This is a genomic window from Agarivorans sp. TSD2052, from assembly GCF_023238625.1.
GTDB lineage: Bacteria > Pseudomonadota > Gammaproteobacteria > Enterobacterales > Celerinatantimonadaceae > Agarivorans.
This window is the reverse complement of record NZ_CP096670.1, coordinates 203,813-261,483: the sequence shown is the minus strand read 5'-3', so window position 1 is coordinate 261,483 and position 57,671 is coordinate 203,813. Positions and strand designations below refer to the sequence as shown.

Annotated in this window: 48 protein-coding genes (2 of these 48 running past the window's edge); 23 read left to right on the top strand and 25 right to left on the bottom strand. The window is 44.8% G+C overall.

The window, feature by feature from the left end:
* Both M0C34_RS01245 and M0C34_RS01240 read right to left on the bottom strand, forming a co-directional pair.
* Positions 1–885, bottom strand: the 5' portion of a protein-coding gene (locus tag M0C34_RS01245) for a bifunctional GNAT family N-acetyltransferase/hotdog fold thioesterase (RefSeq protein WP_248713856.1). It extends 15 nt beyond the left edge of the window; 885 of the gene's 900 nt are visible here — the first part of the coding sequence; the start codon lies at positions 883–885; its stop codon lies off the left edge, out of view.
* 81 nt (positions 886–966) lie between these two features.
* The gene (locus tag M0C34_RS01240; protein WP_248713855.1) at positions 967–1,416 is read right to left on the bottom strand and encodes a hypothetical protein; all 450 of its coding nucleotides are present in this window, start codon (positions 1,414–1,416) and stop codon (positions 967–969) included.
* Between the two features lie 118 nt (positions 1,417–1,534).
* On the opposite strand from M0C34_RS01240, the gene M0C34_RS01235 reads away from it, so the two are divergent.
* Positions 1,535–2,797, top strand: a complete 1,263-nt coding sequence (locus tag M0C34_RS01235; protein ID WP_248713854.1) for a YdgA family protein — start codon at positions 1,535–1,537, stop codon at positions 2,795–2,797.
* A gap of 58 nt (positions 2,798–2,855) precedes the next feature.
* Here M0C34_RS01235 and M0C34_RS01230 read toward each other — a convergent pair whose 3' ends face one another.
* Complete coding sequence (locus M0C34_RS01230) at positions 2,856–3,791, bottom strand: MalM family protein (RefSeq protein ID WP_248715575.1); 936 nt, start codon at positions 3,789–3,791, stop codon at positions 2,856–2,858.
* 101 nt (positions 3,792–3,892) lie between these two features.
* Positions 3,893–5,089: a carbohydrate porin gene (locus M0C34_RS01225; protein ID WP_248713853.1), complete on the bottom strand. Its 1,197-nt coding sequence runs from the start codon at positions 5,087–5,089 to the stop codon at positions 3,893–3,895.
* An 859-nt stretch (positions 5,090–5,948) separates the two neighbouring features.
* On the opposite strand from M0C34_RS01225, the gene M0C34_RS01220 reads away from it, so the two are divergent.
* Together M0C34_RS01220 and M0C34_RS01215 are read left to right on the top strand one after the other, a co-directional pair.
* Entirely contained in the window at positions 5,949–9,152 is a 3,204-nt protein-coding gene (locus M0C34_RS01220) for a GH116 family glycosyl hydrolase (protein ID WP_248713852.1), read from the top strand.
* Between the two features lie 49 nt (positions 9,153–9,201).
* The gene (locus M0C34_RS01215; RefSeq protein ID WP_248713851.1) at positions 9,202–11,616 is read left to right on the top strand and encodes a glycoside hydrolase family 94 protein; all 2,415 of its coding nucleotides are present in this window, start codon (positions 9,202–9,204) and stop codon (positions 11,614–11,616) included.
* A gap of 75 nt (positions 11,617–11,691) precedes the next feature.
* On the opposite strand, the gene M0C34_RS01210 is transcribed toward M0C34_RS01215, so the two are convergent.
* From M0C34_RS01210 to M0C34_RS01190, 5 genes are all read right to left on the bottom strand, one after another.
* Positions 11,692–12,783: an ABC transporter ATP-binding protein gene (locus M0C34_RS01210; protein WP_248713850.1), complete on the bottom strand. Its 1,092-nt coding sequence runs from the start codon at positions 12,781–12,783 to the stop codon at positions 11,692–11,694.
* 2 nt (positions 12,784–12,785) lie between these two features.
* Positions 12,786–14,129: a GH1 family beta-glucosidase gene (locus tag M0C34_RS01205; RefSeq protein ID WP_248713849.1), complete on the bottom strand. Its 1,344-nt coding sequence runs from the start codon at positions 14,127–14,129 to the stop codon at positions 12,786–12,788.
* 202 nt (positions 14,130–14,331) lie between these two features.
* Positions 14,332–15,333, bottom strand: coding sequence for a LacI family DNA-binding transcriptional regulator (locus M0C34_RS01200; protein WP_248713848.1), 1,002 nt, complete (start codon positions 15,331–15,333; stop codon positions 14,332–14,334).
* A 190-nt stretch (positions 15,334–15,523) separates the two neighbouring features.
* Positions 15,524–15,961 carry a D-aminoacyl-tRNA deacylase gene (gene dtd / locus M0C34_RS01195; protein ID WP_248713847.1) on the bottom strand — a complete coding sequence of 146 codons (438 nt, stop codon included), beginning with the start codon at positions 15,959–15,961 and terminating at the stop codon, positions 15,524–15,526.
* Complete coding sequence (locus M0C34_RS01190) at positions 15,961–16,839, bottom strand: virulence factor BrkB family protein (protein ID WP_248713846.1); 879 nt, start codon at positions 16,837–16,839, stop codon at positions 15,961–15,963. Before M0C34_RS01190 ends, dtd begins: the two co-directional genes overlap by 1 nt.
* 195 nt (positions 16,840–17,034) lie before the next feature.
* Here M0C34_RS01190 and M0C34_RS01185 point away from each other — a divergent pair, with 195 nt between their 5' ends.
* From M0C34_RS01185 to M0C34_RS01175, 3 genes are all read left to right on the top strand, one after another.
* Entirely contained in the window at positions 17,035–18,594 is a 1,560-nt protein-coding gene (locus M0C34_RS01185; protein WP_248713845.1) for a SulP family inorganic anion transporter, read from the top strand.
* A 126-nt stretch (positions 18,595–18,720) separates the two neighbouring features.
* Positions 18,721–20,169, top strand: a complete 1,449-nt coding sequence (gene cls, locus M0C34_RS01180; protein WP_248713844.1) for a cardiolipin synthase — start codon at positions 18,721–18,723, stop codon at positions 20,167–20,169.
* Between the two features lie 335 nt (positions 20,170–20,504).
* On the top strand, positions 20,505–21,362 hold the full coding sequence (locus M0C34_RS01175) for a PEP-CTERM/exosortase system-associated acyltransferase (protein WP_248713843.1): 858 nt from the start codon (positions 20,505–20,507) through the stop codon (positions 21,360–21,362).
* A gap of 53 nt (positions 21,363–21,415) precedes the next feature.
* On the opposite strand, the gene typA is transcribed toward M0C34_RS01175, so the two are convergent.
* Positions 21,416–23,239, bottom strand: a complete 1,824-nt coding sequence (gene typA, locus M0C34_RS01170; protein WP_248713842.1) for a translational GTPase TypA — start codon at positions 23,237–23,239, stop codon at positions 21,416–21,418.
* 342 nt (positions 23,240–23,581) lie between these two features.
* On the opposite strand from typA, the gene glnA reads away from it, so the two are divergent.
* The 4 genes from glnA (at position 23,582) to glnG (ending at position 28,176) form a co-directional block, all read left to right on the top strand.
* Positions 23,582–24,988 carry a glutamate--ammonia ligase gene (glnA, locus tag M0C34_RS01165; RefSeq protein ID WP_248713841.1) on the top strand — a complete coding sequence of 469 codons (1,407 nt, stop codon included), beginning with the start codon at positions 23,582–23,584 and terminating at the stop codon, positions 24,986–24,988.
* 103 nt (positions 24,989–25,091) lie between these two features.
* Complete coding sequence (locus tag M0C34_RS01160) at positions 25,092–25,622, top strand: DUF4124 domain-containing protein (RefSeq protein ID WP_248713840.1); 531 nt, start codon at positions 25,092–25,094, stop codon at positions 25,620–25,622.
* A 76-nt stretch (positions 25,623–25,698) separates the two neighbouring features.
* The gene (gene glnL / locus M0C34_RS01155; protein WP_248713839.1) at positions 25,699–26,754 is read left to right on the top strand and encodes a nitrogen regulation protein NR(II); all 1,056 of its coding nucleotides are present in this window, start codon (positions 25,699–25,701) and stop codon (positions 26,752–26,754) included.
* 12 nt (positions 26,755–26,766) lie between these two features.
* Complete coding sequence (gene glnG / locus M0C34_RS01150) at positions 26,767–28,176, top strand: nitrogen regulation protein NR(I) (protein ID WP_305883146.1); 1,410 nt, start codon at positions 26,767–26,769, stop codon at positions 28,174–28,176.
* A 71-nt stretch (positions 28,177–28,247) separates the two neighbouring features.
* Here the strand turns inward: glnG and M0C34_RS01145 are convergent, their stop codons facing one another.
* From M0C34_RS01145 to M0C34_RS01130, 4 genes are all read right to left on the bottom strand, one after another.
* Positions 28,248–28,826, bottom strand: a complete 579-nt coding sequence (locus M0C34_RS01145) for a DNA topoisomerase family protein (protein ID WP_248713838.1) — start codon at positions 28,824–28,826, stop codon at positions 28,248–28,250.
* Positions 28,827–29,018: 192 nt separating this feature from the next.
* Positions 29,019–29,492, bottom strand: a complete 474-nt coding sequence (locus M0C34_RS01140; protein WP_248713837.1) for a DUF494 family protein — start codon at positions 29,490–29,492, stop codon at positions 29,019–29,021.
* Between the two features lie 2 nt (positions 29,493–29,494).
* Positions 29,495–30,598 carry a DNA-processing protein DprA gene (gene dprA / locus M0C34_RS01135; protein ID WP_248713836.1) on the bottom strand — a complete coding sequence of 368 codons (1,104 nt, stop codon included), beginning with the start codon at positions 30,596–30,598 and terminating at the stop codon, positions 29,495–29,497.
* Positions 30,599–31,675, bottom strand: coding sequence for a LysM peptidoglycan-binding domain-containing protein (locus M0C34_RS01130; protein ID WP_248713835.1), 1,077 nt, complete (start codon positions 31,673–31,675; stop codon positions 30,599–30,601).
* Positions 31,676–31,775: 100 nt separating this feature from the next.
* On the opposite strand from M0C34_RS01130, the gene def reads away from it, so the two are divergent.
* The 5 genes from def (at position 31,776) to M0C34_RS01105 (ending at position 37,489) form a co-directional block, all read left to right on the top strand.
* Complete coding sequence (gene def / locus M0C34_RS01125) at positions 31,776–32,276, top strand: peptide deformylase (protein WP_248713834.1); 501 nt, start codon at positions 31,776–31,778, stop codon at positions 32,274–32,276.
* Between the two features lie 25 nt (positions 32,277–32,301).
* Complete coding sequence (gene fmt / locus M0C34_RS01120) at positions 32,302–33,258, top strand: methionyl-tRNA formyltransferase (protein ID WP_248713833.1); 957 nt, start codon at positions 32,302–32,304, stop codon at positions 33,256–33,258.
* Positions 33,251–34,573: a 16S rRNA (cytosine(967)-C(5))-methyltransferase RsmB gene (gene rsmB, locus M0C34_RS01115; protein WP_248713832.1), complete on the top strand. Its 1,323-nt coding sequence runs from the start codon at positions 33,251–33,253 to the stop codon at positions 34,571–34,573. Before fmt ends, rsmB begins: the two co-directional genes overlap by 8 nt.
* A 70-nt stretch (positions 34,574–34,643) precedes the next feature.
* A complete protein-coding gene (gene trkA, locus M0C34_RS01110; RefSeq protein ID WP_248713831.1) occupies positions 34,644–36,020 on the top strand; it encodes a Trk system potassium transporter TrkA in 1,377 nt (458 codons plus the stop codon).
* A gap of 14 nt (positions 36,021–36,034) precedes the next feature.
* On the top strand, positions 36,035–37,489 hold the full coding sequence (locus M0C34_RS01105) for a TrkH family potassium uptake protein (protein WP_248715573.1): 1,455 nt from the start codon (positions 36,035–36,037) through the stop codon (positions 37,487–37,489).
* Between the two features lie 454 nt (positions 37,490–37,943).
* Here the strand turns inward: M0C34_RS01105 and M0C34_RS01100 are convergent, their stop codons facing one another.
* Both M0C34_RS01100 and M0C34_RS01095 read right to left on the bottom strand, forming a co-directional pair.
* Positions 37,944–38,174 (bottom strand): hypothetical protein, encoded by a 231-nt coding sequence (locus tag M0C34_RS01100; protein ID WP_248713830.1) that lies wholly within the window; start codon positions 38,172–38,174, stop codon positions 37,944–37,946.
* A 15-nt stretch (positions 38,175–38,189) separates the two neighbouring features.
* Positions 38,190–38,579, bottom strand: a complete 390-nt coding sequence (locus tag M0C34_RS01095; protein ID WP_248713829.1) for a SirB2 family protein — start codon at positions 38,577–38,579, stop codon at positions 38,190–38,192.
* A 287-nt stretch (positions 38,580–38,866) separates the two neighbouring features.
* On the opposite strand from M0C34_RS01095, the gene M0C34_RS01090 reads away from it, so the two are divergent.
* Positions 38,867–39,010 (top strand): hypothetical protein, encoded by a 144-nt coding sequence (locus M0C34_RS01090; RefSeq protein ID WP_248713828.1) that lies wholly within the window; start codon positions 38,867–38,869, stop codon positions 39,008–39,010.
* Positions 39,011–39,285: 275 nt separating this feature from the next.
* Positions 39,286–39,618: a hypothetical protein gene (locus M0C34_RS01085; protein ID WP_248713827.1), complete on the top strand. Its 333-nt coding sequence runs from the start codon at positions 39,286–39,288 to the stop codon at positions 39,616–39,618.
* On the opposite strand, the gene M0C34_RS01080 is transcribed toward M0C34_RS01085, so the two are convergent.
* From M0C34_RS01080 to M0C34_RS01070, 3 genes are read right to left on the bottom strand one after another with little or no spacing between them, the layout of a single operon-like run.
* Positions 39,615–39,941 carry a YdbL family probable chaperone protein gene (locus tag M0C34_RS01080; protein ID WP_248713826.1) on the bottom strand — a complete coding sequence of 109 codons (327 nt, stop codon included), beginning with the start codon at positions 39,939–39,941 and terminating at the stop codon, positions 39,615–39,617. The two genes, M0C34_RS01085 and M0C34_RS01080, sit on opposite strands and share 4 nt — an antisense overlap.
* 6 nt (positions 39,942–39,947) lie before the next feature.
* The gene (locus M0C34_RS01075) at positions 39,948–40,148 is read right to left on the bottom strand and encodes a YnbE family lipoprotein (protein ID WP_248713825.1); all 201 of its coding nucleotides are present in this window, start codon (positions 40,146–40,148) and stop codon (positions 39,948–39,950) included.
* Positions 40,106–41,893 (bottom strand): intermembrane phospholipid transport protein YdbH family protein, encoded by a 1,788-nt coding sequence (locus M0C34_RS01070; RefSeq protein ID WP_248713824.1) that lies wholly within the window; start codon positions 41,891–41,893, stop codon positions 40,106–40,108. The genes M0C34_RS01075 and M0C34_RS01070 overlap by 43 nt, the downstream gene beginning before the upstream one ends.
* A gap of 250 nt (positions 41,894–42,143) precedes the next feature.
* Between M0C34_RS01070 and M0C34_RS01065 the strand changes: the two genes are divergently transcribed.
* A complete protein-coding gene (locus tag M0C34_RS01065) occupies positions 42,144–42,521 on the top strand; it encodes a DUF2500 family protein (RefSeq protein ID WP_248713823.1) in 378 nt (125 codons plus the stop codon).
* A 9-nt stretch (positions 42,522–42,530) separates the two neighbouring features.
* Here M0C34_RS01065 and M0C34_RS01060 read toward each other — a convergent pair whose 3' ends face one another.
* Positions 42,531–43,439: a patatin-like phospholipase family protein gene (locus tag M0C34_RS01060; protein WP_248715572.1), complete on the bottom strand. Its 909-nt coding sequence runs from the start codon at positions 43,437–43,439 to the stop codon at positions 42,531–42,533.
* Positions 43,440–43,543: 104 nt separating this feature from the next.
* Positions 43,544–44,464 (bottom strand): DMT family transporter, encoded by a 921-nt coding sequence (locus M0C34_RS01055; protein ID WP_248713822.1) that lies wholly within the window; start codon positions 44,462–44,464, stop codon positions 43,544–43,546.
* 137 nt (positions 44,465–44,601) lie between these two features.
* Here M0C34_RS01055 and M0C34_RS01050 point away from each other — a divergent pair, with 137 nt between their 5' ends.
* The 5 genes from M0C34_RS01050 (at position 44,602) to M0C34_RS01030 (ending at position 49,810) form a co-directional block, all read left to right on the top strand.
* Positions 44,602–45,057, top strand: coding sequence for a DUF2214 family protein (locus M0C34_RS01050; protein ID WP_248713821.1), 456 nt, complete (start codon positions 44,602–44,604; stop codon positions 45,055–45,057).
* Positions 45,058–45,165: 108 nt separating this feature from the next.
* Positions 45,166–46,170 carry an alpha/beta fold hydrolase gene (locus tag M0C34_RS01045; RefSeq protein ID WP_248713820.1) on the top strand — a complete coding sequence of 335 codons (1,005 nt, stop codon included), beginning with the start codon at positions 45,166–45,168 and terminating at the stop codon, positions 46,168–46,170.
* A gap of 38 nt (positions 46,171–46,208) precedes the next feature.
* Positions 46,209–47,003, top strand: coding sequence for a Cof-type HAD-IIB family hydrolase (locus M0C34_RS01040; RefSeq protein WP_248713819.1), 795 nt, complete (start codon positions 46,209–46,211; stop codon positions 47,001–47,003).
* A gap of 22 nt (positions 47,004–47,025) precedes the next feature.
* Positions 47,026–48,555 carry a copper resistance protein NlpE N-terminal domain-containing protein gene (locus M0C34_RS01035; RefSeq protein WP_248713818.1) on the top strand — a complete coding sequence of 510 codons (1,530 nt, stop codon included), beginning with the start codon at positions 47,026–47,028 and terminating at the stop codon, positions 48,553–48,555.
* 67 nt (positions 48,556–48,622) lie between these two features.
* The gene (locus M0C34_RS01030) at positions 48,623–49,810 is read left to right on the top strand and encodes a BaiN/RdsA family NAD(P)/FAD-dependent oxidoreductase (RefSeq protein ID WP_248713817.1); all 1,188 of its coding nucleotides are present in this window, start codon (positions 48,623–48,625) and stop codon (positions 49,808–49,810) included.
* A gap of 308 nt (positions 49,811–50,118) precedes the next feature.
* On the opposite strand, the gene M0C34_RS21335 is transcribed toward M0C34_RS01030, so the two are convergent.
* The 4 genes from M0C34_RS21335 to M0C34_RS01010 all read right to left on the bottom strand — a co-directional run.
* Positions 50,119–50,751, bottom strand: a complete 633-nt coding sequence (locus tag M0C34_RS21335; RefSeq protein ID WP_248713816.1) for a hypothetical protein — start codon at positions 50,749–50,751, stop codon at positions 50,119–50,121.
* A gap of 762 nt (positions 50,752–51,513) precedes the next feature.
* Positions 51,514–55,638, bottom strand: coding sequence for an NACHT domain-containing protein (locus M0C34_RS01020; protein WP_248713815.1), 4,125 nt, complete (start codon positions 55,636–55,638; stop codon positions 51,514–51,516).
* A 17-nt stretch (positions 55,639–55,655) separates the two neighbouring features.
* Entirely contained in the window at positions 55,656–55,892 is a 237-nt protein-coding gene (locus M0C34_RS01015; protein WP_248713814.1) for an HTH-like domain-containing protein, read from the bottom strand.
* Between the two features lie 312 nt (positions 55,893–56,204).
* Positions 56,205–57,671, bottom strand: partial view of an AAA family ATPase gene (locus M0C34_RS01010; RefSeq protein ID WP_248713813.1) — the 3' portion only. Its footprint extends 177 nt past the window's final position; 1,467 of the gene's 1,644 nt are visible here — the last part of the coding sequence; the start codon falls outside the window, past its right edge; its stop codon occupies positions 56,205–56,207.

Here is a 57,671-nt window from a genome sequence, read left to right as displayed (position 1 = left end):
TATGACATAGAAACCTTTAAATTCAGCAGCCACTTTTTCTTGACTAAATACCTGAACAACAACGGTCATTTTACATTTCTTACCTTCTAGTAAAGGTAACAAACTCCCCTTCATCTGGCTTTTCTTCACTGTCGCTAAGGCGTTATCAGAAATGGCTCGTCGGTGTTTAATCTCACCTTTGGCTAACACTATATCACCAGCAAAACCGTGTTCTTCCAACATTAACCAAATCATCCCCCAGCCTGATAAAACCGCTTGGCTATAAATGCTTCCAGCAAACATCGTGGAGTGAGGGTTGCCGTTACCAGCAATGGGTAACTTAGTGGTTAGCTCGTTACCGGTATATTGGTGCAAACGCACTCCCATCTTTTCGCTTAATGGGATCTGTTGATTAAACATTTGCTGCAAAGCAGTACATAGCTTGGGCTGACGAACAAAACGATGTTCAGGCGACAGCTCTTTAACCATTTGTTGTACTTTTACCTTCACTTTATCAAAGGTAGGGCTACCTGCAGCTTCAAAACCACAGCTGGTAAAAAACTTTTGCGCATCACCTCGGGCGTTCACCACAATGCGTTTAACCCCCTCTTCATGAGCTGCTTCTTCTAGGGCTAACATTAACAAGGTGCCCAAACCTAACTTGCGCTGTTCTTGGCTTACCGCCACATGACGGATAAGCGCTTCCTTATTATCACTTAAGAACAAGCGGCCAACCGCTAAGGGCTCACCATTCTTATCGCGGATCATCCGGTGAATACTGTGGTCATCGTAAGCATCCCTTTCACTGCCTAATGGCAACTGCAAAGGTTTATTTAATACCTCCCATCGAAATTGATAGTATTTATCCATCTCACCGGTGGCATCCGGACAAATCACCTTAAACATAAAACGCTTCCCTTATTGCTGACTCACTGTAAAGCCGTTGTGTTAACGTGCTTTAATAAGACAGCTATCAATTATAATAATTCATTTTTCACTACTGATTTGATCACACCCACCGTTCACAATTTTACATACTGCACCCAATTGCAACAAAACACCAACAACCAACATCGTAGTTAGCATGTCCATCACAGTATGGTAATCCAAGTACCACATCAGATATAGATAACTAAAATAGACCGCCCAAGTCGTCGTTCTCCAGCGAACAAACAGCCGCATGTTCACCCTTTGTAGACAAAAAGCCAACGCAGTATGGGTGCTATAATCAAGCCCGAAGCGCGGCCACCAGCGCCAATAACCATCAAGTAACATCAACCCGTAAGTTAAGCCAATACCTAGCAACAATAAGCCGCTGAGCTGCCGGAAAAACCCGCCTTGTTTGTTTCGCCAAAGATGAATCAAGCCAAGCACACATGCAATCGCCAATAAAGGGGTGTAGACATCCGCCAACCATGGCAAAAATAGATCCAGCAAAATAGTTCCTCAGTAGCCCTCTCATTACAATCACATCCAGTTTACAGTTATTGTCGCTTTCAATATAGAATGGCCTAGCATAGGTTTCGCTAAGCACGCCCAAACAGGATTATATTTGATGAAAAAAACAGCCATATCTTTGCTGCTTATATCGCTAATGTTGGTCTTAGGACAATACCTTACCCGCCAACAATACCAACACCAGTTAGACCAACTACTCACTCAATTGGCTGAGCAACATTCAGGCTGGGATGTGTCAGTACAGTTGCTTAAACAAGGCTGGTGGCAACGTAATGAGCAATGGACGATAGTAGGAGATATGGCTGAACTAGGCTTTGAGCCACAGGCCGTAAACCTAGCGATTAATCATCAGGTAACCATTTTTCCCATTTGGTTAAGAGGTCAATGGCAACTCGACCCAGTCGTTGGTGACGATCAACCATCACTGACCAACACCAAGCTAAAGCAGATACCACATCAAGGTTTGTGGACCGCTAATATTTTAAACCGCTCCATGGTGCATGACATTAGCGTGGATACTTTTCAACAAGACTTCGAATCACTCAGTCTTGCTTTTAAACCGCTAAAAGTGATGATTGAGAGCGACTTAGCCATGCAGCAAGGTTCCGTGGTACTCACTTGGCAAGGTATGAAGTTAGATGACCAACAACAAACAGGTGACTTCATAAACATTGGCCAAGTCGACATCGAAGAGAACTTCACTCAACACCATGACTGGAGTATCGTCGATCAAGCCAACTGGAAGCTCCAACAACTAAGCCTTAGCCTAGATCAAGGAGCCACCCAACTCGCCGTTCATCAGCTCAGAGTGAATAATGTTTTTTCAGAGCAACAGCAATTAGCGTATATGCGCATAGATACCGCGTTAACCGATCTTCAATTCAAGCAAAATAACCAACAGCTCACTATGGGCAATCTAGATTTACGTTCTAGCGTGGGTGGAGTGCCTATGGACACACTTATTCAGTTAGCCCAAGGCCACAATAAGCAAACAAACTTAGACCAACTTATCCAACAAGTCGCCTCCAACAAGCTTACCTGGACACTGGAGAGCTTGAGTGTAGATATAGATTCAGACCTCTATAGCTTCCCCCTGTCTGGCGATGTCAATATTGCAGGCACAGCCGCGCTACTCCCCTTCAAGTTGTCTGAAGTATCCAGCTCGTTGCAGTTATTACGCTATCTAGATGTGAATTTGTCTGTCGACTTAAGTGACCAGTTGTTCAGTGCTAATTCTCTTTCAGCCTATGTATTGGCATTACGTCAAGCGGGTTATTTAGAACACAGCAATGGCCGAGATAAAAGCCAACTCATCTTTAATGACAGTGAATTTTCTATGAATCAGCAAGCGGTAAATTAGACAAAAAAACGCGGCGATAAACGCCGCGTAAACAGGGATTAGAAAAAAACACTTGTTACTATTGCTGCTGATGTTTCTTTAGCTGTTCCATGAAATGGGATTGAGCTTTAGTTGAACCAGCACGCTCTGCCTCCTCCACTAGGTTTAAGGCCCTAGCAAGGTCATCTTTTGCCACCGCTTTAGATATCTGTTCTAAATAAAAGTCTTCAGTATCACTCAACATGTCAGCGTCTTTGCTAGAAGCGACAGCGGCAGTACCTACAACTGCGGTGCTTGCTACTGCAGAGGTTTTAGCGTCTGCGGCAACGGTATTTGTTTGAGAAATGGGGCTACTTGCAAAAGTAGAACTAAATAACACATCAGCAAAACGAATATTCAAGTTACCAATGGGTGAATGCTTAGAATAATATTTAAAGGTAGCAGGTAAACCGCCGCCATTTTTCTCTTCGTAGACCGTTTTCGGGTCAATTAATTCTGTCTTACCACCATATTGAGTGGCCTTGCTGTATACCAAAATATAACGAGTTTGGCCTGCTAGCTCAGCGCTGATAGGCATCTTCATCGTTAAAAAACCCTCTGGATCTAAAGTGGTTTCTTCGATACGCAGTATTTCTTTTAAGCTTTCATCATAGAAAACCACGGTAGGCACAAAAACCGTGCGGCTAACAATGCTTTCTAGGTGAAACGTAAATTGGTTAATATTTTCTGGTACGAGTAATGCCGCAGTGTAAGAGTTACCTTCAGCAAAATGCACCACGGGTGACTGTTCTGTTACATCAATACGATTAGTTCTATCAAGCACTAATAATTGATATTGCAGTTGGGTCGGTAAAAGCGGTGTAACACTTGAAGATTTCAGGTTTTCAGCTATCGCAGCCTCATCAGAAAATTGGGCTCCCCATGTTCGAAACGGGTCTGTGACTTCTAAAGGCTTATCATCGCTTGAGCTAGAACAAGCGCTCATCAATACACAGCCTAAAACTACCGTTAACACCTTTTTCAAATTACCACCTCTTAAAAGGTGAACACCAACACCATGTTGATGTTCACTCCTTGGTTAAGTTAAGTACTAAATAGTACTTAGCTTAAACTGGCTTACCACCAAGCTTCAACCATGGCACCAATTTTTGTTACATCAACAGCATCTTTGTCATCTGTTTTCACTTCACCGGTAACAGCATAGAAGCGAACTACAGGACGAGACCACATGAAGTGACCTACTTGGAAGTTTTGTGACAAGGTCACTTTCCATGCGTCACTGGCTACACTGTCTTGCTCAGTAGATTGGAAACCTACTTCTAAAGCAGTTGCCATGAACTCGTTCCAGTGATGTTGTGGACGAACAGCAACACTGTATTCAGTATTGTCGTTGAAATCACAGGTTTCTGAAGCATCAGTACAGTCAATGGTCAAGTAGTTAGCGTTGTATTCCATGGCGGTCATTTCGCCAAAGTTTACTGCACCATCTAGGAATAAACCGTAGCTGTTTGCGTCAACATCTCTTACGTTTGACCAGTTGTGGCCCGCAGAGTTAGAAATAGTTAATGCTGCTGCATCAGTTTCGTAACGACCGGCAATTTGGAACCAGCCACTGCTTAAGTTTTGGCGGTAAGACGCGAAGAACTGGTAAGCAGTGTCGTTAGCAAATTGGTCAGTGTAATCATCAGTACCGATAGCGAAAGCATAGTTAAAGCGGAACTTTAACGCTGCAGAATCACTGACTTTAATGTCATGCCAGTTAAATTGAAGCATGTTCACTGTACCGTTAGCTGACTGGTATGCACCGTCACCAGCTTGAGTCCAACCTAAATCTAGTTGACCAACACCAACGTTTAGGTTGTCTACACCCGCACCAGCGCCATCAGCACTTAGCATGAAGTAATCACTTAGACCACCTTGCTCACGACCGTAGAAACGTTTACCAGCCCAAACGTATGCGTCTGGTTGTGAAGCAAAGATACCTTTACCACCACCGTAAAATTGAGCTAAACCGATAGTATCGCCCCAAGTTGGTGAGTATCCAGGAGTGTTAAGCATCACGTTCATGTCGAATTCAGCATCGCCATTCTCGAAACCTTGGCTCAACATGAACTCCATCCAGTTACCTTCGTTACCCAGACGGCCGACACCGTTGATAACACCAAAGTCACCTTTGATTACTTGAACTTCATCTTTACTCATTTCTAAAGCATAACGGCCATAACCAGAAAAATTTGGCGTGCCTGCTACTGAAGCGAATGAGGTTGCCGCGGACGCGACTGCAATTGCAATTGTAAGCGCTTTCACTTTCATTTTGTTCAACTCCGTGTGAATCTTGAAATTTTTATTGGAAGCATTTTTAAATAATGACCAACTAGCCATTGGATAAGAGTATAGAGCTCAAAATAAGATAAATAAGTGATTGAGATCACCCTTGAAAGCGCTTGCAAACAATTTCGATCACAATTCAAACAAAATATAAACTTTTGGTTTCATGAAATATAGCAAATCAACCACCCAAAATATGAAAGCGGTTACACCCATAAAGCATTGAAATAAAACAATATATAACTCACAAATCAGTGCATAAATAAATCTATGAAACAAATTATGTTTTATCAGATCCTATTAAGTTAACAAAAATGGAACTATGTGAACTTAATCAACTTATAAAGATGGAATGAATATTTGTTCATTATTCGAGCCGATAAATCGACCCCAATAAACCATCTATATGGCTATCACTAGCCCAATACAGGCCAACTGAAATCTTGTAATACAACATGGTAATTGTATAAAGGCTCACTTAAGCTAAAAAAAAGATCAAATGACAAAAATGCCTTTAGCGGTGGTTCTGTTATAGCCTTGCGCGGTAATTTTAGCTTTCCCGCCCCAGCCTATCGGCTTCTACGCTTATGTTTATAATCTGCATAAAAAGTAAACTACCGAGGATTTTGTAGCTTGATAGATAGAACCACCCTATCGCATGAAGGGCTTATGTTCCTTCTCTATATGCTGACTTTGAAGTTTCTTTCATGGCTTTCCTATTAAAAAATCTTTTATTGAAGCCGATCACTTTTTCAAACTCAGAGATAAAAATGCCCTGATCTTGCTGCTAACATGCCAACATGAAAGCGCTTACACCATTTTTGTGCATAATCGAGGAAAACCAATGCTTAACTCTTACATCGCCCAGTCTAGTTATCAGGGCAGCGTTAACCAATTAATGACCCCAGGGTTAGCAGATGAGTTTATTCAGCCTTGGTATGTACCGTTAAGCACCACGCCTGCTGATACAGGTATCGCGTTAGGCGGTATTGGTAGCGCTTATACCCTAACACCTGCAGGAACAACCCCTCTGTTACACATGCTTCCTGGATTACATTTATCAGACAAACAACGTGATTCTCTTCGTTTAGAAGATTTCTACTTCAGCCAAACTCGGGCCGATGAAGCGCGTTTAGAAATGGTTAACCAAAGCGATTTTCAGCAAAAGCAAAAGTTCTTCTGTTTAGTCAACCAAGACCAACAGCCATTGTTTAACCCTCAAGATACTGCTGAGCAACAGCTTACCCAGCTGCAACAACTGATCGACGACAGCGGTTTTTACCAGTGGAACGAAGCAAGCTTAGATCGTTGGAAAATTGAGCTTTCACCTAGAACCCAGCAGCTGCTAGCCCTTCAAACACAGGGTAGAGCGCTTAACCTAAGCTGGTTACTTGATTTTTATGATGGGGCTATCGGTATTCAACAGCAGGTGACTCAATCGCTCATCTGTGATTGGGAGCAAGCGGCTTATCACGATCAAACCACTTGGCCTAGTTCACAGGTTGAATACAGCGCATTGTACCCTGTAGCAAAGCAAAGCTTTAAAGATCAGCAAGCCATTCAGCTCAGTAAGTTTCATTACAGCGGCGTGATCCCAGGGCAAGAAGAATTAGCGGCTCTGCCAGTCAGTTATACTCGTATCGTGTTACGTAACCAATCACAACATAGCCAACACTTCAGCTTAGTACGATGCTTAGAGAACCTGAGTGGATTTCAGGCCATAAAACAGCGTCCAGGAGCACAAGATGCGGCATGCTCATTGGTAAGAACAGCCAATGGACAAAGTAGCTCACGCCATGATTGGCAAGCAGAACAACAGGCGCATTGCGCAGTGAGTTTAAGCGGAAATGCCGCGCACGGTGTCGACTTTGATGGCCAAAGCTGTTTTTCAATATCGGCCCCCGAAAAATTTAGCTTGAGTGCAAAACCCTACTTTTATAGTCAATCCAGTAGCAATGTTATTGCAGGCGCCTTAGCCAGCGGTCGTTTAAGCAATCAGTTTGACCGAGGCATTTATAGTGGCCGCGAGCTAAGTTCCGCAGCCCTATGTATTAGTGGTGAGCTCGCCCCTGGTGAAGAAGCTGAAATACTATTTAGCCTAGTGCTAGATTTCCCACACATTCATTTACCTGGTTTAGACAGCCAGAAAAAGTATACCCAGCTATACCCTGAAGCCAATGATAGAGCCCTAAATATTTGTCAGAAAGCCATCACCAACGAACCACAAATCCGTGCAGATTTAGCCGAAATAAGTGAACAGTTAATGCCTAATGACTGCCTAGACAAGCTGCAGTTAAATGCCCTAGAACAGGCGCAAACACGGACTTTGGCGCTTAACACCCTATCTTTCATGGCAGAAGCCACGGTGTGGGATAAACAAGACCGCTTTTTGGTTAGAGAGTGTGCCGACTATCCATTTTTTAACTCGCTGGATGTATATTTTTATGGTTCATTCTCACTATTACAAAGCTTCCCACGCCTAGACGGTGCTGTAATGCGCCATTTCTCAAAAGCAGTACTGGCTGAAGATTCAACCATCCGTCGCCATCATGAACACGTTGGTTTACCCTTTGCAGATTTACCCAATAGTAAGACAGAGAGCCAACGCGCCGTGCGTGGAGCGGTAATTCATGATTTGGGTAGCCCATTTGACGCTATCCCTGATGCTTACGATTGGCACAATGTTAAAGAATGGAAAGACTTGGCGCCCAAATACATTTTGATGTTGTTACGTCACTACAAATATCACCACGACTTGACACTATTACAAGACTGCTGGGAAGCCTGTGAAGCCGCGATGGGCTACCTTCAAGCCATGGTAGAGTCAGGACAAAACTTCCCGCTAACGAGAGGGACTGACGACACCTTTGACAATCTATCATCACATGGTATCTCGGTTTACTGTGGATCACTGTGGATTGCTAGCTTAGAGGCATATGCCAGCATTGCCGAGCGCCTTGATAAAGCCGAAATCTCACTACAATATCGCGTCCAAGCCGCTAGCGCGCGGGCTGAGTTCCAACATACATTGTGGGATGAAGAAGCCGGTTACTACCACTTTTTTGCCACACCATTGCAACGCCAGGATCTAAAGGATGACGCGTCAGCAGGTCTACAATCTGCACTAATGGCTTCAAGCTTTAATCAAGATTTACAACTAAGCGAGAATAGCAGTCAGGTAGAATTGCTCAGTACGCTTAATCACTGGTTAGCCATCGCTAAGCTGCCTGAGCTTGGTAATGCTGCTGCCAAAGTAAAAGCACTATGGCAACAGTACTATCCTGAACAACGCTGGCCAAGCGATGCTGCCACACGCTTACAAAGCCGCCAAGTACGCAAATTGGCCTTATTAGCGCTGGGGGATTTTTGGCAAACATCGTGGTTAGACAAACTGTCTCTAGATAGTGATGACAGCTTTGCCGACCAACTATTAGCTGATAGCTATTGCCGCATGCTGCAATTACCTGCGGTTTCAAGTGAGCAACAACAACAGCGAGTATTACAGTATGTTTATCAACACAACTACTTAGCCAATAGCGCTCGAGTTGGTGCCGCTAATCTTGTCACACGTGACGGTAGCCCTAAAGAATGGGGCAATTTCCAAGCGCACGACGTATGGATTGGCGTTCAATACTCATTGGTCAACGCGATGATGGCCGTAGACATGAATAAACAAGCCGCCGAACTATTAAACGCCTGCTATAGAAACTTGTATCACGATGCCCGTATCCCCTTTGCAGCACCAGAAGGATTTAATGCCAGCTGTCGCTTTGAGGCTGACCTTGTGCTGGGTCAACTGCAGGCGTCGCCAGAACAACTCAACAAGGCGCTAATTGAAGTAGGGCTACTCTACCCCGATGGTCGAATCGCCGCCGATATTCCGCGCCAGCTCAGTGATTTTGAACACGCTTACGAGGCCCTTTGCCAGCAGTTTAAAATTGACAGCAAGACCTTATTTTACGCACTACATCACACCGGTTTGAAATACACGGCCGGACGTTATTTTCGACCGGGAATGATTTTTTCACTGCCTTTGGTTAAGGCGTAGCCTGACCAAGCACAATACTGAATTTAGAATAACTATCTCTGAGGTAAATATGAGCAAGCAATATGGTTACTTTGATGACCAACATAAAGAGTATGTACTCACTACGCCAAAAACGCCGATAAAGTGGGCTAACTACGTTGGCACCTTAGATTTTGGTGGTTTAATTGACTGCACGGGTGGCACAGTTGTGTGTAAGCAAGACCCTGCATTAAACCGAATTACTAAGTACATTGCTCAAATGCCACAGTCAGAGTTTAAAGGCTCTACGGTTTATATTCGTCGCAAAACCGAGCAAGGTTACCAACTATTTTCACCGTTCTTCACCCCATGTTTGGTGGAATTAGATAAATTTGAATGTCGTGTGGGTTTGTCTTACACACGCTGGGTGGTTGAAGCACAAGGTTTGAGAATTGACCTCAAGATATTTGTTCCACAAGGCTCAGATACTTTATTGCAAGACATTACTGTGACTAATATTAGTCAGCAAACTCAAGCGGTTGATGTTGTGCCTGTTTACGAGTTTACCCATTTTGATGCGCTTAAGCAGTTGGTAAACGCTGATTGGGTTCCCCAAACAATGACGGTAAAAGCCCATCCAGAAAATGATGGCAAGCTCGTGCTTGAGCAATATGCTTACATGAAGCGTGACACCTCAGTTAACTACTTAAGCTGTAACCGTGAAGTAGATTCTTGGGAAGGCGACCGTCGAGCCTTTTTGGGTGAGAATGAATTTGGCTCATGGGCCAAACCCTTGTCGCTGATGGAAGACAGCCTGAGTAATTCAGAGTGTGACCGCGGTGATAACGTCGGTGCGTTACTGGTAAAATTGGGTGAGTTAGCGCCTGGTCAATCTGAGCGCGTGATTACCCAATTAGGACAAGTTCCTAGCTTAGATAAAGCTGCTGATAGCATCGCTTTATACCGTGATGAGCAAGCCGTTGATCAAGCCTTTACCAAATTGACCGAATTTTGGGAAAGCTATTTAGACGTCATGCAAGTTGATACGCCTGATGCAGCAATGAACTCAATGCTAAACGTTCATAATCCGCGCCAATGCCACACCACCAAAAACTGGTCTCGCTACCTATCGCTTTACCAATTAGGTTACGGTGCCCGCGGAATCGGCTTTAGAGACTCATCGCAAGACTTAATAGGCGTAATGGCCCACATGCCGCAAGAAGCCCGTGAGTTTGCCGAACGGTTGCTTTCAGTGCAGCTAGAAAACGGCTCGGCAATGCACCAATACTTCCCATTAACCATGGAAGCTAACGAAGGTGACTCGCGCGAAGAGCCTGATTGCCCAAATTATTACGGCGATGACCACTTATGGATAGTGCTCACTATTGCTCAATACCTAAAAGAAACCGGCGATCTAAGTTTCCTCGACAAGCCTATTAGCTACTACAGTAAAACCTTAGAGCTCGAGCAGCGGGCCCAAGGTAGTGTTTATCAACATCTACTTAAAGCTATCGACTTTACTTGGAACAACATTGGTGAACACGGACTACCTTTATTAGGTTTTGCCGATTGGAATGACACCGTAAACCTGCCAACAGGCGCTGAGTCGCTGTTTGTTGCCAATTTATTTGGTAAAGCACTAAAAGAAATCATTGATATCGCCGCCGCGATTGATGATCAAGCAAACCTTGAGTTATTGACTGGCTACTACCAAGAGATGAAACAGCGAGTAAATACTCACGCTTGGGATGGCGAGTGGTGGGTTCGCTATTTCACCAATGAGGGTCAACCGATTGGTTCGCAACAAAACCAGCACGGCAGCTTATATACCAATGGTCAATCTTGGCCGGTTATTTCAGGTTTTGCTGAAGGTGACCGAATGTTCGCAGGCTTGGATGCAGTGAACCATAAACTGAATACCAAGTACGGTATTATGCTGTCAGGTCCTGGCTATAACGGCTTTGATCCAAATCTTGGTGGCGTAAGTACTTATCCTCCTGGGGCTAAAGAAAATGGGGGTATTTTCCTTCATTCGAATCCTTGGGTGATGATGGCGGAAACGATTGCTGGAAATGGCGACCGCGCATTTGAATACTACAATCAAATTAACCCTGCCTATCAAAATGACAATTTAGACGTATTTCAGTCTGAACCCTACTGCTATCCGCAGAACATTTTAGGGGCAGAACATAAACAATTTGGTATGGGGCGTAATGCTTGGCTATCAGGTACATCTAGTTGGACCTACGTTGCCGGCACACAATACATACTAGGGGTTAAACCAAGCTTACACGGTTTAGAAATTGATCCCTGCATTCCATCTGCTTGGGATGGCTTCAGCGTAAAACGTCACTACCGCGGCGCGTTATACCAAATCAAGGTGACTAACCCCAACAATGTGAGCAAAGGCGTTGCCAGTATTAGCGTAAATGGTGAGCTAATTGACGGACAAATTCTGCCAATAATGACCGACGGTACACATACCGTTGAAGTGGTAATGGGATAAATCAGCCCACCACAAAAAAGCCAGCGTCAGTGACGCTGGCTTTTTTAATGGCGTTATAATTTCACCAATCTTGTATTATGCGAGAGAAAGCTGGCTCTCTATATCGAACATATGTAAGAACTGACTATCCAAATACACATTGATAGCCCCCTCTAGCGAACCATGCTCTGCTGGAGTTTCTATGATTATTTGTTCACCGCCCAGCTCCGCCTTAATCAGCATCGTTGCTCCGAGCAGCTCATGATCAATCAGCTTACACTTAGCTTCAATACCATGCCCAGCTTCCAGTTGGTGCTGATGTAAGTGTATATCGTTAGGGCGTACCCCAAGAGTGACCGCTTGACCATTAGTCACCTTGCCTAAAAACTTCGCAGGTAAATCAATTTTTTGATCGCTCAACGATAAAGTCCAGCCCTCTTGCTCTTGGTTAACCGTAGCGGGGATCATATTCATCGTAGGTGAACCAATAAAACTGGCCACAAACTTATTCGCCGGTTGAGTAAACACCTCGTAGGGCGTACCAATTTGGGCGGTAATACCTTTATTCATCACCACAATACGGTCAGCTAAGGTCATGGCTTCTACTTGGTCATGCGTTACGTATAAAGTAGTGACACCTAACTTATGGTGCATGTCTTTTATCTCAGCACGCATTTTTCCGCGAAGCTTAGCATCAAGGTTAGACAAGGGTTCATCAAATAGAAATAGTTTAGGTGTGCGCACCATGGCTCGCCCCATCGCTACCCGTTGACGTTGACCACCCGATAACTGCTTAGGTCGTCGATCTAAATAATCGGTTAATTGCAGCATTTCTGCCGCCCAGTCGACCGATTTTTTTATCTCAAGCTTATTTTTACCCTGCATTTTAAGACCAAAGGCAATATTTTCGTACACCGTCATATGGGGGTATAAAGCGTAGCTTTGGAACACCATCGCTAAATCACGATCTTTAGGGTCAACCGTATTAAGACACTTTTCCCCCATGGAGATGTCTCCCGAGGTGATCGTCTCTAAGCCCGCCACCATTCGCAGAATGGTAGATTTGCCACAACCCGAGGCGCCGAGCAATACCACAAATTCACCATCACCCATATCTAAGTTGAAACCTTTTACGATTTCAACTTTCCCGTAGCTCTTACGTAGATCTTTGAATGATAGTGAAGCCATGCTTATATCCCTTTACGTTGTTTTAAAAATTGTTGAAAGTACTTAGCACTTTGTTTAAATACTCGCTGCTGTGAAGCATAGTCAACATAGACTAAGCCAAATCGTTTATCGTAGCCGTAGGCCCATTCAAAGTTGTCCATTAAGCTCCAAGCAAAGTAACCGCGTAAATCAACGCCTTGCTCAATAGCCACCGCTACAGCATCTAAGTGGCGCTGGTAATAGTCACAACGTTGCTGATCAACCACTTCGCCATCTTGCAGGCTGTCGGCACTAGCCATGCCATTTTCAGTGATAAAAATGGGTGGTAAATCATAACGTTGATGCAGTTTAATCAATAAATGGCTAAATGCTTCTGGACACACTTCCCAGCCCATATCAGTCCGTTCAACACCCTCTAAGCGCACATGCTCAGGGCCGTGCTCTCCGGCTTTAATCACATGGCGGGTGTAATAGTTGATACCAAGAAAGTCGATGGGTGCCGCAATCAGTTCCAAATCACCAGGTAAAATGGTTGGCCACCATAACGGTTGCTGCTGACGAATGGCTTCTGGGTATGTCGCTTCCATTAATGGTTGCAAAAACCAGTGTATACCTTGCTGCTCATCAAAATCAGCTGCATCAATGTCGGCCTGGTTATTTGGATCTAAAGGATAGGCAGGAGCAAAATTAAGCACGATGCCATGGTCTGCCTTAGGCGCATTAGCGCGCATTTTTGGTAACGCTAAGCCGTGAGCAAGTAACAAATGGTGGGCAGCCTGAAAACCAAATTTGTCATCCTTCAAACCTGGAGCGTGATCCCCAAAACGGTAACCTAAAAAGGCGCTACATAGCGGCTCATTAAAGGTGGCATAACTGGTAACCTGATCACCTAAAGCTTTAGTCATTATGTCGGCAAACTCTGCGAATTTGTATGCGGTTTCACGGTTTAACCAGCCACCTCGGTCTTCTAAATACTGTGGAAGATCCCAATGGTAAAGCGTAACAAACGGTTTGATGCCCAGCTCATTTAGCTTAGTAATTAGGCGCTGATAGAACGCGATACCAGTACTGTTTACTTGCCCTTCTACTGGCATAATACGTGGCCATGCTATCGACAAACGATAAGCATCTACGCCAAGTTCTGCGATCATCTCTAAGTCTTGTTCCCAACGATGATAATGGTCACACGCTATGCTGCCGTCATCACCATTAACCACTTTACCTGGAGTGGCGCAGAAACGGTCCCAAATGGATTCACAACGTTGATCCTCTTGGTTTGCTCCTTCGATCTGGAAAGCGGCGGTGGCAACGCCAAAGACAAAGTCTGAACGACGAAAAGGTGAAGACTCGGGAAAATCAAAAGACATAAAAACCTCGTAAACAAGATAACCACAGCTCAAAGAGGCGAGTTATCGCTGGAACATGAAAAGATACGGTGACTAGCAAGGCTAGTACTACTGACTAATTTTAGTCTTAGGCTCTTGGCTAAGCGCAGGACTAAAACAAGGCAAGGAATTAAATGATTAGGCAGATTGTCGATGCATATTTAATTCCTCACGGTGATTTAGATTAACTCTTGGGAGGAGCGGTAGATTCACGAACAACGAGAACAGGTTCTAGCTGAACCCCTTTCACTAGGTCGATATTAGACAAGTTTTGCAACACCATATTGGCAGCAATAGTCCCCATTTGTTCAATAGGAAAACGAATCGTAGTCATTTTGGGCCTAAGGTAACGCGAGTAAAACATATCATCGTAACCCACCACCGAGATACGCTCTGCGGGTGACTCATCGTCCAAAGACAACACATCGTAAACCCCAATCGCGATATTGTCGTTACCGCAAACCACGCCAGTAAAATCTACACCACGTTGAAACAATTTCGCGGCGGCTTTATTGCCACCATCTTCTTGATACAAACCTTCAACGATTAATTGCGGATCATATTCAATACCCGCTTCGCTAAGCGCGTTACGATAACCTTGTAAACGTTCACGTGCATCCAAATGCACTAAGGGGCCGGTAATCGATGCGATTTTGGTGTGGCCTAAATCAATTAAATGTTTGGTAGCCAAATAGCCACCCAGTTCGTTATTCAGATAAATACAGCGATTTGCTAGTTCAGGCACATAACGGTTAAGTACAAATATATTTTGGTCGCGCTGACACAACTCGATCAGCTCATCATCGCTCATTGCCTGAACCACTAGCAAGATAGCATCAACCCGACGAGACTTAAGGAAACGCACTGCGTCTCGCTCTTGATCGATATCATCATGCCCGCTGGTCGCAATTAAGTGTTGGCCTTCGTTGCGTAATACCGATTCAATACTTTCCATCATCGGCCCATAAAACGGACCCGACAAGGTACCCACTACGATACCAATACTGTATGAACGATTAGTCGCCAAAGCTTGAGCAAATGAATTAGGCTGGTAACCCAGTTTATCCATGGCGGCAACGACACGGTCTCGATTCTCAGTCGATACTTTGTTGTTGCCATTCATCACTCTGGAAACCGTGGCCTGAGAGACCCCAGCTAAATCAGAGACTTCCTTGATTGTCGCCATTTTTCATTCAGCCTTTTAATTATGTAAGCGCTCGCACAATCACAAAATAGGGAATTTATAAGTGAACCACAGGGTTTCGTGAAAGCGCTTTCTGACAATATGACTGATAAAAGTCATTACTGTCAATTACCATTGATACGTCCAAACGGGTTCTGTGAGGCGCCGCAAAGTTTACTTTAATCAATGAAACTTAAACCTTTAACCAAAAAGTCATTGGCCCATCATTCACCAGTGAAACTTGCATGTCAGCGCCAAACGACCCCGTCTGAGTTTCTAGGCCTCGTTCTTTACAGGCATCAACATAAAACTGATACAAATGCTCTGCTTGCTCTGGCGTGGCCGCTTTAGAAAAGCCAGGCCGTAATCCCTTGTCGGTTTCAGCCACCAAAGTAAATTGTGAAACCACTAATAAGCTTCCACCTGCCTGCTGCACATTGAGGTTGGTTTTACCTTGTTCATCGCTAAACACTCGATACTTGATGACCTTTTCACACAACTTAATGGCTTTTTGGTAATCATCCGCTTGTTCAACACCTAGCAAGACTAACAAACCTGATTCAATGTTCGCGGTGGTTTCACCGCCGATGCTAACACTTGCTTGTTTTACCCGTTGTATTAAAGCAATCATTATTTCTCCTCGAACTCTGTGGTTAAGGGGGGATGCTCTGACTCAAACTCGCCTAAAGCGGCGGTAATCTCAGCCCCAATCAATACCACTATCCAACTCAAATAAACCCACACAAACAAAATTGGAATACTGGCTAATGCCCCATAAATGACTTGGTAAGAAGGAAAAGAGGAGACATAAAAAGCAAACCCTCGCTTACACAGCTCAAATAATAAGGCAGCGACCACCGCCCCCGCTAAGCCATGTAAGAATCGAATTGATTTGTTAGGCACCAGTAAGTAAAGAATACAAAATGCGCCAATAGAGAACATCAGCGGAACAACGCGCAGTAATTGATTCCAAATACCCAGCAAGGTTTCATCGGAAAACACTTGGATTGAGAATATATAGGAGCTGAGCGCTAAACTCCCTCCCATCAATAAAGGCCCAAGCGTTAAAATCATCCAATAAATGGGAAACGCACCGTGCCAGCGTCGAGAGATCTTGACCCGCCAAATCATGTTTATGCTTTTATCGATTGCCGATATTAGCATCAGAGCCACCACCGCTAAGGCACCAATCCCCACGGCAGTCATCCGCGATGCATTTTCCACAAACCCGCGTAAGCTTTGTTTAACCACTTCTCCTGATGCTGGCACAAAGTTGTTAAAGACAAAATCTTCGATCAATGTTTGAAAACCAGAAAACACTGGAAACGCACTAATAATAGAAAAAGTGACCGCCACTAAAGGTACCAGTGACAATAAACTGACATAAGCAAGCGACCCAGCAATCATGGTGAGTTTATCTTGCTTCATTCTTGAAAAGAGAAAATAACTAAAAGATTTAGCCAATGCTAAACCCGACTGCCATTTACTGATTTGTAGTAAGGCATTCATGATTTTTATTACTCCCTAATAAATAATCACTTAACAGCTAACTACGGTAATTATTCAGCTACCGCATTACAACAATTAATCAGTATTTATCGCTAAATTAAACTGAACAAAAGCTGACGTTTTTTTGAACTGAATCACATTAAGTGGTAGACTCCCGCCCCATTTCTTTTCGTTCTTTAATGGATTCATAGAACCATGTTTGAATTTCCAAAATTTCGCGGAGCCACGGTTAAAAATGACCTGCTCTCTGGTTTAACTGTAGCACTAGCCCTAGTTCCAGAGGCCGTTGCTTTCGCTTTTGTGGCAGGCGTAGAACCATTGGTGGGCTTATATGCAGCCTTCATGGTTGGACTCATTACTGCTGTCATAGGCGGCCGCCCAGGTATGATTTCTGGCGCAACCGGTGCCCTAGCGGTAGTGATGGTAGCGCTTGTGGCAGACCATGGTGTTGAGTACCTGTTTGCCACGGTAGTGTTGATGGGTATCCTGCAAGTATTGGCCGGGGTATTCCACCTTGGTAAGTTTATTCGAATGGTGCCACACCCGGTAATGCTGGGTTTTGTAAATGGCTTAGCCATCGTTATTTTCTTAGCCCAGCTCAGTCAATTTCAAATACCAAATGCCTTTGGCGAAATGGAGTGGATGCAAGGTAGCCAGTTATGGATCATGTTAGGTCTAGTCGCGGCAACCATGGGAACGATTCACTTTCTTCCTAAGCTCACCAATGCTGTACCGGCTTCATTGGTAGCGATTGTAGGAGTCACCTTAGCGGTGCATCTGCTCGGTTTAGACACCCGTACCGTGGTTGATTTTGTACGCAGTATGACCGGTGATGTAAATGCCACTATTGCTGGTGGCTTACCAGCGTTCTCTATTCCTAGCGTTCCATTCAACCTTGAGACACTGCAAATTATCTTCCCTTATGCGCTAGTACTAGCGGCGATTGGCTTAATTGAATCGCTACTAACCTTGACGGTAGTGGATGAAATGACCGGCACGCGCGGCCACGGCAACAAAGAATGTATAGGCCAAGGTGTTGCCAACGTAACGACCGGATTTTTTGGTGGTATGGGTGGCTGTGCCATGATTGGTCAAAGTATGATCAACATTCGCTCTGGTGGGCGTGGACGTCTCTCAGGCATTACCGCTGCTTTGGCACTATTAGGTTTCATTTTATTTGGTTCTTCCTTGATTGAAATGATCCCATTAGCTGCCTTAGTCGGTGTGATGTTTATGGTGGTGTTAGGTACCTTCGAATGGGCCAGTCTACGGATGATTAACAAGGTGCCTAAAGCCGACTTCTTTGTGATTGTATTGGTATCGGTTGTCACAGTATTTACTGACCTCGCGGTAGCGGTAGTTATCGGTGTGATTGTCTCAGCCTTAGTATTTGCTTGGCAGCATGCAAAACACATTTATGTCACTACAACGAGTGTCGATGAAGACCACAAAGTGTATGAGCTTGATGGGCCATTATTTTTTGGTTCAGCAGCCAACTTCTTAGACTTATTTAACCCAGCTAACGACCCAAAAGACGTAGTGATAGACTTCGCTAAATCAAGAGTCAGTGATCACTCTGCTATTGAGGCCATTGATACCCTCGCAGAGCGTTATGAAAAAGCAGGTAAAACGCTACACCTTAAGCACCTGAGCTCAGAGTGTCGTAAGCTTCTCAGTAAGGCTGGCAGTGTAGTGGAAGTCAACTTAATCGAAGATCCCAACTACAAGGTTGCTACAGACACCTTAGATAACTAAGGGCAATTAACTCACCAACTTGTTATCGATAGCCGCTATCCTAATCACTTTAGGATAGCGGCTTTTTTGTAAGCATAAGCTGGCATGTTAGGTTAAGCTTTAATTTTGCACTGATGGTGAGCGAAGGTGATAGACCTATTGTTCGTGAATGTCGGTTTTATTTTATACGTATTGCTTATCTTTGCGGTGGCATTACAAGTGGTACTTAGGCGCCGCCCAGTGGGTGTTACACTCACCTGGCTACTGTTGATTTTCACTCTTCCTCTATTCGGTATTATTTGTTATCAGCTATTCGGCGAACGCTACCTCGGACGATTTAGGGTGAAACGCGCCCGCTTAATGGAAATAAAGTATAAGCAAAGCATCGGCCAATTTAACCGCTCACCTCATGTTGTCAAAGAAGCCTGTTCACGCCAAGCAAAACCCCTAAACAATTTGACTCATCGCTTATTAGGCCTACCTATTTTGGGGGGCAATCAACTTAGAAATTTTGACAACTCCTTAGCTGCACTCAGTGCAATAAGCCAAGATATAGAAGCAGCTACCTCAACCATTTATATGGAGTTTTACATTGTACATCTAGGAGGTTTAGTCAACCCTCTACTAGAAGCATTAGCACAAGCTGCACAACGCGGCGTAAGTGTTTACTTACTCGCTGATTCAGTAGGCTCTAGACAATTTTTGAAATCCACTATGCGTCAACAGCTTGAGGAGGCGGGGGTACAGATCATAGAAGCTTTACACGCCAATCCTGTGCGGATGCTATTTCAGCGTATCGACCTGCGATTACACCGTAAAATAGCGGCCTTTGATCAAAGTGTGGCTTATACCGGCTCAATGAATTTGGTTGACCCAAGATTTTTTAATCAACAAAGTGGAGTTGGCCAATGGGTTGACCTAATGCTGAGAGTCGAAGGCCCAGCGGCAATAAACCTTCAAGCGGTCGTGGCTTACGACATAGAGATGGAAAATGGCCTCCCCCTAATTGAACAGTTAGATTTTAAAAAAAACATACCCAATATTGGCCAACAGACGATGCAAATCATGCCGTCGGGGCCAGGCATTTTTGGTGACCATGTGATTGAGCTTTTAATCACATCGCTCTATGTCGCGCAACAGCAAATCATTCTTACTAGCCCCTATTTTGTGCCAGACGAAAGCTTACAAATGGCACTGGTGACAGCCGCTAATCGAGGGATAGAAGTGAACCTTATCTTACCCGCCAGAAATGACTCGTTTTTAGTTCGCTACGCGAGTCACTCTTTTTATCAGCAACTGCTCGATGCTGGAGTAAAGATCTACAGATTTAATGGTGGTTTACTACATACCAAAAGTTTACTCATTGATCAGCGGGTGGCATTAGTGGGCACCGTTAACTTAGACATGCGCAGCCTGTGGCTCAACTTTGAAGTAACCTCAATCATTGACGATAAAGATTACGCCGAAGATTTATACCGTATTATTCAACGCTACCTACAACAAAGCACCAAAATAGATGCTATAGCGTGGCGCAAACGGCCTATCTACCGACGCCTAATGGAAAACATCATTCATATATTTAGCCCTTTGTTATGACTAACTCATCAAGCGCATAGCCGACTGGCCAATTCTTCTTTCTTACTTACACTTAATGTCATTTTTACCCGCTCAATATCGAGGCTGAGGTATCAGCGCCCGTCAACCCAATAATGTTGCTTACTTTACTCTATATGAGCTTATTCAAGCTGTATCTATTAAGTTTATGACCAAGGCTTTCAAAGCCAATAAGCAGAACCACCGCACAGTTTAATCAAACAAAACTCTAAAAAAGGTGACTAAAAAGACAATACCCCCTTTAATTGGCAAACTTATAAATAGTGAGTAAGCGATAGCATCGCCTAGTCGTTTAAGGGATTAATCTAGGTTTTAATGTGAGCAATCAAACCATTAGCAGCGCAGCGCCACCAATACTGCGCACCATCGTGCCGGAAATTAAGCAACAAGCACAGCAAGGTCAAGGCGAAGAATTGGCTCAACGTTACCAACGCTATTTTCAAGCCGGCTTGGCAACCAGCGAGCGTGAAATACAGCGCATATATCAATTGCGCCATAGGGTATATTGCGAAGAATTTCATTTTGAGCCGAGCAATACTTCAAAAATGGAAACCGATCAATACGATAGTCATTCTCAATATTGCCATGTGCAGCACTTAAATAGTGGCTTAGATGCCGGTTGTCTGAGACTAATCAGCCCTAGCAGCACGCAATCCCTACCGCTGTTAGACGCATGTGGTTTAGCAATAAATCACCCCCAACTTCATCCCAATAATTTTTCGCCAGATAGTATTTGTGAGGTGTCTAGAGTCGCCTTAGATAGCCGTTTTCGTCGTCGTAAAATTGATAATGGTGGTGGCGCAAACCCGGTAGGGATCGGCATTAACCCATTTAGCGAGAAAGAACTAAGAACCTTTCCTTATATCAGCATGAGCCTTTACCTCGCGGCTTCGGTTGTCGCTCAACAAAGCGGTATTAAACATGCTTACCTAATGGTTGAACCTCGCTTGGCACGCAGTTTATCCCTACTAGGTATTAAAATGACTCGCATCAGCCCAAACATCGATTACCACGGAATTCGCGCTGCTTATCACGTCACTATAGAGCATTTCCAACAGCAGCTGCCCGTGCTTTTTCAACCCTTGTTGACCCTAATTGAACACAGTTTTAAACCAAACGTAGCTTTTCGTTTTGAGCAAACAAACGATACCAGCGCGCTTAGCGAGGCTATTTAAAGCAAAAAGGCAGCCTAAGCTGCCTTTTTTAACATCAAACTTTAAACGCTAACTTATGGTGCCTTTGGTGGGCGACCAGCACGTTTACGTTCGTTTTCTGTTAGCAAACGCTTACGAATACGGATGCTTTCTGGCGTTACTTCAACTAACTCATCATCATCAATAAACTCTAAAGCTTGCTCTAGGGTTAATACGATAGGTGGCGTTAGTGTTTGTGCTTCATCAGTACCAGAAGAACGTACGTTAGTTAGCTGCTTACCTTTCAAACAGTTTACGGTTAAGTCATTTTCGCGAGTGTGAATACCCACAATTTGACCTTCGTATACTTCATCCGCGTGCTTAGCAAACAGGCGACCGCGGTCTTGTAAGTTAAATAAAGAGTAAGTCAGTGCTTTACCGGTAGCATTTGAAATCAATACGCCGTTTTGACGCTGACCAATGGTACCGCCTTTGTGTGGGCCGTAACATTCGAAGGTGTGGTAAATCAAACCAGAACCAGAAGTCAGTGTCATAAATTCTGTTTGGAAGCCCATTAAGCCACGGCTTGGCATTAGGAAGTCCATGCGTACACGACCTTTACCATCTGGTGCCATATCAGTAAGGTCACCCTTACGTAGGCCCATTTGCTCCATAACACTACCCTGATGCGCTTCTTCAACATCAATGGTGACTGTTTCATAGGGTTCTTCTAACTTACCATCTACTGTGCGAAGAATTACTTCTGGGCGAGATACAGCAAGCTCAAAGCCTTCACGACGCATGTTTTCGATAAGGATACCTAGGTGAAGCTCACCACGGCCAGATACGCGGAATTTATCCGGATCGTCCATTTCTTCAACACGTAATGCAACGTTGTGCACCATTTCTTTCTGTAAACGCTCTAGAATATTTCGCGAGGTAACAAACTTACCTTCTTTACCCGCAAACGGAGAGTTGTTTACTTGGAAAGTCATGTTAACGGTAGGTTCGTCAACGCTTAACGGTTTTAACGCTTCAACGTTATTAGTATCACACACGGTGTCTGAGATTTTTAATTCACCTAAACCAGTAATAGCGATAATGTTACCGGCTTCCGCTTTTTGCGTTTCTTGGCGCTCTAGACCTAAATAACTTAATACTAAGCCAATTTTACCGTTACGTTTCTTACCGTCAGCACCTACCACAGTAACCTGTTGGTTTGGTACAACACTACCACGGGTAATACGGCCTACACCGATAACACCAACGTAAGAGTTGTAATCAAGCTGTGAAATTTGCATTTGGAAATCGCCGCTTGGATCCGCAGCAGGGGGAGCAACGTTATCAACAATCGCTTGGAATAGTGGTTCCATATTGTCTGAAGGATTGTCTAAATCCATGGTCGCCCAACCATTGATGGCTGATGCATAGACCACTTTAAAGTCTAGCTGGTCATCGGTCGCGCCAAGGTTATCAAACAAATCAAAAACTTGATCCATAACCCAGTCAGGACGAGCGCCAGGCTTGTCGATTTTATTGATAACCAAAATTGGCTTAAGGCCTTGCGCAAATGCTTTTTGAGTTACAAAGCGAGTTTGCGGCATTGGACCTTCTTGCGCATCAACCAACAGCAACACAGAGTCTGCCATAGACATTACGCGTTCAACTTCACCGCCAAAGTCGGCGTGTCCAGGAGTATCAACGATGTTGATGTGGTAATCGTGCCACTCGATCGCAGTATTCTTTGCAAGAATAGTAATACCACGTTCTTTTTCAATATCGTTAGAGTCCATGACTCGCTCTTCAGCATCGCCACGGGTGGTTAACGTTCCTGATTGCTGCAATAGTTTGTCTACCAGGGTGGTTTTCCCGTGGTCGACGTGAGCAATAATGGCGATGTTTCTTAACTTATCTAGCACGGCGTTTAGCCCTTTATATAATGAGGTAAAATCAAAAAGTGGGCTATTGTACATATAAACGACAAATTCTCATAGTTTTAAGTTGATCACGGTTTTTCCTCTGCGTATTTAAGGTATGATGTTCACTGCCAAAACTACTTGCACCAAAACGGACAAGATTAGCACCATAAAGGTGCGATTGATTGCACCATATTGACGCTAACGCCCATTGTAACCATAAGTTTCAACAACTTATGCATTGGCACAGTTTTCGCTAGATGCAACACAGCAGTGATAAATTCGCAATTATTACAATTCAAATCGATTGAACCATCAATTTTGATGACACCGGAGGTTAAAAACATGTCTGCAGAAGTTTTAGCTTTGCTTAAAGAGCAAGAGGTTAAATTTGTTGACTTACGCTTTACCGATACTAAAGGTAAAGAACAACACGTATCTATCCCATCTCACCAGGTTGACGAAGATTTCTTCACCGACGGCAAGATGTTCGATGGTTCTTCTATTTCTGGCTGGAAAGGCATTAACGAATCAGACATGGTATTGATGCCTGATCCTGCTACTGCTGTTTTAGACCCGTTCACTGAAGAAAACACTCTAAACATTCGCTGTGACATTTTAGAGCCTGCAACAATGCAAGGTTACGACCGTGACCCACGCTCGGTTGCTAAGCGCGCTGAAGAATACATGCGTTCTACAGGTATTGCAGACGCTGCTTACTTTGGTCCTGAGCCTGAGTTCTTCTTGTTTGACGATGTTAAATACAAAACTGACATGTCAGGTTCTATGTACAAAATTGATGCTGATGAAGCATCTTGGAACTCAGACAAGCACTTTGAAGATGGCAACACCGGTCACCGCCCAGGCGTTAAAGGTGGTTACTTCCCAGTAGCGCCAGTTGATTCTTCACAAGATCTACGTTCAGCAATGTGTTTAGTACTTGAAGAAATGGGTCAAACTGTTGAAGCGCATCACCACGAAGTGGCGACTGCTGGCCAAAACGAAATTGCAACGCTTTTCAACTCTATTGTTGAAAAAGCTGATGAAACTCAAGTGCTTAAGTATGTTGTTCACAACGTAGCTCACGCTTACGGAAAAACAGCAACCTTCATGCCTAAGCCAGTTGTTGGTGATAACGGTAGTGGTATGCACGTTCACCAATCAATTTGGAAAGACGGCGAAAACTTGTTTGCTGGTGACCTATATGGTGGCCTATCTGAAACTGCATTGTTCTACATTGGCGGTATCATCAAACACGCTAAAGCGATTAACGCTTTTGCTAACGCATCGACTAACTCGTACAAGCGTTTAGTACCAGGCTTCGAAGCACCCGTTATGCTAGCTTACTCAGCGCGTAACCGTTCTGCGTCTATTCGTATTCCTGTAGTACCTTCGCCTAAAGCACGTCGTATCGAAGTACGTTTCCCTGACCCAACAGCAAACCCATACTTAGCATTCTCTGCAATGTTGATGGCTGGCCTTGACGGGATCAAAAACAAAACTCATCCTGGCGACGCTATGGATAAAGATTTGTACGACCTACCTGCAGAAGAAGCAGCAGCAATTCCACAAGTGGCAACTTCACTTGAAAATGCACTAGCTTGCCTAGATGCTGACCGTGAATTCTTAACGGCCGGCGGCGTATTCAGCGATGATTACATTGATTCTTACATCGCATTGAAATCTGCTGACGTTGAACGCATTAACATGACAACTCACCCAGTTGAGTTCGAATTGTACTACAGCGTATAAACAAAACGTTACACGGCATATAAAACCCGCTTTAAAGCGGGTTTTTTTATTGCTTTTCAATGAGTTTTTGCCCATTTTAAGTAAGTAGAATGGAGGAACAAAAATGAGCAAGTGGTTTGCAATCTTTTTAATGGCTGGTTTAGGGCTTATAAATGCTCACGCGGCCAATACGGTATATCAATGGGTAGACAAAGATGGGGTGACTCATTTCTCTGATCGCCCTCAAACAGGAGCCAAAGAATTAAAAGTCGATGTCGCTCCACCCGCAACAAATGGGCCCTTGGTAACACCACGCGCGCCGCTGAAAAAAGCGGAAAAGCCGATTAAATACCAAGTGAGTATTACCAGCCCCAGTCATGAGCAAACAATTCGTGATAATGAAGGCAAAATATCCATTAGTGCCAGCGCCAATCCGGTGCCACTAAACGGAATGGGCTACAAATTGGTGCTAGACGGCGTGCCTCAAGGACAAATCACCAATGTGGGTTATTTCCAACTCACCAATATCGATCGTGGTGCACATACCATTCAAGTGCAGCTTGTTGATAGTTCAGGCAAGAAACTTGCATCATCTAATCCAATAACCGTATTTCTGCACCGTGCTAATGCAAATGGCGCTGCAGCTGGAGGATAAGTTGTTTCTCTCTGCTGCATAAGGGTAAACTCAGTGCAGAGGCACCGTATTGGTGCAACCTTTTCAGGAGAGAGTGGTGTTAGAGATTTCAGGGCTCGAGCGTTTAGTGCTAGAAAACCAAGTAACCGCCATTGTATTACTTGATGCTGGCCTCAAGATTCAATACGTCAATGCAACAGCAGAGCAACTGTTGGGGCAAAGCGCTAAACGTTTAATTGATGAACCATTAGCATTTCAAGTGAAACATAGCTCTTTAGACTTAAGTAAATTAGACAGCGTATGCAGCTCGGGTCAAAGCTTTACCGACAATGAAGTCACCTTAGTATTCGATAGTCATCACGTACTTGTAGAGCTATCCGCTACTCGAATTCAACATGAGCGCAGCTACTTATTAATGTTAGAAATGCGCGCCATCGGTCAACAGAAGAAAATATCCCAAGAACTTTACCAGCATGCCCAGCAGCAGGCCGCCAAAGAATTAGTTCGTGGCTTAGCCCACGAGATAAAGAATCCCTTAGGGGGCTTACGCGGCGCGGCGCAGCTATTAGAAAAAGAATTGGTTAACCCAGAGCTGAAAGAGTTCACCGGTATCATTATTGAACAAGCCGACCGTCTAAGAAAGCTAGTAGATCGTTTATTGGGTCCACAACGGCCAGGCTTACATGAAATGCATAACGTACATTCGGTGCTAGAGAAGGTTCGCCAATTAGTAAACTTAGATTTACCCAAAGGTATCGTGGTTGAACGGGACTACGACCCCAGCATTCCCGATTTTGAAATGGACCACGAGCAACTATTACAAGCTTTCCTTAATATTGTACAAAATGCGACACAAGCCTTGGCCAGTAAAGGGGGAAGAATAGACATCATTACCCGTACCGCCCATCAAGCGACTATCGCAGGCCAACGTTTCAGGTTAGCAGCAGAAATAAAAATAATAGATAACGGACCAGGAATTCCCACTGAGCTATTAGACACGCTATTTTACCCCATGGTTACTGGCCGCGAAGGGGGTACCGGTCTAGGTTTATCGATCGCTCAAAATTTAATAAATCAGCATAAAGGCAAGATAGAATGCGCCAGTTGGCCGGGTCATACCGAGTTCACCATTCATCTTCCATTAAGACGTTAAGGATGTATTAACATGGCAGCAACAGTATGGGTCGTCGATGACGATAGTTCTATTCGGTGGGTGCTAGAAAAAGCCTTAAAAACAGCAAATTATGATTGCCTAAGTTTTGCCGATGGTGAAATGATGCTACAGCAATTGGATTATGAGCAGCCAGATGTGGTGATATCAGACATTCGTATGCCTGGCATGGATGGCTTAACTCTACTTGAAAAAATTCAAGCCCATCACCCTGATATGCCGGTAATTATTATGACCGCCCATTCAGATCTAGACTCAGCGGTAAACGCCTACCAACGCGGCGCTTTTGAATACCTACCCAAACCCTTCGACATTGACGAAGCGGTCGCCTTAACCGAACGCGCCGTGGCTGTGTCTCGCGAACAAAAAGGCAATAAGGGTAATAATAAGCCTAGCTCACCGGCCCCCGAAATTATTGGCGAAGCGCCTGCGATGCAGGAAGTTTTCCGCGCCATTGGTCGCTTGTCTCGCTCGAGTATTTCGGTGCTAATTAATGGTCAATCGGGTACCGGTAAAGAATTAGTGGCACATGCACTGCACAAACATAGCCCACGCGCTAGTGGCAGTTTTATTGCGCTCAATATGGCGGCCATTCCCAAAGATCTGATCGAATCAGAACTATTCGGTCATGAAAAAGGGGCGTTTACTGGGGCGAATAACATCCGTCATGGTCGTTTCGAGCAAGCCAACGGCGGCACCTTATTCTTAGACGAAATCGGCGATATGCCTTTAGACATTCAAACCCGCTTATTACGGGTCTTAGCTGACGGGCAATTTTATCGAGTAGGGGGGCATTCACCAGTACAAGTTGATGTAAGAATCATTGCCGCGACTCACCAGAATCTTGAGAAAAAGGTCGCCGAAGGTGATTTTCGTGAAGACTTATTTCACCGCCTAAATGTAATTCGCATTCATCTTCCGTCACTGTGTGAACGCCGAGAAGATATTCCAGCGCTAGCCAATCACTTTTTAAGCCAAGCGGCCAAAGAACTAAATGTAGAAAGTAAGTTACTGCACAAAGATACCCAGCGTTTCATGATGCAATTAGCTTGGCCTGGTAATGTTCGGCAGTTAGAAAACGTTTGTCGTTGGCTAACGGTGATGGCAAGTGGTCAGGAAGTACTGCCGAATGACTTGCCGCCAGAACTTAGCAAGCCCGTCACCACCGAGCAAGAAGACAGCGCTGAAGGGAACTGGCGCTCGCTATTAAAAAGCTGGGTGTCACAGCAACTGGTATCGGGTCAAATTGATATTCTAGGTGAAGCTATGCCCGACTTTGAACGAATCATGCTTACAACCGCATTGGAACACACTCACGGTCATAAACAAGAAGCTGCACGTTTACTAGGATGGGGTCGCAACACGCTGACACGTAAGCTAAAAGAGTTAGACGTAGAGGCTTAACTCGGCGGCTCGGTAACAAAAAAGGAGAATATTCATTCTCCTTTTTTATTTGCTTGCTGAAAGTCGCTCGCTTAGCTCTCTACCAGCGGTGCACTCTTATAACGACAACTTTTTTGCGGACACACTTCTCGCTTACCGGCTGCCGTTTTCTTCAGTACCAGTAATTTCCAACCGCAATCGGGGCAAGGTTTAGCGACCGGTTGGTCATTCACCGCATAGGAACATTTAGGATAAGCATTACAAGCGTAAAAGGTTTTACCAAAACGTGACTGACGCGAAGCCAGCAAGCCTTTATTACACGACGGACAACTTATCTCAGGTGCGCTTTCAGCCTGTGGTTGGGCTGACTCAATGTGTTGGCAACTCGGAAAGCCACTACAACCAATAAACATCCCATAGCGACCTTGGCGCAGCATAAGCTCCTTACCGCATTCAGGGCATGTGGTGCCTGGCAATACTTTATCTAGCGAGTGATCCTGCTGATGCAGGGCACGACTATAATCGCAGCTTGGATACTGGCTACACCCTAAAAAAGGGCCTGACTTACTGTTCCGGTGCTGCAACTCGCCACCACATTTAGGGCAAACGTCATATTCTTTTTCTAAAGCATGTTCGTGAGCAGAAAATAGCTTAGGATCTATCTTTGACATGGTAACACCTCATTCAACTGAGCTAAGCATAACAAAATCGACGCTTAACACGCATTGATTAGATACCAGTAGATGGCAATTAAAAAAACTAAAGATGTGGGGGAAAATCGAATGGCAGTCTATTTTACAAACACTACGCTTTAGCTACACCGCCATTAGGCGGTGTAACCACAAATAAAGCTCTAGACCTTTTTAGTGTAAGGGCCCGTCACCTAAATCAAATAACAGCTCTTCCATTTGCTGATAAGCCGACTCACTACCGGGAACATTAAATAGCACCATTAAAATGATCCATTTTAAATCTTCCAACTCGAGTTCTGGCCCATCTAGCTCCATTATTCGATCAATTACCATTTCGCGAGTTTCTGCATTTAACACTTTCATTTGCTCTAAAAACAATAGAAAGCCACGACAAGATACGTCCAGTTTGGCAATTTCTGGCGCCGTGTAAATGCGCAAAGACGGAATTTCAGAAGGGTTTAAGTAGGGTTGCTTATCACTATCTTGTAGCGCAGCAAGTTGCTCTAACCAATCTAAAGCCTTATAAATTTCTTCTTTATGAAATCCAGCACGGCTAAGCTCTTCTGTTAGCTCATCGTGATCCATCAATAGCTCTACATCACTATGAATGTAGGTTTCAAATAGATACATGAGGATATCAAACATAGTTAGTTCCTCCTCAGCTTGACGTAACCACCTGGCACAACGGCCACAACACCCAATATCTCAAGCTCAGTTAACTGAGCCAGTACAGCATCAACAGGTTGTTGAGTGCTTAAGACCAAATCATCAATTGACGTTGTCTCATAGGCTACGTTATCCAACAATTGACGATAAGGCAAATCTTGTTCTCGCATAATTTGTTCCGCCTCCGATAAAGGCAAGCTAGCTTGAACATTAAAACCCCTTAACTCTTCTACTATATCGACCGGCGTAGTCACCAGTTTAGCGCCTTGTTGGATCAAATGATGACAGCCTGCATGTAAGGGGTCATCAATTGACCCTGGCACAGCAAATACGTCTCGGCTTTGTTCGGCAGCGTAATTGGCGGTAAGTAATGAACCACTGGGTAATCCCGCTTGCACCACCAATACCGCTTGGCTCAAACCACTTATAATTCGATTACGCCGAGGGAAATGGTTGGCTTTGGCGGCGGTGCCGGGCCAAAACTCACTGACAATAGCGCCTTGTTGCACAATGTCATGCGCCAGTTGCTGATGGCGTTTGGGGTAAACTCTGTCTAGCCCAGTCGCGACCACCGCAATGGTGGCATCGGCGCGGGCCGCCAAGGCCCCTTTATGCGCCGCCGCGTCAATACCCAAGGCTAAGCCACTGGTTATCGTTAGCCCTTGCTGAGCCAGCTTTAGGGCAAAACCTTGAGCATGATTAAGCCCCGATACACTGGCATGTCTACTGCCCACTATCGCTAACTGAGGTTTAATTAATAACTGAGGATTGCCGCGCACAAATAACAACATTGGCGGGCGTTGAATGTTTCGCAAGCATTCGGGGTACAAGGGGTCAAAACAACCGATGACATAGCAATGCTCTTGCTCTAACCAAGTTAAAGCCGCGTTAATCCGCGCTTGGTTAGGTTGGCGTAGTGCAGAAATTTGTTGAGGGCTAAACTGCCAAGCTTGTAACTGTGCATCATCGGCAGCCAATAATTGCTCAATAGAGCAATGGCTTAAAGCCACCTGCAGGCGTGACACAGAAAACCGTGGCACACCTGCAAGCTGAAGATATTGAACTACCGATAAACTCGGTAGCAACTATAGGTTCTCCACCAGATAGTTTTCACGCAAAATAACTTTGCTATCGGTGATAATGGCGTAGCTTAATTTTTCATAAGCTTTAAACACCATCAACTCACCCACTTTTTCATTGGGCAAAGTCACTAATTGCTCTTCGTTATTAAACGCACGGTCAAAGTGATTGGCCATTTCCTCGTAAGATTTACGCTTAACCTTATCAATCATCACCGTTCCAGGCTGAGCAATGGCAAACATATCACCTGGAGCCACTTGATCACGGGTACCTTTGTTGATAATAACCACGTCGTAACGGCTCATTACCGAGGTATCAGTAGCGGCCGATACAATGTAGCCACTGCTGTCTAGCTGCTTGTTATTAGGTACAAAATAAGCAGGAAGACGGTCTTGGTCGGGCAGTTCCAACAAAATATCGCCCTGGTTAATCTCGTTTAATACCTGAGTGACTTTGAACTGAGTAATATTATTCTCATGCAGGCGTTCAGATACCGCCACGGCAATAAAGGTTAAGGTTTGGCCTAATTCTTCCTTCGTCTCAGGATCTCTATACTTATCGGCAACACGATAAACACCGTAATACTTACCGGGTTTAGACTGCCCTCTAACATACATCGCTCGACCAATCGCGATTCGAGATTGCGCATCATTATCACCCAATACATAAGGCGCATTTTTAAGGGCATCTTCGTCAACAATATGATCGTGACTTAAAAATGCACTAATTGCGGCTAATGGCACAGTTGGAATTGGGCTAGCTTTTTCCTCAACATGTACTTTAGGAGAAACTTTAACAATACGCTTGCGAACTAAGCGAGGCTCACCGTTTTCATAAATTAGCGACAAACGATCGCCAGGGTAAATCAAGTGAGGGTTTTCAACCTGAGGGTTAAACTGCCATAAACGCGGCCACAACCAAGGTGAATGTAAATATAAAGCTGATATATCCCATAAGGTATCACCTTTTTTAACCACATAAACTTCGGGAAAATTCTCCTTTAATTTCAATGTGTCAGCAAGAGCGCCCCCCACAAACAACATCAAACAGGCCCAAAGCCAAACCAATTTCTTCCCTTTCATAGTGTCTCCCAGCGACATCCCTATATCCAAAGCTGTTTTTTAGTCACATAAATGACTAGAATTACCACAATCTACCAAAACCTGATTAAAGAAAGAAGTTATGGCTTTACTTGAAGTACTGCGTTTTCCTGACGAACGATTACGGACTATAGCGCAACCTGTTAAAAATATTGACGATAATATTACAACTATAATCGAAAACATGTTTGAAACCATGTATCTAGAGGAAGGAGTTGGTCTAGCTGCGACCCAGGTCAACATTCACAAGCAAATTGTAGTGATTGATGTATCAGAACAGCGAGACCAAAGACTCGCTTTGATCAATCCTGAGATTATTGAAGCGGATGGTGAAGCACTCAATGAAGAGGGCTGCTTGTCGGTACCTGAATATCGAGCGCAAGTACCAAGAGCCGAAAAGATTAAAGTTAAGTCACTCGATGCTGAAGGGAACGAACACACTTTTGAAGCAGAGGGCTTATTAGCCATTTGTATTCAGCATGAACTCGATCACCTCAAAGGTAAGCTGTTCATTGACTACTTGTCGCCACTAAAGCGCCAACGAGTGAAAGTAAAATTAGAAAAGCTTGCTCGTCGCAAGTAATCAGCTAAGCATTGTGGAGAGAAGCGTGACACCATTGCGGATCATTTTTGCAGGTACGCCCGATTTTGCGGCGCGCCACCTTTCAGCCTTACTCGATAGTAAACATCAGGTAATTGCCGCCTATACGCAGCCAGATCGACCCGCAGGCCGAGGCAAAAAACTGCAGGCTAGCCCAGTTAAACAACTCGCAGAACAGCACGGTATAAGCGTTTTTCAGCCCGAGAACTTTAAGAGTGAAGACGCCCAACAGCAGCTCGCCGAGTTAAACGCCGATTTAATGGTGGTGGTCGCTTACGGCTTGCTGTTACCTCAGGTAATTCTTGATACGCCACGTTTGGGTTGTATTAATGTGCATGGTTCACTGCTACCACGCTGGCGTGGAGCGGCGCCTATTCAACGGGCAATTTGGGCCGGAGATAGCCATTCAGGCGTCACCATTATGCAAATGGATATAGGCCTAGATACCGGTGACATGCTGCAGTTAGATGAACTTGAAATTGCCAGTGATGAAACCAGCGCTTCACTGTATAACCGGCTTGCAGAGGTTGGCCCGCACGCGCTTATTAAAGCGCTAGACGGCATCGCCCAAGGCAAGCTCACGGCAACGCCGCAAGATGATACGCAAGCAAACTATGCTAAAAAGCTCAGCAAAGCAGAAGCCTGTATCGACTGGCAACAAGACGCAGCCTTCATCGAACGCTGTATTCGCGCCTTTAATCCATGGCCTGTTAGTTATTTTCAAGTGGCCGACCAGAATATCAAAGTATGGCAGGCCAGCGTTGTCAGCACCGCTACCGACAGCCCTGCCGGAACGATTATTAGCGCCGATAAAGCCGGTATTGTTGTGGCGACAGGTAAAAATGCGCTGCGTTTAGAACAGATTCAAATTCCGGGTAAAAAAGCCCTACCAGCCGCCGATGTACTTAACGCACGTAAAGACTGGTTTACCGTCAATAGTGTGTTGGAGAGTAACCATGGCTGAACAGCCAAAAACTAAACAAATTAACGCCCGAGCCGCCGCCGCAAATATATTGTATCAAGTGGTCGATCAGGGCCAATCTCTCAGCCAAATGTTACCTAGGGTATTACCCCAAGTAGTACCGCGCGACCATGCCCTGGTAAAAGAACTGTGTTTCGGTGTGCTGCGTTGGTTACCGCGTTTTGAAGCGGTACTGCAACAGCTAATGGATAAGCCACTGAAAGGCAAAATCCGCAACGGCCATTTCCTACTAATGGTGGGGCTATACCAACTGTTCTATATGCGAGTACCTGCTCATGCGGCAGTATCAGAAACCGTGTCAGCCACCAGCCAATTAAAGCTGCATAGCTTAAAAAAGCTGGTCAATGGGGTACTGAGAAACGCTGAGCGCCAGCGCGAGCAACTAGAGCCACAACTCACCGCCAATGACGGTTTGCAATATTGTCACCCAAGCTGGATAACTAAACGCATCAAAGCCGCTTATCCGCAGCATTGGCGCGACATTTTAGATGCTAACAACCAACATGCGCCAATGTGGATAAGGGTCAATGCCTTGCAAGGTCAGCGCGATAGCTACCAAGCGCAACTCAGTGAGCTAGAAATAGCCAGCCAAGCTTCTAACATCGCTCTACAAGCGCTATGTTTAGAAAAGGCTCAAGCTGTACATAAACTGCCTAACTTTGCAGAAGGGGCAGCCTCAGTGCAAGACGGCGCCGCGCAAATGGCTGCAAGTTTGTTAGACGCTCAAGCCGGTGAACGGGTATTGGATGCCTGCGCCGCACCTGGCGGAAAAACCTGCCATATTCTTGAGCTGCAACCACAACTGTCTGAGCTAGTGGCGGTAGATACTGAGCAAACGCGGTTAAATAGAGTAACTGAAAACTTAGACAGAATCGGTCTCAAAGCTACCTTGCATTGCGCCGACGCCAGCAAACCAGAGCAATGGAATACCCAGCCCTTTGACCGGATATTGTTAGATGCGCCATGTTCAGCCACCGGCGTTATTCGTCGTCACCCCGACATTAAATGGCTGCGTCGAGAATCAGATATTGCAGAGCTTGTGAAACTGCAAAAAGAGATTCTTAGCGCCCTGTGGCATCAACTCAAACCGGGTGGAACACTGTTATACGCAACGTGTTCGGTATTACCAGATGAAAATAGCCAGCAAATCGCGGCTTTTTTGCAACAAACAGACGATGCCGAGCTAATAGCCATTAACCCTGATGAAACGCCAGAGCAACCTGGATGGCAACTTTTGCCCGGTGACAATAACATGGACGGCTTTTATTATGCGCGTCTGCGCAAAAGTGTTAGTTGAGCTTGCCATTACGTGCGGTAACGGTGACACTTAAAAATTAGCAATGAATGCTTAAGGTATTGTTAGGATAATGAAAATCATCATTCTTGGAGCGGGCCAAGTAGGCGGCACGTTAGCAGAAAACTTGGTTGGCGAGAAATCAGATATCACCTTGGTGGATACTGACCAAGATCGCTTAAGAGAGCTACAAGATAAGTTTGATTTACAGGTCGTATTTGGCCACGCAGCTCACCCTAGCGTGCTGCGTGAAGCCGGTGCCCATGACGCCGACATGCTAGTTGCGGTCACCAATAGCGATGAAACAAACATGGCAGCCTGCCAAATTGCCTACACGCTATTTAATACTCCCAACAAAGTGGCGCGGATCCGCTCTGAAGAATTATTAGCAGAAAAAGAGGCATTGTTTTGTAACGAAGCGGTACCGCTCGACCATCTCATTGCCCCAGAACAGCTAGTCACCGACTACATTAGCCGCTTGATTGATTACCCCGGCGCACTGCAAGTTATGCAGTTTGCTCGCGGTCGAGTAGGCCTTGTCGCCATTAAGGCCTACTATGGCGGCCCCTTAGTAGGCAATGCCTTATCGGTATTGCGCGATCACATTCCTGATATTGAAACCCGTGTAGCCGCTATTTTCCGTCAGGGGCGCGCTATTCGGCCACAGGGAACCACGGTTATCGAAGCCGATGACGAAGTGTTTTTTGTAGCCGCCAGCGACCACATCAGAAAAGTTATGGGCGAACTGCAAAAGTTAGAAAAGCCCTACCGACGGCTAATGATTGTGGGTGGAGGTAACATTGGTGCAGCCTTAGCTAAACGCTTAGAAAGCCAATATAGCGTCAAACTTATCGAACATAACCAACGCCGCGCAGAACAACTGGCCGAAATGCTCAACAACACGATTGTGTTCTGTGGTGACGCATCAGACCAAGAGCTGCTCAGTGAAGAGAACATCGAACAAGTGGATGTTTTTATTGCGGTAACCAACGACGACGAAGCCAACATTATGTCGGCCATGTTGGCTAAACGCATGGGCGCTAAGAAAGTCATGGTGTTGATTCAACGTGGCGCCTATGTTGAGTTAGTGCAAGGTGGCACCATCGATATTGCCATCTCACCGCAACAAGCGACTATTTCAGCGCTGCTCACGCATGTGCGGCGCGCCGATATTGTCAACGTCTATTCTCTGCGCCGTGGCGCAGCCGAAGCCATTGAAGCAATCGCCCACGGCGACAGCAGCACCTCAAAGGTCGTTGGCCGCAGTATTGGCGAACTAAAACTTCCCCCGGGCACCACCATTGGTGCAGTAGTGCGAGGTCACGAAGTAATCATTGCTCACGATCATACGGTAATAGAACAAGATGACCATGTGGTGATGTTCTTAGTTGATAAGAAATTCATCCCTGAAGTAGAACGTTTGTTCCAACCTAGCCCGTTCTTCTTGTAGGCTTTTTTGTTGTGATGATTACACCCGATATTCGGCCCATCATGTTCATGACTGGGCTGGTTCTCTCCAAACTCAGTTTGTTGATGCTAGCGCCGTTAGCTATTGGCATGGCTTACGACGAACCTGATTACGTTGAATTTTTTTATACCATTGTATTAACCCAGACAACCGCCTTTGCACTCATTCGCTGGGGCAAACGCCCCAGCTTTAAGCTTTCAGTGCGCGGTATGTTTCTTTTGACCACCACCGTTTGGCTAATAGCCTGTATTTTTGGTGCTCTGCCACTGTATCGCATCGACCATATTAGCTTTACCGATGCATTTTTCGAGACCATGTCTGGGCTAACCACCACTGGTTCAACGGTATTAGCGGGTTTAGATGAGATGCCCAGAAGCGCGCTATTATGGCGCTCAATGCTGCAATGGCTTGGCGGCATAGGCTTTATTGTATTAAGCGTGGCGATACTGCCATTTTTAAATGTAGGTGGCATGCGGTTATTCCAAACCGAATCTTCTGATTGGTCAGATAAAAATACCCCTAAAACCAAAAATGTAGCCAGCAGCATGCTAACGGTCTACTTGTTGTTGTCACTACTCTGCGCCATTGCCTACCATCTGACTGGGATGAATTGGTTTGAAGCAATTAATCACGCCATGACCACCATTTCCACTGGTGGTTACTCCACCTCAGATCAATCAATGGCCCATTTTAGTAATGCCAGCCACTGGGTGGGCAGTGTATTTATGTTGCTGGGCGGCCTCCCCTTTTTATTGCTGGTTCAGACCATCAGGCATAAAGACTTACACCTTATTTGGCGAGATGCACAAGTACGCGGCTTTATCACCTTAATCGTTTGTGTGGGCGGTATGATGAGCTTGTGGCTTTGGCTACACGGCACTTTCCCACTGATAGACGCGTTGCGGATCAGTATTTTTAACATTATCTCTATTGTTACCACCACCGGTTACGGGCTGACCGATTTTAGCCATTGGGGCAATTTTACTACAGTGCTGTTTATTTTCTTGATGATGGTGGGGGCATGTTCTGGCTCGACTTCTGGCGGGATAAAAATATTCCGTTTTCAACTGGCCAGTGGCTTGTTCTCCCGCCAGCTGAAACAACTGGTACACCCCAACGGTATTTACCCTCATCGCTACAATAGTCGGCAAGTGAGTGAGCAACATATCCGCTCTTTAGTGGCCTTTATTTTTGCTTTTTTCTTTACCCTTATTTTGTTAGCGAGTGGTTTAGCCCTGCTAGGCCTAGACCCCATAACCGCATTATCGGGTGCCATGACCGCCTTGGCCAATGTAGGCCCAGGATTGGGCCATGTGATTGGCCCAGACCACAACTTTCACTTGCTTCCAGATTCGGCTAAATGGTTATTGTCTTTAGGCATGCTACTGGGCCGTTTGGAAGTGCTTACCGTATTAGTGTTGTTAATTCCTAGCTATTGGCGCTACAAATAACAGCTTCGGTGATAGGCTAATACCCACCCACTACCTATTCAGCCAGACCCAGCTAAGTACTTATTATATTTAGGAATACTACAAGGCGTTTGGAAGTGCTTACCGTATTAGTGTTGTTAATTTCTAGCTATTGGCGCTACAAATAACAGCTACGGTGGTAGGCTAAGACCTCAATGCCCACCCACTACCTATTCAGCCAGACCCAGCTAAGTACTTATTATATTTAGGAATACTACAAGGCGTTTGGAAGTGCTTACCGTGTTAGTGTTGTTAATTTCTAGCTATTGGCGCTACAAATAACAGCTTCGGTGATAGGCTAATGCCCACCCACTACCTATTCAGCCAGACCCAGCTAAGCACTTATTATATTTAGGAATACTACAAGGCGTTTGGAAGTGCTTACCGTGTTAGTGTTGTTAATTTCTAGCTATTGGCGCTACCAATAGTCACTCGGCTAATAGGGACGGCGTATCCGAGACAAACGTGGGTTTACCAACAGCCACACCCCTAAATAAGCCAAATAAAGGCCAATAATGATTAGCTTATGCTGACTAATGCCATCATCTATCTCAGCAAAGGTTTGCCCAGTAATACGGCAATATAACCAGCCGATGATCAGCACGCTGTAAACAATTGAAAAACGCCATAAGCTCAATAATAATGAACGTAGCGCATCACTAAACATTATCGCTCCTTAATTTTAAGCAAACATACCCAAGGGTGAACGAGTAAAAGCCACCACCAATAATTGCACAAATACCGCAATAGCCGCACTGCCAGCCAACAAGCGCACTAACTGATTAGGTGCTCGCTTCAAGGCAAAGACACCCAAAACGATATACACCACCAACAGCACTACTTTAGCCGTCAACCAATCTTGGGCAATCGGATACTGCTCTAACATCAAGCATAATAGTATTGCTGCAGTAAGCAATAAGGTATCAACAATATGCGGTACAACCTTCAACCACGTTTTGCTGAGCATGGCCGAACCTTTCAGGGCTAATATCCATCGACCAATAAAGCCAACAATACTGAGCATCGCTAAAGTCATATGTAAGTGTTTCACTACTGAGTAATACTCAAGCATGGTTTTTCCCTGATTATTGTAAATGCGTCCCAACTAAAGACAGTCAGTGTATTGGCAAGCCTTGCAGACCACAAATATTTTTTAACAATTGCGCTGCCCCATATTGTGCATAGGTTGCTGATTACTCACAAAATAACCGCTTATACTCACATAATCGCTCAATAGCTGTGCTTTTTTTGTACAAAACAAAGTAAATAACGTGATCTAGCTCTCTTGGGTCGCGAGCGTATTTGTGGGAGAGTGACCGATACTCATTATCTTTTTATTAACAATTACCGGAGTCGGCCATGTCTGAAGTACCAAGTTTGCTTCCCGCCATCGACATTTTAATGTGCCATACGGGAGCGTCATTTTTAGATGCTTGTCAGGAATTGGGAATTGATCCAAACGAAATCGCTGAATTTGAGCCACCTCAGTCGGAACTGGATTAATCATCGAGGCAGCGTTAGCTGCCTTTTTTATTTAACGCTACACCATGCCTACATTTTATCCTGTTGCATCTCCCTCTCGGTTCATCAGCCTTACTCATAACTTAAGCAGACAAAGTAACCTGTTTATCGCGAGCTGCTGTGGTGGTTTACGTTATCTCGAACTGCGCACCTCTAGCTTTGATCGCGCTAATGTGGTTAAAATCCAATAAATGGGACTCACCTGCAGCAATGAACAAAACATCCCAGTTTCCATTAACGGTAGATACGCCACCAGCATGAATAATTTAGAAAATATCGATTGGTTTAAGCTAAAAGCTCAGTTTGGTAATCCACTGCTATTGCAGCACTGGCTGGGGGATTATTTAAACGGTGCAGAACAAGAGTTAAGCTTGCTAAAACAAGCCCAGCAGCAACAGCGTTGCTCGGCGGGCCTGCTAATGCAACTTCAAGGGCTTGCTTCGCTACTGTGTAGCCCAAGCTTAACTCATTGCGTCAAACAGCTGAAACACAGCCAAGCCCCAGCGGATGACTTGCAAGCGTGTATCACTAGCTACCAAGGCATTACCGCCGAAGTGACCGAATACTTACGCGCGCACTCCGTAGATTAAGGTTTTTGCAGCCAGTCGCCTGTAGCCGACTGAATGTAAGCGCCGCTGCTTGAGCGTTCAATGGCTTTTTTACCTGCCAGTGTCGCTACTTGCTGCTCTGTTAAGCCATTTTCAAGGGCGATCTGTTTATATTTAGCGACCCGCTTTTGGTTTATATCTTTCACCAAGTGAGTCACTTCGCTAGCATGGCTTACCACACCCAACAAACCATTGGTTTGTTCGCCAACCCAGCCATTGGCTTTAGCTGCATCTAGCTCGATAGCAAATACAGAAAAGCTAAGGCTCAACAACAAGGCGATTATCCAGCTATTCCACTTCATCATACTCTCCTAAAATAGCCCGCTTTCATCGGTGAATAAGTCATCAAGCTGCTTATCAACTCGAACTCTAATTTCATGATCAATTTTAACGTTCAAATTAACCGTTATTGGCTTATCCACCGCCACCTCTACTTTTGGCGTGCAAGCGCTAAGGCCTAACAAAAACGCTACGGCGAAGGCTCGGCTAACAAAGATGTTTCGTCTATCCATTGTTGCAGTTGTCCTGACAATTGTTCGCCAATGCGTAAACTTCGCAATAGCTGATAAATGTTCTCTTGATGACTATAGTTCACCGTCACCAAACTTGGGCTGACATGTTGATTACGCCCAATAAGTTTAACCTGCATATCTAGTTGCCCATCTTCGGCAAAATCTAGCTGAGCTGCAAGCTTTTCATAGTTAAAGTCTTCCAATAAGCTCAACGCAAAGTCTAAAGAGGGATGTTGCGCTTTCACCGACACCAACGATTGATGAGTTAAGGCTATGTGTCCCTGCGGCTCTACTACCGCCAAATTGCCGCCAGCAATCCTTAGGCCTTGCTCGCTGATGTGCAGCGGCAAATCGCCTGATACAGAACCCTGCATGCTCAGTTCTAATTCGGGGTATAAAGCCACCAGCTCCGGCAACTGAACTCCCTGCAATTGCAAGCTTGCCTCGCTAGGCAGTGTTAAGGGAAGTTGAACAATATTGCCGCTTCCCCCCAATACCGAAAAACCAATATTTTCTAGCTGTACGCTGCTCCACTGGCTGAGCGTTGCCGCATGAGTCTGTCGCCAATCTAGCGACAACTGACTAAGCGGTATACCAATATCCCATTGCGCTAATTTAGCCGTGCCTTGGTGCATCCAGCCTATTTCCGCTTGATGCGATATATGCCCACTCAACGAGCCGTTTTCAAAAATCAACTCATCCCAAATTGCATTAATACCATCGAGGGTAAATTGGTTCTCAAAAGTATCTATATCCCAATCAAAACTACACGCAGCTTGAGCCGATAACAAATTCAGCGGAGCGGGTAAATCAACTAAGGCCTGTTGTAGCGGCAACAAATTATGAGTACGTAAATGCCCACCAAGCGTTAGCTGAGGGCTTAGTTGCCATTCCCCCCTGCCATCTAGCGACCAATCGGCTACATGCACTTGCCATTGATTTTGCTCAAGCTGCCAGCGAGCCTCGGGGACCCGCGTATCGCTCACCAGCAACGCACTGCTACTGGCGGTAACTCGCCATGCTTGCCACCCCGCTAACTGACCTTTCAAACTAGCTGGATAGGCAGGTAACTGAATATCAAACGACAAGGCTAATTGCTTGCCCACATTGCCAGACATTGCTAGCTTCATTTCCGCTAAACGAGGATCAGCTAACCACGATTGCTGGGTAAGAGTGGCAAGGGTTGTTAGGCTATTAGCCGAAAGCTTAGCACTGAGCGCTAACGTTTCCTGCTTGGGCATCACTTTTAAAGTAAGGGCAAACTCCCCTTTGCTTTGGAAATTGGCCTGCCATTGCTGCGCTTGCTGTACCAGCTTTAGCTCACCGCGAAATAGCAACTGCCCACCATTCACAATATTGAGTTGCTCTACCCCAACGCTAGTGGCAGCTAGGCTAAGCGGTGAGCGTTGTAGCTGCTGAAACATCTGCTGTATAGGAGCTTGCCATTGTGACAGCTTAAAGCCCCCCGCTTGGCTGGCTGAAGAGCCTTGCTCTAGCAAACAGGCAATATCAAGGTCTAGCTGCTTAATGTTTAACGCCAGCGGCAAGCCTTGTATTTGCAAACCGGAGCTCGTTACCGCAGGGCAGCCCCCCCAGTTAGCCTTGGCAAGGTTGCCGGCTAAATCACTAACATTAGCGGCTGCTGCCCCACTGCATAAGATCAGGCTAAACAGCCACACACCGGACCGTAGTAAAGCTAAACCAGAGAAAATAGCAGCGGCATAGTTAGCCATGAAACGTCTCAAACAAGCCATCCTATCGCTTGATTTTAATACCCGCATACTAAGCGCTTTTAGCCAAAATAACGAGCCGCTCAATAGTTACTGCTTAATTTATGCTTGACGAATCAGCAATGAATAGCGATAACTTAAAGACCTAAGCAAGCCTTAGGTCTTGTTATTATAGTGATTCGCATTCAGCCACTCAGCCACCTTATAAGGACATAGCTATGTTTCTGACTTCAATAAAATTGCTTTCAATACAAGGAGCTTGCTAATGCCTTGGTGGTGGTCGGCAGTAATGGCGCTAATAATTACCATGGTGATTTATCAGCTTTGGCGAAACGTACAGCAACGACGCTGGGACTCAAAACAACCATTACATAGCTTACAGGTTGTGATTGCTAAACGAGAGCAAGTTCCGGTGACCAAAATACACTCCAACAAAGAAAACGAAAACCGCCATATTCGTTACCGCTACTTTGTAGAATTTAGGCCACAAGAAGGCGGAGAGTCGCGTCGTTTCCAAGTGAAAAAAGCCCAGTTTGAGCAGCTAGAGCTAAATTTACGCGGCGAACTCACCATCCAAGGCAGCCGTTTAATTAGCTTTAAAAGCGCCGAGCTCAATGAAGATACCCAGCAAAATAGCGACTAATACCAGCGCTTAGCTCGCCAATGTCAAAAAGCGCTCTCCGGCTGCCACACCGAGTTGGTAGTCTTTGTCTAAATCGGCCTGCTTGCTACCCAGCAATTTACTGGCTAATTCTTGGCTGGGATAAATTTGAGTTATTTGTGCATCATGCGGTGGCCGAGCGATAAAGTCTAAGGCTCGCTTATAGGCCTGCTCATGCTCTAACATGTAGTCAATGGCTTTCGGGCATTGCCCTGATGAACACACCCAAGCTTTTAACCAATGCATCCAAGGCGACTCTACTTGGTAAGATTCGGGTTTAGTGCGAATAACCACTATTTTGCGCGCCCCTTGGCGATAGGCTTCTTCTACGGGGAGCGGCGCCACTAAGCCCCCATCAACATAGTTGTGGCCATTAATGTCTACGCCCCCTTTATATAAAAACGGTAAAGCGCTTGAAGCTTTTAAAAAATCGATCCAGTTTTCACTGTTTGGGCTGAAATACTGAGCGCTTTTGTCATCGACTTTGGTAGCAGCAAACAACAAACGTCGTTGCAATAATTGCTCTGAAGCACAATTTACTTTTAAGGGCTCGGCTTGCTGATTAACCTGTTCAAAATACCAATCTAAATCCACTACGCTGCGACCAGCAATAGAACGACTCAAACGAAAAAACCTTTTACTTGAGGAGCTTAAGGCTATTGATTTATGCGCAAAGCCCGGCTGACAGGTCATGTAACTCGACAAATTTTGCGCACCAGCAGAGGTACCAATCAATAGACTAAATGGATTGAAGCCCGCGGCTAACCAACGGTCTAACACCCCAGCAGTAAATATGCCTCGTTGCCCGCCCCCTTCGGCAATTAAGGCCATATCACCTTCGATGGGGCTGCGATAACAAGACCCAGAGCAAGGGCTTATTGATGGCGCGGCATTCAACATCACTATCATCCTTATAAGGTCAACAAAGACGCTAGCTTAACGGCACAGAAGCAATATTAAAATTCGATTGATTTTATGAATTTGATAGGTTTTAACGATGCAAATTAGCGTTTGATTGAACCGGCAATACTAGCGGCTAATCGCTTAAAGGGAACTAAGGCCACTAACAAACCAACAGCGATAAACAATGCCCCTAAAGCATGGTAACTAGCCAGTTGCTCGCCAAGAAAAGAAATACTCAATACCGCGCCAAATAATGGCATCAAATGAATATACTGACCCGCAATGTTAGCGCCAACCACTTTTACTCCGTAGTTCCATGCTAAATAGGCTAACAGCGAAGGAAAAATGGCAACATAGGCCAAGGCGGCGATACTTGCTCTGCTTAGCTCGAACTGAGCTTGAGGCAGACTTAGCCAATAAAAAGGGCTTAGCACCAATGAGCCCACCACCAAGGTACACCCCAAAAATGCAGCACCAGTGAGATCGGCAGGCTTAAAGCGCAAACCAATCGAATATAAAGCCCAAATGAGGGATGACAATACGATCCATGCATCGCCGCTATTAATACTTAATGACGCCAATTGCTGCCACTGGCCTTTCACCAATAACGCGAGTACGCCAGTAAACGACAAAACAATACCCATGAACTGCCGAGCAGAGATCCGTTTGCCTAAGCAAATCCAGCTCACCAGTAAAATAAAAATTGGGATCATCGAGTTAATAATAAGGGCATTGGTGGCGGTGGTGGTTTGCAGGCCAATGTAGACACAAGAGTTAAACCCCGCCACCCCTAAGCAGGCCAGTATTACAATGCGTAAACCGTTCGCAGCGATCACTTCTCGCTGTTGCCACATGGTGCGATAAAGCAAGGGCATGGCGATCAGCATTGCTAGCGTCCAACGCCAGTAAGATAATGACATTGCAGGGATTTGTTCTGAAATATAGCGGCCCGTAACAAAATTTCCGGCCCAAAATAATGGGGGTAGTACCAGCAAACCATAAGCCAACAGCTTTCCCTTCATGACAACTTCCTTATCTACCCTAGACGACCACCACTTAGGGCTGTTAGGGTATAGCATCACGCATTGTTTTGCAGTACTATCCCGCCTGCGCGATGATAGCGTTTTCTAAATTAACAGACTTTCATGGGTAACGATCAATGGATCTACTTGAGGCGATTAATGCAGGGTTGCATGTAACGGCAATTATTTTGCTGGCAGGAGCACTCTACTCAGAAGCCTTTTTATTCCGTCGCGGAATGACCGAAGATGATGTGAAAAAGCTACTGCTAGCCGACGCGACACATGCTTTTTCCACGGTGTTGATTTTTATTACCGGTGCCCTGCGCCTTTTTGTATTCCACAGCACCAGCCACTCGTATTTAGACAATCCATTTTTTGCCTTAAAAATGCTGTTGTTTTTTGCCGTTGTATTATTGTCAATTTACCCATCGACTACCTTCTATCGGTGGCGAAAATCACTAAAACAAGGCAAACCATCAATGATTAGCTATCGACAGCATTCATCGGTTATTTGGTTAATCCGCCTAGAGCTAGGTGCCTTACTACTAATTCCTATGTTGGTTACCTTGGCACGCGCAGGTTTTGGCAGCTAGTCGATAACAGTGTCATTTAGTGTGATAATTTTCGCGCTAAACGCTCACTCAATCTTCATACTGAGCAGCCGAAATAAGGCAACGCCTGACTAATTTAAAGAGGCCATTATGAGCAGTTCAGCCTATCAGCTCAGTGTTGAAGACAACTTAGACTCCGTTTACGCACATACCATTTTTCCCTACTGGCAACAAAATGCCGAGTGCTTACAATTTGATGGCGTAAATGGTCGCAAGATTTGTTTCGCTAAATTGCCCCCCCAAGAGGCTAATGGCAATGCTATTGTCATATCGCCCGGCCGCACCGAAGCCTACCTCAAATACACAGAACTCGCCTACGACTTAACCCAGCAAGGTTATCATGTTTATATTATTGACCACCGTGGGCAAGGCTTGTCAGAGCGAGAAACCAAGCGACAGCAGCCTGGTGATGTGGCCCAGTTTCAATATTATGTCGACGATCTAGCCCAACTGCTTGAGCAATTTGTATTGCCCAAGCAATACCAACAATGCTTTTTATTGGCCCACTCTATGGGCGGCGCGATCGCTGCACATTACTTGCAGCAACAACCCAATGTATTTACGGCGGCAGCGTTATCGGCCCCGATGTTTGAAATTAACTTAGGCGCTGTGCCAATGTTTGCGGCAAGCGCCTTAGCGTCGCTAATGGTGAATATAGAGCACACATTTAACTGCGGCCCTTACTACGCGCCAGGCCAATCAGATTATAAACACGGCAGCTTTAGCACTAACTTGCTCACTCATAGCCAAATACGCTTTAAGCACATGCAGCAGGTATATCGAGATAACCCGCAAATTCAATTAGGGGGCCCAACCAACCGTTGGCTCTATCAAAGCTTTAAGGCGATGCAATCGATTATTGAACAAGCCAAAACTATCAATACTCCGCTATTATTATTACAAGCCGAACAAGATTCTATTGTTATGGCCGCGGGCCAAAATGCCTTTTATGAATCGCTAATGAGCACGGCATCACCTCACAACAAACTGTTGCCAGTGCCTGGTTCAAAACATGAAATATTGTTTGAAAGTGATAGCATTCGTCACCCGGCCTTAAGCAGTATTCTTGATTTTTTTGCCAGCCATACCAATTAAACGGTAAGCCGTGTTCTGGCTTGCCAGGAGTAAATACCATGTACCAACTTATCGCCACCGATCTAGACGGCACCTTATTAAACGCTGAGCACCAAATATCAGAGCACACCCTACAAACCATTACTTATTTGTATCAGCAAAATGTTAAGTTTCTTATCGCGACAGGCCGTCATTACATCGACGTGCGGCCGATTGCTGACCAATTCGACTTTCCCATGTATCTGATTACCTCTAATGGCGCTCGAGTACATAACAAGCAAGGTGAAGTGCTATTTCGCGCCGACCTTAACTCGCAGCAAATTAACAAGATATTAGCGATTTCGGCCAACTACCCACTACACCGCAATATTTACCACGAAGACAACTGGTATGTAGAAGAAGAAAATGAATATGTTCGCTCTTTTAATCAGCATTCTGGTTTCAATTATCAGGTCATCAATTTTGATGAGCTAGAACACCAGCACATTTGTAAGTTATTCTTTGTGGCCGAGCACGACATTTTGCTTAAGTTAGAAAGCGATCTAAACAAAGAGTTTGGCGACAACCTCAACATCACCTTCTCACTGCCTGATTGCCTAGAAGTTATGGCACAAAAGGCCAATAAAGGTGAGGCGCTTAACGCCGTATTAAAACAAAAAAATATCGCCGCTGAAGACTGCATCGCCTTTGGTGATGGCCTAAATGACAAAGAAATGCTCGCTATAGCAGGAAAAGGTGTGATCATGGCCAATGCTCACGACCGTTTAAAGTTGACATTACCTCATTTAGAACAAACACTTAGCAACAAAGAAAATGGCGTTGCCGAATATTTGATCGGCACCTTCAAGTTGTAGCAGTCTTCACAAGGGAAAAATAATGAGGCTTTTAACATCTCTGAGCATGCTCGTGTTAACCAATATCACTTTATTAGCCTGTTCCCAGTCACCGCCTCCGCCGCCTGCAGAACCGGCGCCCAAACCCATGGCCAGCGTAGCCAAACTCAACCCGATAACCGAGATAAAAGGCACGCTAAACACCAGCCAACAAGGGGCTACCTTTACCCCTTGCCAAGGCGAGCGCCAATACTGGCTTGAGTTAAGCACCAACGACCGCCAGCTATTAAGCCGCTTTGCCGACAATAGCTCCGTATATGTCGAATTTCGTGGCCGCTTTAGCAATGTGAGTAAACAGGCACCTCAAGCAGACTATTTAGCCAAAATAAGCCCACAAGACTGGCTATATATGGCCAGCGAAGGGCACGGTTGTAAGGCAAATATTGCTGAACTCAGCGCACAGGGCAACGAGCCCGGTTGGCGCATTGACATTGAAGAAGGCAAGCTACTACTTAGCACCATGTCGGGCTCTGCGACTAAAACCATTACTCGCAGTGGTATCGACAATGGAACCCATTTTTGGGAAGCCGGCTCAGAGCTGCAACTTACGGTGACTAAACAGCAGTGTTTAGATAGCATGGCCGATACCATTTATTCTTATCAAGCCCAGCTAAACTACAAAGGCAAGAGTTATCAAGGCTGTGCCAGACGCCCATTTGCCCAACAGTTGGAACAACTTACTGGCTATTATCAAGTTAAACTGCCCACAGCATCAGGCAGCGGCAGAGTGGTAAACCTAAGCCTCAATGGCGACTTCAGTGCCGAACTACAAAATACTTACCTTGAACAAGATAAAAGCTTTGTTGAAAAAGGCTATTGGTACCCTATCAGCCATTCAAGCTTGGCGCTTACCTTAAGCCAAAGCAGCAAAAAGCAAGTAAAGAGCGACATGCTATTTGATTGGGACGGACGCTTATTACACTTACGTAATCCCGAACAACAACAGCAAGGCAGTGTTGGCCTAAGCATGATGAAGATGGACGGCCCAGCCGTCACCGCAGCCAATCCCCCAAAAACTTACCAACAACGCAGTTTTGAACCCGCCACCTTACTGGCTAGCAGCGACTACGATCCCGCCGTAGAAGCCGCATTAAAGCAATATTTTAAATTGCACCGCACCGAACTCAACGGCACTAAATACCAATGGTGGAAGTTTGATTTAAATGGCGATGGAAAAGACGAGATCATTACCTATGTAGACTGGTGTGGCAGTGGCGGTTGTAGCTTATTGGTATTTGAGGCCAACGACCATAATCATCGTTTTTTAAGCAAAACAACCTTAGTACATACGCCCTTTTATTTGGCTAGCTCTAGCAACGCCCGCTGGCAAGATCTGCTGATTGAAGTATCAGGCGGTGGAGCCACTCCTGGTTTACGTTTGCTGCGTTTTGACGGTTTAAGCTACCCGCTAAACCCCAGTGTGCAACCTAATGCGCCATCGCCTGCCCCAGTCAGTGGAATCACCTTCTACGCTGAATCATTTGGCAAGGGCGCAGGCCGTGCGCTTAACTAGCCTATATCATTGCTAGCCCAATCATAGCGCTAGCGTTACAATGCCCCTGATTTTTCAGGGGCAAGTTATGACACAAGCATTCGACGTTATTATTATTGGCGCTGGCGCCGCAGGTTTAATGTGCGCAGCTACCGCCGGCTATCGTGGCCGATCAGTACTGGTAATAGATAACGCCAAAAAGGCGGGCCGTAAAATACTGATAAGCGGTGGCGGCCGCTGTAACTTTACCAACCAACAAGTGGCCCCTGATAACTTTTTGTGTGGCAACCCGCACTTCGTAAAATCGGCGTTAGCGCGTTACCCCTCAAGTAACTTTATCGAGTTAGTAGAGCGTCATGGCATTGAATACCACGAGCGTGACCACGGCCAACTGTTTTGCGACGACAGCGCCAAGCAAATCGTAGATATGCTACTTACCGAATGCGAATGGGCAGGCGTTACCATTAGCCTACGTAGTGAAATTAAATACATTAAGCAGTTAGATGAGCAGCGGTTTGAAGTTCACGCTGGCGGGCAATCTTATCAGGCCAACTCGCTGGTTATCGCCACTGGCGGTTTATCTATGCCTAAATTAGGTGCCACGCCCTTTGGTTACAAACTGGCCGAGCAGTTTGGTTTAACGGTATTACCAACCCGCGCAGGCTTGGTGCCGTTTACCTGGCATAGTGAACAAAAAGAACGCTTCGAAGCCCTCTCAGGCATCGCTGTACCCACTTGCATCACTGCTGCCAACGGCAAACAATTCAGCGAAGCCTTATTGTTTACCCACCGCGGTTTATCGGGGCCAGCCATTTTACAAATATCTAACTACTGGCAACCCGGCGAAGCCATCAGCATCAACCTGTTGCCTAAACAAGACGCTAGCGCATTGTTAGAACAAGTATTGTTACAACACCCCAAACAAAGCCTTAAAAACACCTTAAGCCAATGGTTACCTAAGCGATTAGTAGAAGCCTTGTTTAACGAAGCCCAACTGGCCAAAGCACTTAATCAGCTTGGCCACGGCGAACGTGATGAGATTGCCGATAAGCTAAATAACTGGCAAATCACCATGAACGGTACCGAAGGCTACCGCACCGCTGAAGTCACACTAGGCGGCGTAGATACCAACGAACTAAGCTCTAAAACCATGGAAGCGAATAAAGTAAAAGGCTTGTATTTCATTGGTGAGGTGATGGATGTGAGCGGTTGGTTAGGCGGTTTTAATTTTCAATGGGCCTGGGCCAGCGGTGTGGCCTGTGGGCTAGATTGTTAGTTGTTTTGATGAAATTATGTTTTGATGAAATTAAAACGAAGACTGTTTGAATAGAACGAAGACAATCTTTTTAGTAAAAATAACTAACGCATTGAAATAATAGGAAATAGATTGTCTTCGTTTTGAAAATAAATGTTCTAACCGGAAGCGCTAATTTTCTCGCATCGAAAAGAACTAGCCACAACACGCGTAATCCTTTGGCTTCGTGTTGTAACTCAGCTTTGGACAAAAGCTTCTTAGAGCACTTAACCTAATGCAATCGAGTCTGATGAGAAAAAGTATCTTGAAACATTAAACGTTTGCTACAGCTAAGTGTTGAACCTCATAATCCAAGCCTTATGTTTTGACTTGAGAGCTAATTTATTAGTAAACATTGCTCTAAGAAGCCCTATCCTGCGGTGCCCCTCAATTAACTGGTTATCAGTCATATGATCATTATATTCAGCACCTTTCGGATGAATTAAGGATGAAGCCCCCTTAGCAATAATAATAGGCTGCGGAAAACTACCTTTTTCAAGCATATAGTTTGCGACAAAATCCCGCTCATGAACCTGCTTAATATAGCGTTCGCCAACATATTCGTAATGCTCCATCTCCTTAGGTATATGAGTTATCGTGCGACACTGTTCAGTTGAAAGAGACTTCCGTCGGAATGACCATTTTTCAGGTTTCATTTGTGCCCACATTTCCAAAAACGTGTCGTTATGCCTATATATCCATTGCTCTACGACATTTTTTGGTATGTTTTTTAAAGTCTTTGGCCAACGAGCGTAATAAGACTTAAAAGTCTCAAGCTTAAAATCATTGATATGCCTTACAATCGGCACGTCAATTTTTCCAAACTTATGAGTTGTTTTCCCCCGCTCGCCCTTTTGCTTTTTAGCCAACTTCCTTTTCAGCTTGCGTGCTGTTGCAATTTTTTTCTGACGTTTTTTATTCATTATTTCCTCAAGAACTCATAAAACACTTAACGCCCAATTAATGTGTGAGCAACGCTGTCACAGGGCTAAACCACTTCGCCTTAAACACAAAACTCAACCTGAAGTAAAAGCGCCAAGCGTTGCGAATCATTGTTGAATTGTTTGTTAGTATTCTGTTCCTCAAAACGGAAACTCATGTAATAAACCACGCCACCTTGTGAGTGAGTGAGTGAGTGCGAGAGCAGCCATAGAAAGGAGCGGAAGCATGAGCGCTAATATTTTATTTTACACCATGAAGAACAGATGTTAAATAAAAGACAGCTTTGCATAACCAACCTCCTTATCTTAACACTTTTCCCAAAGAGCTTAGCAAGGCGATGGAATCACTTCGTGAAACCATCACCCTGCCAAAAGGGTACTTAGGAGAATGATGGTAAAGTAAAATAATAAAGCCACTCCGGGCGCTCGCGCAGCTCACTACTCGCTAGGCATTTATGATTTTCCTTGACCATCCAGACCCATCTCTGGAAATTTTTAAGTTAACCAACGACATCAGATTATTTGGCGATTTGATTAGAAAATATATGGCGTTCAGGTGGGGTGTAGAAAGTGCAACAAGGCGAGCCATCTGGACTTAGCGCTTACGAAACTAATGGGAGCAATCCCAACACTTTCCACCTTAGTGTTGGGATTCGCAAAGCCAGTCTCAACCGAGTTTATGTCTGAAACTGTGTAGGTAAATTAAGCAAAATCAACGACTCTGCCTCCTTTGATTCAGAAATTTCACTCTGGTTCTTCGTTAGACTCAAAGCCCAAGTACTCGGTATCTTCGCTAATGCGTTTTAAAGAGCTATCGCTTGGCGTGTATATGTACCGACTAGTAACTTCCATTAATTTTGCATCGTTGGCAAAACCTCGGCTGAACTGTTTTCTACAAAAACGCGAAAATACCAAAGACTGACCAAGCTTGGACAGGTAACTATCTAAGGTGTCTTTCCTAATAAACAAAGAAGAATTTCTATCAAAGTTATGACTAAACGCAGCTAAGTCTTGGTTTTCATCGAGCCATCCACTGTCTTGATCCCAGCGAAGATTCATCTTCTCAATTAAATCAGGACAAGGCATATGAATAGAGCTTTGTTCAACATTGCTTGAGTAATCGTACTCCCACTCCCCACCTCTCAATAGTTGAATGCTAGAGAATATACGATGGTCATCTGAAATAGTCGTATCTTGTTCAACAATACATTGTTTGAAAGCTGAGCTTCTAGGGTATTCCGCCAAGTAGACACGGTAGCAGTGGTCATTACTATGATTGTGGAGTTCGAATGCTTCGGTGTTGCTAGGGTCAACAAAATAGCCGTGATAACTAGAGATACCAAGGAAGCTTTCAGCGTCGAACGAGACGTCGTCCTCATCTCGCTTAGCGTGAACCTCTGAATAAAAACTCAAGTTAACCCATGTGGTACCGCTCTCGTCATTCAAGACAAGTACGTTGCTTGCAACGAAATAGTCGTCAGTCTGCAACCAATAGTTCACATTACTTTCTGGTGGCTCAAGCTCTTGTATTATTAGGCTTCTGTGAGGGTATTTTTTCTTTGATGATAAATCTCTTATGTCTGATATATCAACCTTTCTAAGCTCTAACGACCAGAATCTATCAGAGGTTAATTGTGGTTCCCAGCGAGATTCGGTCGTTGCTACATTGGCAGCCAACAGACCTATCAATCGATGAAAAGCAACCCAATAACATTTCTTGCCGATGGTTTCTGCATAGCCGGGTTTTGCTCTTCCTCTTCCATATTTATGAAGAGTTGCCAAGTCATGCTTGAGGGCTCCATTACCATATCCGGGATAGCCGATATATTCGGTTTCTCTCATAATCCAGCAGGCAACATTCTCAAGAGTTATGTTCTGTGATTGTAGGTCAAAGGCTCTAAGTCTTGGTTCAACGACATAGCGCCAAAAGTCAGGACCTAGTTGATCCCCCCATAGGCGCATGTTTGAGGGCAAATTTTCTAGTGTAAGCAAGGTCTGCACATCGCTTAGATTAGGCCATGTAAATGGCAGAGAAGGAGTTACATATTGATTTGATATTCTGTCTTCTTCAATCCCTAGTTTCACAATCTCCTGCCTCAATAGCTGGGAGTGCTCTCGAATTAAAATGTTATTTGAACCGCTATTTGCTCCAATATATCTATTTAATGGCTGTACAAAGTCCTCAGCGGACTCAGGTGAAAACAAGCAGGACGTATACATAGCCTGAATCAGGCTTTCAAGTATGTAGTCGTCGTCACACCCAGTAAAAGTGTTTACTGCATGCAGGCATATCATAGGATATTGCTTAAAAAGCAAGCAAAGGCATCTTGTTGCTTGATCTCTGACTCGTCGATCCGTAGCTGAACAACACCAAAGTAAAGCCGAGGATGCTAATTTATAACTTTCTTCGGGCCAATTGGTTGCTTCTATTTTCTCCAAAGCTTCAATTAGAAACCAAATTGCACCTTTCTTATCATATGACGCTGATAAGGCGACAGAAAGGTAGGTATCTCTTGATGGAGAGTCTTGTCGCCATTGAAAATCTTTGAACCAACTTTCTGCGTTTAGATAATGACTTGGAACTATAGATAGCTGAAATAGGCTTTCAAAAACTGTCTGCCACAATCCGCCCGTTCTTAATGCCCCAAACATATGTTCTTCAATAGCAGGGGTAACACTTTGCTTTGAACGCCAAGTTAGTGACTTTACAAAAAGGCCATGTGCTAAATCGTTGTCTAAGCCTAAGCGGTTATCAGTGATTTCGATACCGATCTCTTCAGGGAGAATACTTGCAAGAGCTTCTAAGACGCCACTCTCCACATCGGTTAAAATCGCCAGTTTTTCTGCAAGGATTGATAGTTCACTATTGCCAGCCTCTTGATAGGATTGAACTATTGAAGATGCACGCAGCATATCTCCAAACCTCTGATAACCGAACCTAATGAGAAAATCTTCATCGTCAGTCGCTGACAAAATTAGCAGCTGCTCTTTAACTAGCTCATCAATAAACCTTTCTGGAAGTAGCTCATTTCCTAGAATAGGTTTAATTGTATTTACGGCAGTTTCCCAATTTATAGTTTGAGTTTCTGAATGAGCTAGAATACCAGCCAATTTGCTCATTACCGCTCTAACTATATTTTTAGGACTGACGTAGTCTAATCGCTCTCTCAATGAGTCATCGATTTGCTTGAGGTGTTTAGAAAAAATGGTTGAGAAGCCACTAGTCGACACATCAAGAGAACAAGATTCCTCCGACTTGTGAGTTTTGAAGACCAAATGTAGAAGTAATGGGTTTCGTAGCTCATCTGTAAAAATAGGTGTTATCTCACTTTCAACATTGTAGCGTTGAGAGAACGAAGAGAGGACATCGTGAAAATTCCTAGTGAATCCAATATGACTATATGCATAGCCAGGGAATCGTTCATCAACAACTAAATTGGCATATATATCGCGACTAGACACTACAATCTTGATGCGAGGATATTCATTTAGTTGCTGGATTATTTCTGGCAGTTTGTTTTTCCACTTTCTTGCCTTTGCTCCTTCATTTAGCGCATCGATAGCAATAACAAAACAATAGTTATTGGCTTGAGCACTTGCTTGAAGACAAGATAGTAATTTGTCTCGACCAACATCGGCCCCAAAGCCTAGTTTGCTTCTTACTACATCCCAAGGTTCCGCATTATCAAAGTCTTCCCCAAATAGCACTAGAGTATGAGCGCCTCTGTCGAGTCTTCTCTTCGCAAAACTTACGATAGAATGTGTCTTGCCAGCACCTGCTGGACCGGTTAGTAGGAAAGATCGAGCGTGGCAGGACTGAATCAGAGGGCTGTTGAGAGAATTTTCGATATCTATTATCGAAGCAAGCAATTCCCTTGAGGCATCTAGGTTCTCAGCAGGGAATACACACATATATTCAGCCTGGAATTGTCTAAATGAAGGCGTATCACTACCTTCACCGTGTTCTGCAAAAAACTTTTCCTCTTGCTGTCTTATAGCATTTTCACAGAGCGGTTTAAGTGATTTTATGATATCTAAATTTGAACGAATAATCGTTTGATCAATAGCATTGTGCTTACTAGAAGTTTTATCTAAAAGTAATTCTAGTAGCTGTACCGCTTGTACCCTCTCGCTTTCAGGCGTCTGAGAAAATACCTTTTCTGAATATTGAGCCTTTGTCCTAAAACTGATTTTTAATGGTTTCCATATATTAACGAGCCACTGTTTAAAATCATAAACCTCTCCAAATGAATCTAAAGCATCATGCGCTTCTGTAATTATATCTAAATCACTGCAATACCTTGGACCAGCGAAAGCGGCTGCTGAGTCAATACAGTTTTGTATCTTCTGAGATGTTAATGTATTTTCGTTAAACCAGTAGGCTGAAAAGCCACCGCTTTTGTCTATTTCTAATATCTGCTGCCTAGATATTTCAGCCGTAACCAGCTTTATATAAAGATTCGGTTTTTTAGTTTTGAAGTCGTCGCGCCATTCTTCAAATTTTTCAACTTCACTTTTTCCTCTTTTTCCTTCTGCGACTCTGCCTGTTAGATCAAACGGTATATAAATCCAGTATTCAGATAATGTTGGATGGTTTTTTAGTGCCGTGTTCAATGATTTCTTGATCTGGCCAAACTCACTATTTCCAAGCTTAAAAAAATATTTTGCTTGAATTCCTAGAATATCGCCTGTAGGGGTTTTGTAATAAGCTTCTACCCCCCCGTCACCACCATCACCGCGCAAACTAAAGAACGAAGAGTCTTGTGCTGGTTTACAATGTGCTTTAAAAAGTTGAATCGCGAGCGATTCAAAGCTGTCATTTTTACTCTTAGGTGTAGATCGAATTTGATTGAAATCTATCGTAGCCAAAATAGTTACCTTTTTACTTATATTTTGTTTGTACCTAAGCCAGCTTGTTTCAATCGGCCTGTAAGGTTTCTCATTTTACTAAATTCGGTGCCATAGCTTGGCTTGAGGCCAACCTCTTCGCAAAACTCTTTCGCTGTGATGTCTTGAAGATTATCAGCATACTTAATCATTTGGAGATGTAACTCAGCCATGTATTGATTGCGGGGAGCGCTTTCCAATATCTGGCGTATCGCCAGAAAAATCTGCTCTTTCATTGCTGTTTCTCATCTTTTATTAGAATGCATAGCTAATTTAGCAAAATTAGCTAACTAGACAATCGATAGAGATCACCCTGCGCGACTTCCACACATTTCTCATCAATCACTACTTCATGGTTATTGGCCTGATATTTCCCCTACGGGATTCGAGAAGCAGTTGCTTGGCTTCCTCTAGCTTTCCCCAGTCCATCAAATCAAAGGGGCTCTCATTTATCAGCCGGGTCAGAGACGTTGAACTCAGATTAGAAAAAGTATCTCTCGCTACTAGCATTCTTAGCTTAAAAAGGGGCAAAAAAGAGTTTGGAATAGCTATATCAACAGTTCTTTGAGGTAGCTATTCCGATTGTGAGAGTGGCTGGGCGCTTCGGTGATCTGCCTCATATCATCTGCACACCCAACGATATGAATTTCACTTTCTGCCCTGGTTATCGCGGTATAGAACCAGGCCCTATCAACTATTCTTCCTTTTTGTAGGGCAATGATGATGCGCGGGAACTGTGATCCCTGGGCTTTGTGCAGGGTTATCGCGTAACCCAGTTCCATACAATCCAGCACAGATTGCGTAACTTCGACTTTTTCGCCCGTATCCAGCGTCACTACTCCAAAGCTGTCATCTTTTGGAGTGACACTTGTCAGCGTGCCCAATGAACCGTTCTGAATGCCCTTATCGTAATGATTCTGCGTGAATAAAATCGCATCACCCATCCGAAGCAACAAAAAGAACTTATCACCGTTCATCTCGAACTCAAGTCTGTCGCTGTTTGGGTTAACAGCTTGTTGGGTGAGTTTGTTAATCTCCGACACGAGCACTTTCGTTGGTGCCATGACTCGGCTGTTGTCAGGTGATTGCTGGTAGAGGTCACAGCAGACTTTCGCAATGTCCGCTTTCTTTGCTTCGTGGAAGTAGATCGCGCCTTTACTTAAACGCTCAGGCATCAAGCCTTGATTAATCTGCTTGGAGTATTCGGGAATGCCCGTTGAACCTTCCTGCCTCTTGACGATATCGAGCATGGTGTTAGCGACTGTTTTTGCTTCAACAATGTCTGCCAGCACCTTGCCGCACCCGATGGGCGGGAGTTGATCGGGGTCACCCGTCAAAATCAATCGTACCGACGGATGAATGTGGTTCACCAGTCGATACATGGTAGGCAAATCAATCATACTCGCTTCATCAATCACCAGCAGGTGATTGGGTTGCCCTGCGCTGGGTTCGATTGGTTCCTCACGCAGTAACTTGGCAATGGTCGAGGTGATAAAACCGATTGATTCATGCAGTCTCATGGCGGCTCTGCCACTCAGGGCAACTGCGTGGATCTCAAAGCCCATTTGATGGTAAGCCCGAAGTGCGGTTTTCAGCACCGTTGTCTTGCCTGTCCCTGCGCCTCCGGTAATGCAGCTTAGGGCGTTGTTCAGACTGGTCGTCACCGCTTCTGTTTGCTTCGCGGTTAAGTCATAGGGAAGCTCCGCAACCGCAGAGCAATATGCATTATTTGCATACTGGTCATAAAGATTGTTCTGGCTCGCCAAGCCATTGAGTCGTTTGGCTACGACACTTTCCATTAGCAGTTGCGCGGTTGGGTGATAGGTTCCCGTATCAGGGTTCAGTATGTACTGGACCTTGTCATGACCGGTCTTGAATGCCTGTGCAACCAGCGTTTTGTCTTTCAGTAGTTTGTTGATACAGGGCCGCACCCTGGTGTGTGTGGTGTAGGTGTGGCCTTTTTCAATCTCTTTTCGAATCGCCGCCTCAAGTGCTGCGCTTAATCTGCGTGGATC

Coding starts and splice junctions, on each gene's coding strand:
- M0C34_RS01235 (WP_248713854.1), top strand. CDS start 1,535: ATGAAAAAAACAGCCATATCTTTGCTGCTTATATCGCTAATGTTGGTC.
- M0C34_RS01225 (WP_248713853.1), bottom strand. CDS start 5,089: ATGAAAGTGAAAGCGCTTACAATTGCAATTGCAGTCGCGTCCGCGGCA.
- M0C34_RS01220 (WP_248713852.1), top strand. CDS start 5,949: ATGCTTAACTCTTACATCGCCCAGTCTAGTTATCAGGGCAGCGTTAAC.
- M0C34_RS01215 (WP_248713851.1), top strand. CDS start 9,202: ATGAGCAAGCAATATGGTTACTTTGATGACCAACATAAAGAGTATGTA.
- M0C34_RS01210 (WP_248713850.1), bottom strand. CDS start 12,783: ATGGCTTCACTATCATTCAAAGATCTACGTAAGAGCTACGGGAAAGTT.
- M0C34_RS01205 (WP_248713849.1), bottom strand. CDS start 14,129: ATGTCTTTTGATTTTCCCGAGTCTTCACCTTTTCGTCGTTCAGACTTT.
- M0C34_RS01200 (WP_248713848.1), bottom strand. CDS start 15,333: ATGGCGACAATCAAGGAAGTCTCTGATTTAGCTGGGGTCTCTCAGGCC.
- dtd (WP_248713847.1), bottom strand. CDS start 15,961: ATGATTGCTTTAATACAACGGGTAAAACAAGCAAGTGTTAGCATCGGC.
- M0C34_RS01190 (WP_248713846.1), bottom strand. CDS start 16,839: ATGAATGCCTTACTACAAATCAGTAAATGGCAGTCGGGTTTAGCATTG.
- M0C34_RS01185 (WP_248713845.1), top strand. CDS start 17,035: ATGTTTGAATTTCCAAAATTTCGCGGAGCCACGGTTAAAAATGACCTG.
- glnA (WP_248713841.1), top strand. CDS start 23,582: ATGTCTGCAGAAGTTTTAGCTTTGCTTAAAGAGCAAGAGGTTAAATTT.
- M0C34_RS01160 (WP_248713840.1), top strand. CDS start 25,092: ATGAGCAAGTGGTTTGCAATCTTTTTAATGGCTGGTTTAGGGCTTATA.
- glnG (WP_305883146.1), top strand. CDS start 26,767: ATGGCAGCAACAGTATGGGTCGTCGATGACGATAGTTCTATTCGGTGG.
- M0C34_RS01145 (WP_248713838.1), bottom strand. CDS start 28,826: ATGTCAAAGATAGATCCTAAGCTATTTTCTGCTCACGAACATGCTTTA.
- M0C34_RS01140 (WP_248713837.1), bottom strand. CDS start 29,492: ATGTTTGATATCCTCATGTATCTATTTGAAACCTACATTCATAGTGAT.
- M0C34_RS01130 (WP_248713835.1), bottom strand. CDS start 31,675: ATGAAAGGGAAGAAATTGGTTTGGCTTTGGGCCTGTTTGATGTTGTTT.
- def (WP_248713834.1), top strand. CDS start 31,776: ATGGCTTTACTTGAAGTACTGCGTTTTCCTGACGAACGATTACGGACT.
- rsmB (WP_248713832.1), top strand. CDS start 33,251: ATGGCTGAACAGCCAAAAACTAAACAAATTAACGCCCGAGCCGCCGCC.
- trkA (WP_248713831.1), top strand. CDS start 34,644: ATGAAAATCATCATTCTTGGAGCGGGCCAAGTAGGCGGCACGTTAGCA.
- M0C34_RS01105 (WP_248715573.1), top strand. CDS start 36,035: ATGATTACACCCGATATTCGGCCCATCATGTTCATGACTGGGCTGGTT.
- M0C34_RS01100 (WP_248713830.1), bottom strand. CDS start 38,174: ATGTTTAGTGATGCGCTACGTTCATTATTATTGAGCTTATGGCGTTTT.
- M0C34_RS01095 (WP_248713829.1), bottom strand. CDS start 38,579: ATGCTTGAGTATTACTCAGTAGTGAAACACTTACATATGACTTTAGCG.
- M0C34_RS01090 (WP_248713828.1), top strand. CDS start 38,867: ATGTCTGAAGTACCAAGTTTGCTTCCCGCCATCGACATTTTAATGTGC.
- M0C34_RS01085 (WP_248713827.1), top strand. CDS start 39,286: ATGAATAATTTAGAAAATATCGATTGGTTTAAGCTAAAAGCTCAGTTT.
- M0C34_RS01080 (WP_248713826.1), bottom strand. CDS start 39,941: ATGATGAAGTGGAATAGCTGGATAATCGCCTTGTTGTTGAGCCTTAGC.
- M0C34_RS01075 (WP_248713825.1), bottom strand. CDS start 40,148: ATGGATAGACGAAACATCTTTGTTAGCCGAGCCTTCGCCGTAGCGTTT.
- M0C34_RS01065 (WP_248713823.1), top strand. CDS start 42,144: ATGCCTTGGTGGTGGTCGGCAGTAATGGCGCTAATAATTACCATGGTG.
- M0C34_RS01060 (WP_248715572.1), bottom strand. CDS start 43,439: ATGTTGAATGCCGCGCCATCAATAAGCCCTTGCTCTGGGTCTTGTTAT.
- M0C34_RS01055 (WP_248713822.1), bottom strand. CDS start 44,464: ATGAAGGGAAAGCTGTTGGCTTATGGTTTGCTGGTACTACCCCCATTA.
- M0C34_RS01050 (WP_248713821.1), top strand. CDS start 44,602: ATGGATCTACTTGAGGCGATTAATGCAGGGTTGCATGTAACGGCAATT.
- M0C34_RS01045 (WP_248713820.1), top strand. CDS start 45,166: ATGAGCAGTTCAGCCTATCAGCTCAGTGTTGAAGACAACTTAGACTCC.
- M0C34_RS01040 (WP_248713819.1), top strand. CDS start 46,209: ATGTACCAACTTATCGCCACCGATCTAGACGGCACCTTATTAAACGCT.
- M0C34_RS01035 (WP_248713818.1), top strand. CDS start 47,026: ATGAGGCTTTTAACATCTCTGAGCATGCTCGTGTTAACCAATATCACT.
- M0C34_RS01030 (WP_248713817.1), top strand. CDS start 48,623: ATGACACAAGCATTCGACGTTATTATTATTGGCGCTGGCGCCGCAGGT.
- M0C34_RS21335 (WP_248713816.1), bottom strand. CDS start 50,751: ATGAATAAAAAACGTCAGAAAAAAATTGCAACAGCACGCAAGCTGAAA.
- M0C34_RS01015 (WP_248713814.1), bottom strand. CDS start 55,892: ATGAAAGAGCAGATTTTTCTGGCGATACGCCAGATATTGGAAAGCGCT.